Annotated in this window: 47 protein-coding genes and 6 tRNA genes; 22 read left to right on the forward strand and 31 right to left on the reverse strand. The window is 45.0% G+C overall.

Going from position 1 to position 51,065, the window contains the following annotated elements:
- Positions 1-507: 507 nt before the first annotated feature.
- From R7Q38_RS20160 to R7Q38_RS20225, 14 genes are all read right to left on the reverse strand, one after another.
- The gene (locus tag R7Q38_RS20160; protein ID WP_005382038.1) at positions 508-1,662 is read right to left on the reverse strand and encodes a flagellin; all 1,155 of its coding nucleotides are present in this window, start codon (positions 1,660-1,662) and stop codon (positions 508-510) included.
- A gap of 427 nt (positions 1,663-2,089) precedes the next feature.
- Positions 2,090-3,283 carry a flagellar hook-associated protein FlgL gene (flgL, locus tag R7Q38_RS20165; RefSeq protein ID WP_005382037.1) on the reverse strand — a complete coding sequence of 398 codons (1,194 nt, stop codon included), beginning with the start codon at positions 3,281-3,283 and terminating at the stop codon, positions 2,090-2,092.
- Positions 3,284-3,296: 13 nt separating this feature from the next.
- Positions 3,297-5,237 (reverse strand): flagellar hook-associated protein FlgK, encoded by a 1,941-nt coding sequence (gene flgK, locus R7Q38_RS20170; RefSeq protein ID WP_065274248.1) that lies wholly within the window; start codon positions 5,235-5,237, stop codon positions 3,297-3,299.
- 160 nt (positions 5,238-5,397) lie between these two features.
- Positions 5,398-6,324, reverse strand: a complete 927-nt coding sequence (gene flgJ, locus R7Q38_RS20175) for a flagellar assembly peptidoglycan hydrolase FlgJ (protein WP_042522768.1) — start codon at positions 6,322-6,324, stop codon at positions 5,398-5,400.
- Between the two features lie 16 nt (positions 6,325-6,340).
- Positions 6,341-7,432 carry a flagellar basal body P-ring protein FlgI gene (locus R7Q38_RS20180; protein WP_005393118.1) on the reverse strand — a complete coding sequence of 364 codons (1,092 nt, stop codon included), beginning with the start codon at positions 7,430-7,432 and terminating at the stop codon, positions 6,341-6,343.
- A 43-nt stretch (positions 7,433-7,475) separates the two neighbouring features.
- Positions 7,476-8,255, reverse strand: a complete 780-nt coding sequence (gene flgH, locus R7Q38_RS20185; RefSeq protein WP_005382033.1) for a flagellar basal body L-ring protein FlgH — start codon at positions 8,253-8,255, stop codon at positions 7,476-7,478.
- 30 nt (positions 8,256-8,285) lie between these two features.
- Positions 8,286-9,074, reverse strand: a complete 789-nt coding sequence (gene flgG / locus R7Q38_RS20190; RefSeq protein ID WP_005382032.1) for a flagellar basal-body rod protein FlgG — start codon at positions 9,072-9,074, stop codon at positions 8,286-8,288.
- A gap of 18 nt (positions 9,075-9,092) precedes the next feature.
- Positions 9,093-9,842, reverse strand: a complete 750-nt coding sequence (flgF, locus tag R7Q38_RS20195) for a flagellar basal-body rod protein FlgF (RefSeq protein ID WP_005382031.1) — start codon at positions 9,840-9,842, stop codon at positions 9,093-9,095.
- A gap of 330 nt (positions 9,843-10,172) precedes the next feature.
- On the reverse strand, positions 10,173-11,486 hold the full coding sequence (gene flgE / locus R7Q38_RS20200) for a flagellar hook protein FlgE (protein WP_005382030.1): 1,314 nt from the start codon (positions 11,484-11,486) through the stop codon (positions 10,173-10,175).
- Between the two features lie 30 nt (positions 11,487-11,516).
- The gene (gene flgD, locus R7Q38_RS20205; RefSeq protein ID WP_005382029.1) at positions 11,517-12,227 is read right to left on the reverse strand and encodes a flagellar hook assembly protein FlgD; all 711 of its coding nucleotides are present in this window, start codon (positions 12,225-12,227) and stop codon (positions 11,517-11,519) included.
- Positions 12,228-12,244: 17 nt separating this feature from the next.
- Positions 12,245-12,658, reverse strand: coding sequence for a flagellar basal body rod protein FlgC (gene flgC, locus R7Q38_RS20210; protein ID WP_005393132.1), 414 nt, complete (start codon positions 12,656-12,658; stop codon positions 12,245-12,247).
- 5 nt (positions 12,659-12,663) lie between these two features.
- On the reverse strand, positions 12,664-13,059 hold the full coding sequence (gene flgB, locus R7Q38_RS20215) for a flagellar basal body rod protein FlgB (RefSeq protein WP_005382026.1): 396 nt from the start codon (positions 13,057-13,059) through the stop codon (positions 12,664-12,666).
- 303 nt (positions 13,060-13,362) lie between these two features.
- A complete protein-coding gene (locus tag R7Q38_RS20220; RefSeq protein ID WP_005382024.1) occupies positions 13,363-14,190 on the reverse strand; it encodes a CheR family methyltransferase in 828 nt (275 codons plus the stop codon).
- Between the two features lie 11 nt (positions 14,191-14,201).
- A complete protein-coding gene (locus R7Q38_RS20225; RefSeq protein ID WP_005382022.1) occupies positions 14,202-15,128 on the reverse strand; it encodes a chemotaxis protein CheV in 927 nt (308 codons plus the stop codon).
- Positions 15,129-15,204: 76 nt separating this feature from the next.
- On the opposite strand from R7Q38_RS20225, the gene flgA reads away from it, so the two are divergent.
- The 3 genes from flgA (at position 15,205) to R7Q38_RS20240 (ending at position 16,835) form a co-directional block, all read left to right on the forward strand.
- The gene (gene flgA / locus R7Q38_RS20230) at positions 15,205-15,951 is read left to right on the forward strand and encodes a flagellar basal body P-ring formation chaperone FlgA (RefSeq protein WP_005382020.1); all 747 of its coding nucleotides are present in this window, start codon (positions 15,205-15,207) and stop codon (positions 15,949-15,951) included.
- 116 nt (positions 15,952-16,067) lie between these two features.
- Positions 16,068-16,382 carry a flagellar biosynthesis anti-sigma factor FlgM gene (gene flgM / locus R7Q38_RS20235; RefSeq protein ID WP_238854657.1) on the forward strand — a complete coding sequence of 105 codons (315 nt, stop codon included), beginning with the start codon at positions 16,068-16,070 and terminating at the stop codon, positions 16,380-16,382.
- A gap of 27 nt (positions 16,383-16,409) precedes the next feature.
- The gene (locus tag R7Q38_RS20240) at positions 16,410-16,835 is read left to right on the forward strand and encodes a flagella synthesis protein FlgN (RefSeq protein ID WP_005382015.1); all 426 of its coding nucleotides are present in this window, start codon (positions 16,410-16,412) and stop codon (positions 16,833-16,835) included.
- Positions 16,836-16,937: 102 nt separating this feature from the next.
- Here the strand turns inward: R7Q38_RS20240 and flgP are convergent, their stop codons facing one another.
- Positions 16,938-17,369 carry a flagellar assembly lipoprotein FlgP gene (flgP, locus tag R7Q38_RS20245; protein ID WP_005382014.1) on the reverse strand — a complete coding sequence of 144 codons (432 nt, stop codon included), beginning with the start codon at positions 17,367-17,369 and terminating at the stop codon, positions 16,938-16,940.
- A 9-nt stretch (positions 17,370-17,378) separates the two neighbouring features.
- Positions 17,379-18,017, reverse strand: coding sequence for a FlgO family outer membrane protein (locus R7Q38_RS20250; protein ID WP_005382013.1), 639 nt, complete (start codon positions 18,015-18,017; stop codon positions 17,379-17,381).
- A 169-nt stretch (positions 18,018-18,186) separates the two neighbouring features.
- Between R7Q38_RS20250 and R7Q38_RS20255 the strand changes: the two genes are divergently transcribed.
- From R7Q38_RS20255 to R7Q38_RS20265, 3 genes are all read left to right on the forward strand, one after another.
- Positions 18,187-19,320: a flagellar assembly protein FlgT gene (locus R7Q38_RS20255; protein WP_005382012.1), complete on the forward strand. Its 1,134-nt coding sequence runs from the start codon at positions 18,187-18,189 to the stop codon at positions 19,318-19,320.
- Between the two features lie 175 nt (positions 19,321-19,495).
- Positions 19,496-19,572 (forward strand) — tRNA-Arg (locus R7Q38_RS20260).
- Between the two features lie 279 nt (positions 19,573-19,851).
- On the forward strand, positions 19,852-20,358 hold the full coding sequence (locus R7Q38_RS20265; RefSeq protein WP_005382011.1) for a hypothetical protein: 507 nt from the start codon (positions 19,852-19,854) through the stop codon (positions 20,356-20,358).
- Between the two features lie 114 nt (positions 20,359-20,472).
- Here the strand turns inward: R7Q38_RS20265 and R7Q38_RS20270 are convergent, their stop codons facing one another.
- The 4 genes from R7Q38_RS20270 to chiP form a co-directional block, all read right to left on the reverse strand.
- On the reverse strand, positions 20,473-21,435 hold the full coding sequence (locus R7Q38_RS20270) for an OmpA family protein (RefSeq protein WP_006743033.1): 963 nt from the start codon (positions 21,433-21,435) through the stop codon (positions 20,473-20,475).
- Between the two features lie 640 nt (positions 21,436-22,075).
- A complete protein-coding gene (gene gltX / locus R7Q38_RS20275; protein ID WP_005384075.1) occupies positions 22,076-23,503 on the reverse strand; it encodes a glutamate--tRNA ligase in 1,428 nt (475 codons plus the stop codon).
- Between the two features lie 177 nt (positions 23,504-23,680).
- Positions 23,681-24,277 carry a DUF2057 domain-containing protein gene (locus R7Q38_RS20280; RefSeq protein ID WP_165401723.1) on the reverse strand — a complete coding sequence of 199 codons (597 nt, stop codon included), beginning with the start codon at positions 24,275-24,277 and terminating at the stop codon, positions 23,681-23,683.
- A gap of 123 nt (positions 24,278-24,400) precedes the next feature.
- A complete protein-coding gene (gene chiP, locus R7Q38_RS20285; protein ID WP_005382007.1) occupies positions 24,401-25,522 on the reverse strand; it encodes a chitoporin in 1,122 nt (373 codons plus the stop codon).
- A 478-nt stretch (positions 25,523-26,000) separates the two neighbouring features.
- Here chiP and R7Q38_RS20290 point away from each other — a divergent pair, with 478 nt between their 5' ends.
- A complete protein-coding gene (locus R7Q38_RS20290; protein ID WP_239939310.1) occupies positions 26,001-28,697 on the forward strand; it encodes a heavy metal translocating P-type ATPase in 2,697 nt (898 codons plus the stop codon).
- A 21-nt stretch (positions 28,698-28,718) separates the two neighbouring features.
- Positions 28,719-29,168, forward strand: a complete 450-nt coding sequence (locus R7Q38_RS20295) for a DUF411 domain-containing protein (RefSeq protein ID WP_115385799.1) — start codon at positions 28,719-28,721, stop codon at positions 29,166-29,168.
- Positions 29,169-29,233: 65 nt separating this feature from the next.
- Here R7Q38_RS20295 and R7Q38_RS20300 read toward each other — a convergent pair whose 3' ends face one another.
- Positions 29,234-29,926, reverse strand: a complete 693-nt coding sequence (locus R7Q38_RS20300) for an oligogalacturonate-specific porin KdgM family protein (RefSeq protein ID WP_005382004.1) — start codon at positions 29,924-29,926, stop codon at positions 29,234-29,236.
- 438 nt (positions 29,927-30,364) lie between these two features.
- Entirely contained in the window at positions 30,365-33,016 is a 2,652-nt protein-coding gene (locus R7Q38_RS20305) for a beta-N-acetylhexosaminidase (protein ID WP_318114332.1), read from the reverse strand.
- Between the two features lie 494 nt (positions 33,017-33,510).
- Between R7Q38_RS20305 and R7Q38_RS20310 the strand changes: the two genes are divergently transcribed.
- On the forward strand, positions 33,511-34,383 hold the full coding sequence (locus R7Q38_RS20310) for a TraB/GumN family protein (RefSeq protein WP_225497176.1): 873 nt from the start codon (positions 33,511-33,513) through the stop codon (positions 34,381-34,383).
- Between the two features lie 151 nt (positions 34,384-34,534).
- Positions 34,535-34,918 (forward strand): hypothetical protein, encoded by a 384-nt coding sequence (locus R7Q38_RS20315; protein ID WP_372009610.1) that lies wholly within the window; start codon positions 34,535-34,537, stop codon positions 34,916-34,918.
- Positions 34,919-35,359: 441 nt separating this feature from the next.
- Here the strand turns inward: R7Q38_RS20315 and R7Q38_RS20320 are convergent.
- Positions 35,360-35,436: transfer RNA gene (locus tag R7Q38_RS20320), tRNA-Pro, on the reverse strand.
- A gap of 259 nt (positions 35,437-35,695) precedes the next feature.
- Here R7Q38_RS20320 and R7Q38_RS20325 point away from each other — a divergent pair.
- The 3 genes from R7Q38_RS20325 (at position 35,696) to rluF (ending at position 37,841) form a co-directional block, all read left to right on the forward strand.
- Positions 35,696-35,836 carry a DUF3149 domain-containing protein gene (locus tag R7Q38_RS20325; RefSeq protein ID WP_005382236.1) on the forward strand — a complete coding sequence of 47 codons (141 nt, stop codon included), beginning with the start codon at positions 35,696-35,698 and terminating at the stop codon, positions 35,834-35,836.
- A 132-nt stretch (positions 35,837-35,968) separates the two neighbouring features.
- Complete coding sequence (gene smrA / locus R7Q38_RS20330) at positions 35,969-36,550, forward strand: DNA endonuclease SmrA (protein ID WP_213868995.1); 582 nt, start codon at positions 35,969-35,971, stop codon at positions 36,548-36,550.
- Between the two features lie 94 nt (positions 36,551-36,644).
- Positions 36,645-37,841, forward strand: a complete 1,197-nt coding sequence (rluF, locus tag R7Q38_RS20335; RefSeq protein WP_213868996.1) for a 23S rRNA pseudouridine(2604) synthase RluF — start codon at positions 36,645-36,647, stop codon at positions 37,839-37,841.
- 24 nt (positions 37,842-37,865) lie between these two features.
- Here the strand turns inward: rluF and ybaK are convergent, their stop codons facing one another.
- The 8 genes from ybaK to hemA all read right to left on the reverse strand — a co-directional run bounded on the left by ybaK (position 37,866) and on the right by hemA (position 45,721).
- Positions 37,866-38,339 (reverse strand): Cys-tRNA(Pro) deacylase, encoded by a 474-nt coding sequence (gene ybaK / locus R7Q38_RS20340; RefSeq protein WP_213868997.1) that lies wholly within the window; start codon positions 38,337-38,339, stop codon positions 37,866-37,868.
- Positions 38,340-38,441: 102 nt separating this feature from the next.
- Positions 38,442-40,124 carry a bifunctional UDP-sugar hydrolase/5'-nucleotidase UshA gene (ushA, locus tag R7Q38_RS20345; RefSeq protein WP_318114334.1) on the reverse strand — a complete coding sequence of 561 codons (1,683 nt, stop codon included), beginning with the start codon at positions 40,122-40,124 and terminating at the stop codon, positions 38,442-38,444.
- 220 nt (positions 40,125-40,344) lie between these two features.
- On the reverse strand, positions 40,345-41,196 hold the full coding sequence (gene kdsA / locus R7Q38_RS20350; protein WP_005384095.1) for a 3-deoxy-8-phosphooctulonate synthase: 852 nt from the start codon (positions 41,194-41,196) through the stop codon (positions 40,345-40,347).
- Positions 41,197-41,249: 53 nt separating this feature from the next.
- Positions 41,250-42,059: a SirB1 family protein gene (locus tag R7Q38_RS20355; protein ID WP_005384098.1), complete on the reverse strand. Its 810-nt coding sequence runs from the start codon at positions 42,057-42,059 to the stop codon at positions 41,250-41,252.
- Between the two features lie 5 nt (positions 42,060-42,064).
- Positions 42,065-42,448, reverse strand: a complete 384-nt coding sequence (locus R7Q38_RS20360; RefSeq protein ID WP_005382225.1) for a SirB2 family protein — start codon at positions 42,446-42,448, stop codon at positions 42,065-42,067.
- Positions 42,449-42,488: 40 nt separating this feature from the next.
- Positions 42,489-43,343 carry a peptide chain release factor N(5)-glutamine methyltransferase gene (gene prmC, locus R7Q38_RS20365; protein ID WP_213868999.1) on the reverse strand — a complete coding sequence of 285 codons (855 nt, stop codon included), beginning with the start codon at positions 43,341-43,343 and terminating at the stop codon, positions 42,489-42,491.
- A 3-nt stretch (positions 43,344-43,346) separates the two neighbouring features.
- Positions 43,347-44,435, reverse strand: coding sequence for a peptide chain release factor 1 (prfA, locus tag R7Q38_RS20370; RefSeq protein ID WP_318114335.1), 1,089 nt, complete (start codon positions 44,433-44,435; stop codon positions 43,347-43,349).
- Between the two features lie 29 nt (positions 44,436-44,464).
- Complete coding sequence (gene hemA, locus R7Q38_RS20375) at positions 44,465-45,721, reverse strand: glutamyl-tRNA reductase (protein ID WP_005384104.1); 1,257 nt, start codon at positions 45,719-45,721, stop codon at positions 44,465-44,467.
- Between the two features lie 134 nt (positions 45,722-45,855).
- Between hemA and lolB the strand changes: the two genes are divergently transcribed.
- The 9 genes from lolB (at position 45,856) to R7Q38_RS20420 (ending at position 50,940) form a co-directional block, all read left to right on the forward strand.
- Positions 45,856-46,494, forward strand: a complete 639-nt coding sequence (gene lolB / locus R7Q38_RS20380) for a lipoprotein insertase outer membrane protein LolB (RefSeq protein ID WP_017634843.1) — start codon at positions 45,856-45,858, stop codon at positions 46,492-46,494.
- Positions 46,491-47,363 carry a 4-(cytidine 5'-diphospho)-2-C-methyl-D-erythritol kinase gene (gene ispE / locus R7Q38_RS20385; protein WP_318114336.1) on the forward strand — a complete coding sequence of 291 codons (873 nt, stop codon included), beginning with the start codon at positions 46,491-46,493 and terminating at the stop codon, positions 47,361-47,363. Before lolB ends, ispE begins: the two co-directional genes overlap by 4 nt.
- Before the next feature lie 27 nt (positions 47,364-47,390).
- Positions 47,391-48,335 carry a ribose-phosphate pyrophosphokinase gene (locus R7Q38_RS20390; RefSeq protein WP_005393176.1) on the forward strand — a complete coding sequence of 315 codons (945 nt, stop codon included), beginning with the start codon at positions 47,391-47,393 and terminating at the stop codon, positions 48,333-48,335.
- Positions 48,336-48,486: 151 nt separating this feature from the next.
- The gene (pth, locus tag R7Q38_RS20395) at positions 48,487-49,077 is read left to right on the forward strand and encodes an aminoacyl-tRNA hydrolase (RefSeq protein WP_042524127.1); all 591 of its coding nucleotides are present in this window, start codon (positions 48,487-48,489) and stop codon (positions 49,075-49,077) included.
- 10 nt (positions 49,078-49,087) lie between these two features.
- On the forward strand, positions 49,088-50,179 hold the full coding sequence (gene ychF, locus R7Q38_RS20400) for a redox-regulated ATPase YchF (protein ID WP_005393178.1): 1,092 nt from the start codon (positions 49,088-49,090) through the stop codon (positions 50,177-50,179).
- Between the two features lie 284 nt (positions 50,180-50,463).
- Positions 50,464-50,540, forward strand: a tRNA-Met gene (locus tag R7Q38_RS20405).
- 54 nt (positions 50,541-50,594) lie between these two features.
- Positions 50,595-50,679 (forward strand) — tRNA-Leu (locus tag R7Q38_RS20410).
- A gap of 32 nt (positions 50,680-50,711) precedes the next feature.
- Positions 50,712-50,786 (forward strand) — tRNA-Gln (locus R7Q38_RS20415).
- A gap of 77 nt (positions 50,787-50,863) precedes the next feature.
- Positions 50,864-50,940 (forward strand) — tRNA-Met (locus tag R7Q38_RS20420).
- The last annotated feature ends 125 nt before the right edge of the window (positions 50,941-51,065 follow it).

Genomic DNA, 51,065 nt, shown 5'->3' on the forward strand with positions numbered 1-51,065 from the left:
TGGTGATTTCTCCAATTGATTTTCCGGTGTAGCGGTTTCCGACGTCTCGGAAAACCAAGTAGTTCTCTCAAAGTTACCTCTATTAACGACACCAAATTCAGAAGCTTTAGAAAAAAGTTTAAAAAAATAACATTGCGAGATTTAGCTAATAAAATTGAAGAAAAGTAAGAAAAAGTGCTCAAGTTTCCACAAATCGAGCCGAGAGGGCTAAATTGTATAGAAAACCAGCAAAAGGAAACAATTAAAGGTAAGTTCGCAGACGATAGACGTGAAAATTAGAAAAGAAAAAGCCCCTTTTCCTTTGAGAGAACTGGGGCTAGGTTGGTCGCCAGAGCCTATGTGGAGATCAAGAGAAATGAACACATTTCCGGCATACCGAGTGCAACTTTACATTGAAAATGATTGGCAGGTGAGAGATGAGAGAGCCGCTCATTCTATTGTAAAGTTGCTTGCCAAAAGCCTGCATTCCCATCCACGTCTGAATGTATTGAGTACAGGCTAAGTAAACTACTGCAATAGTGACATTGCAGAGTTTGGCAACTGTTTCGCTTGAGCAAGAATCGATGTACCTGCCTGTTGCAAAATTTGTGCTTTGGTCATTTGCGTGGTTTCTTTCGCAAAATCTGTATCTTTAATTCGGCTGTTCGATGCGTCAACGTTTTCTTGGATATTCGCCAAGTTGTTGATGCTGTGACTCAAACGGTTTTGCTTCGCACCTAAGTCTGCACGTTGCGAGTCTACGTATTTCAGTGCCGAATCCAGCACAGAAATCGCGTTTTGAGAACCTTGTACCGTGGTCATATCAATATCTTGTACTGACGTTCTGATAGGTTCATCACTCAGGCCAAGCTCAGATGCTAATCCACCAGAAATGGAAATCTCGCCCTGAACGTTTGGATGCGCGACAAAAACTTGCAACTTGCCATCTTCACTTACAGACGCATTAATCATATCAGACTGACCATTAATGTAAGTGGCAAGCTCTTCGATGTCGTCGCCCGCTTTGGCATTAATGTTGATTTCTAGATCATCAACATTGCCGTCTTCGTCTTCACCCATACCTGGTAGCGTGATCTTCAAGTCAGATTTAGCTGGGTCAACGCTCCAGTTTTTATCTTTACCATTTTCAGATAAGAAGGTCACACCGCCCATGCGAGTATCGTCCGCACGAATGCTGGTGAGTCCCATGATCATTGCTTCACCTGAGCTCGCACCAATCTGGAATGCTGCTTCACCGAATGAGCCGTTCAATAGACGACGACCACCAAATGAAGTGGTTTCTGCAATACGGTTTAGCTCGTCAATCAATGCCATTGACTCTTCGTTGATCGCCTGACGCTCAGCTGGAGAGTTAGTACCGTTCGATGATTGAATCGCAAGGTCACGCATTCGTTGCATGACAGAGGTTGCCTCATTCATCGCACCTTCAGCGGTTTGTGCAATCGAGATACCATCGTTCGCGTTACGCATTGCGACATCTAGGCCACGAGACTGTGCAGTTAAGCGGTTAGAGATCTGTAGACCTGCCGCATCATCTTTTGCACTGTTAATCTTATGTCCTGAAGATAAGCGCTCCATCGACGTGTTTAATTCATCAGTCGCTTTGTTTAGGTAACGCTGCGCGGTCATCGCGGAGACGTTAGTACTAACTGTTACAGCCATTTTGCTCTCCTGTTGAGTTCGCAAGCTTTTGCGAAGCGGCCAGCTTTACTCTCATTTGGATAAGCACTGACCGTAAAAGTTACTTGCTAAATCTGCCTTAAACGCAGGGTTTAGAATCTCTAAATCTGTTCTGATATTTTCAATACAATTTGTGTGCCAACTTTCGTAAATTATTTAACCACTTTTAAAAGAATCAAATAAACAATAAGTTAGCTTTATCATTAAGCTATTTCCGGTTTGTCAGACTCATCTTAGCCCAAGAGTATTGAACGCTGCCCTGTTGCCGCCCGACTTGCCTCCCGCATCATTGCCGCTTTGGGTAAAATCGTGCCGCATGACATCTCAGACTCCCAGGTTACGTCGACTTATCGCGCTTAAGGCTTTGCACATAAGGCATCAAAATCAGACAATGTGTATGAGTGTCATACTAGATGTAGTTAAACAACGTTAGATCTTTGGTCTTACCGAATGCTTGTTGCGATGCCTGTAACGCTCGCGAGTTTTCACTGAACTCGATCACGGCTTTGGAGTAATCCAAGTCCTCAAAGTTGCTCTTCGCTTTTGCCAGAGACAAATTAAAGTCTTCATGATTTTGCTCTTGGATATCCAGCGTACTCAATCGAGCACCGGCATCTGTACGCGCTTTATTCAAATGGATAAAAGCAGCGTGGAATTCTTCTGTCATTTGGTGCAATTTGGCGGTCGCCGACGTATCCGAAACCGATTTGTCTGACCATGCCATTGCATCCTTGAAGGTATCGAAAATGCTGAACTCTGCCCGCTTTTCGATCTCAATGCTGTCACCAGGCGTAATTTGGCCTTTTACGTGCACTTTCAGGCCTTTGTATTCAATCCCTTTCTCTGGAGAAAACTCATCGGCATCTACTACCTTACCGTTGCGCTCTAATTGGTAACCAAATTTGCCGTTATTCATATCGACAAATGTCACGCGATACGCCGCATCATCCTTCGCGTCAACGTTAGTGGCTTTGTTTAGCAACAGCTCAGAGCCGTTTTGTAGATCGTAATTCGGCTGATAGTCGCCAAATGGGTTTGGTATCTCCATAAACAGCTTGCTGCCAGGATCGTTCATTGGCATCTCAAGCATGCTAGAGACTTTCATTTTGCGCTGATAATCGTCTCCAGCGTACTGAACACTACCGTCTTTATCGCGATAGAATGGTTGACTTTTTGGCTTAGTGCCCGCAAACACGTAGTTACCAGATTCATCTTGCGAGTTCACTAAGTTAAGGAAGTTGTTCGCAATCTCTTCTAACTCACGCTTCTTTGCTTGTCGGTCTTCAGCAGAAAAGGCACCGTTAATCATCTCCATCGTTAAGCGCTTCGACTCGTCGGCAAAATTCTCCGCATTGGCGATATTAACTTCGTGGTTTTCTAGACGATTACGCACCAACACTATCGAGCTAAGATATTGTTGTAGCTGTTCTTGTTGCTGACTAATGTTTTGGATGTAATGCGCAGCGAGGGGGTCGTCACTAGGTTTCAGTAACTTTTTCCCTGAAGCAAGCTGCTCTTGGTTGTGGTGAACCTTATTCTCTTGACGGCGCAGATCATTTTGTACGGACTGATAGTTATGGAAACTAGAAATTCGGGTTAGCACTTATCTCTTCTCCTTACCTCAGTTGTAAAATGGTATTGAAGGTATCATTCGCCGCTTGCATCACGCGTGATGAAGCCATGTACGCTTGTTGAAACTTCATCATGTTGGCCGCTTCTTCATCGAGGTTAACACCAGAAATAGAAGCAACGCGCTCTTGCGCCGCTTCATGCTCTAAACGAGCGACGGAGGCTAAACGGTTTGCTGTAGAAGACTTCAGTCCAACTTCGGTATTGAGGTTATGATAAACATCGATCAAGGTACTGGATTTTCCATCCATCATCTTGTCTGTTTGGATCTTCTGCATTTTTCTCAAGTTGCCGTTACCACCTTCAGAAGGCACCAAGTTTGCGGTGAATTTATCATTCATCAGTGCGCCTTCGCTCAACTCAAACACGGTTGCATCGCCGTTTTTATACAGCGGATGGCTTTTCGGCACTGAGATTTCAATCATCGGGTTATCTTTATCTAACGGGTATGAGTATTTGTCCGATAGTAAATTACCCTTGTTATCCGTGATCTTTAACCACGGCTTATCATGCTTCTCGTCGGCTGGTTGTACGGTAACCTCAAACTCTTTAACATCCCCCGCCTCACGAATTTTAAACTTGGCGTTACCTTGGGCAAAAGTGGTTGAGGCTTCATAACTTTGTGCGGCAATAGCTTTTGCGTCATTGGTTTCCATCTTTATGATGGCTGCACCACTTCTCGTTGGGCGTAGCAATACGCGCTCACCGGCGGCAAGGCCTTCACCAATTTGCACTTTCATACCATCCAGAACAAACGACGAATCCGAACGGTCGATGTTCAACGACATTTGCTCACCTTTCGGTGTTGTCACGCTGTATTGGTCGCCATCATAACGCAGCGAATATTCACCACCTTTGATCGCGGAAATGTCCTCGATGTAAACCGCAACATCAGCTTGAGAGTCAGGCGCAGCAAAAACTCGAGATTTTGCCACCAGCTCAGAGTTCACGTCAGTAAATACGTCTTTACCTATCTTACCGTTGAGATCCAGACCTTGAGATTGCAGCTGATTAATTTTGTAGGAGAAGCCCGTTGCTAAACGGCCCATTTCATCTTGCAGTTGTGGGATGTGTTTGTCGCGCATTTCAAGTAAAGCGCCGATTTTGCCATCCATATCATCAGACTTGATCGCTTTAATGCCATTCCCTTCCACCATTGCTAATCGTCTTTGATGAACATCCGGATAGCCATCGATCATTTTAAGCTGGCTTGCTTCCGTGCCAGAAACAAGAGTGTGTCCATTGCCGATATGAACATTAAACCCTTCCGCATTTTTGCGTGGGGTTACGGTAACTTTGGTGTACTCTGACAGCTCAGTAACCAGCTTTTCATGCTGATCCATCAGGTCATTATGTGGGCCGGGAGTACGCATCATCAGTCGATGAATATCGCGAATTTCCAACGCAAGTTGGTTAACGCGCTCAATGCCCATATCCAATTTTTTATTGGTGACATCAGATTGCAGTCGCACGGTTTCGTGGAAATCATTTAATGTATCAGAGAAGATTTTCGCCTTTTCCAATACCACTTTTCGTGCCCCTAAATCGTTCGGGGTATCTGCCATGGTTTTTACCGCATCGAACCACTCATTCAGGTTCTCAGGAATTTTCTTCGATGCCACAGAGCTCAACATACTAGAGAGCATATCAAGATTGTCTTGGGTATCCGTTTTGTTGGCATTGTTGGTCGACGACAGGTTCAGTTCATTCACGGCAAACTGATCCCACGAGCGGCGAACATTTTCCACATGCACACCCATGCCGTAGGTAGAACCACCAAACATGCGCGGATCATTCGTGCCTTGGATAACAGACTGACGGCTATAACCCTCTGTATTAACATTAGAAATGTTATGACCAGTGGTGTTTAATTGTCTCTGAGCAGTAAGCACACTTTGAGTACCTACATTCAGAAGATCTGACGCCATACATGCCCCCGAAAACGAAATATAAATCGGCAAAACCGATCACCTAGACACATTAAAAGCAAAAGATGTGCCAAGTGATAGAAAGGCGTAGATGTTCAGATAAAGTGAAGGCTTGCACTATGGCAAGCCTTCGAGAACGTCATAAATTGTCGCAGAGACATTACATACTTTCGATTTTATCCTTCACCTGCAGGACTTTATCTGCGTAATTCGGATCGGTCGCGTAACCCGCACTGTGGATACCGCGAATAAACAACTCTGAATTTCCGCGTTTCTGCAATGCTGTCTCGTAACGTGGGTTGTCATTCAAAAATCGTACAAAGTCATTAAAGCTGTCTTCGTAACTTGAGTAGGAGCGAAACGCTGCCGTCTCTTTCACTGGCGTGTTATCGTGGAACTCTAAAGTTTGAGTCGTCACTTTGTCACCCTGCCAGCTTCGATCTGCTTTGATATTAAATAAGTTGTTGCTGCTGCCACGCGCGTTCTTCACGACCTTTTGTCCCCACCCCGTTTCCAAAGCGGCTTGCGCAAGTAGCAAAGATGGCTCGACACCTAGGGCTTTCGCAGCTTTCTCCGCGTATGGCTTCATCGAGTTAACAAAGGATTCTGGTGAATCGAATCGAGTGGGTTCATTGCTTGGTCGAGATAGTTGACCAGATTCAATCAAGCGCTGTTCAATCTCGCGCGCTTTTTTCGGGTCAACACGACGATATTCCGCAGCATTGTTTGCCGCATCACGCATAGCCGTTTCTTTTTTGTCGTTCCCTTGCCCAGCCGTTAATTGCTTAACAATCATATCGGCCAGTCCCATTGAACCAGACGAACTCAATTCACTCGCCATCTGTTCATCCAACATTTGTCGGTAGAACTTCTCGTTTTGGCTGTTCATCATGTTGGACTCAAAGCCCTCATTGGCTTCACGCATGGATTTCAACATCATGGAGGTGAAGATCGATTCGAACTGACGAGCAGCCGCATGCAATGCTTCTTGCTCGCCATCTTTTCCCTCTTTCACTGCTTTTTGACGCAGAGTATCCAGAGAACTGATGTCATGGATAAAACCAATGTCGTTAGGATTGTTCATTATACCTACCTCCTAACCATTAAATGATGATCAACTGGCCTTCAATGGCACCAGCTTGCTTCAATGCTTGTAAAATTGCCATCAAGTCCGAAGGCGCAGCCCCGACTTGGTTCACGGCACGGACCAAATCATCCAACGTTAAGCCTGGTTCGAACTTAAACATTTTGCCTTGCTCTTCGCTGACTTCGATATCCGAGTCTGGTACGACTACGGTTTGCCCACCAGAAAAGCCGTTAGGTTGGCTAACATTCAGGTTTTCTTTGATCGCAACCGTCATGCCGCCGTGCGTTACTGCTGCTGGTTTAAGACGCACATGCTTACCAACTACGATGGTGCCCGTGCGAGAGTTAACGATGATTTTGGCTGCACCATCTGCTGGGTCGAACTCTAGGTTTTCGATTGCCGATAAGAACGCAACACGCTGGCTGACGTCACGAGGAGCACGCACGCGCACTGATGTCGCGTCAACAGCGCTCGCCATTTGTGGGCCAAGGAAGTTGTTTACAGCATCCGCCATACGTTGAGCCGTTGTGAAATCTGACTCAAGCAAGTTGAACGTGATGTAATCACCACGACCAAATGGGTTTGGAATTTCTCGCTCTACTGTCGCACCACTAGAGATAAGACCAACGGTTGGATTGTTACCTACGATTTTAGAACCGTCAGCGCCTTCAGCACTGAAGCCGCTCACCACTAAGTTACCTTGAGCAACCGCGTAAACTTGACCGTCGAGACCTTTGAGGAACGTTTGTAGTAGCGTACCACCACGCAAACTTTTAGCACTTCCGATGGAAGAGACAGTCACGTCCACTTGCTGACCCGGTTTAGAGAAAGGCGGCAACTCTGCCGTAACCATGACTGCGGCAACGTTTTTAATTTTTGGCTTTGTGCCCGGCGGCATCTGAATGCCGAAGTTTTGCAGCATGGCGGCGAAACTTTGCTCTGTAAACGGGTTCGCTTCACCCGTACCCGGTAAGCCTGAAACCAAACCATAACCCACGAGTTGGTTGCTTCGTACACCTGCCACTTGCGCGACGTCTTTGATACGTGCGGCTTGGGCTACGGTAGAAAACAGAGCAACGCTCATCAGTACTAAAAGGAGTTTTTTCATGCTTACTTATCTCTTGCAGTCAAATTGCCGTCAGCACGGCGTGTTATAGCGCTACATTAAAGAATCGTGCCAAGAAGCCTGGCTCTTGCATATCTTGTTGCAAACCAGTGCCAGAGTACTGAATTCTTGCGTTAGAAACGCGATTTGATGCAATGGTGTTGTCGAAATTAATATCATCCGGACGAATAGTGCCACTTAAACGTATGTACTCATCACCCGTATTTAGCGTCATCCACTTCTCACCGCGGATCACGAGGTTGCCGTTTGCCAGTACTTCGATCACCTCAACAGTGATGTAACCACTGATGCTGTTGCTCTGTTTTGCAGAAGAGTCACCTGCAAATGAGTTGGAGTTGTTTAGGTCATAAGAGAAATTATATTTTCCGCCAATTTGCAGCTCTTCTCCGCCCACTTGAAGCGGGTCCATTTGCGCTTCATTGGTTTTCGATAAATCGGCATTTGCGCTTTTCGTCGCACTGGTTGTCTCATCCAGTGTTACGGTAATAATGTCGCCAATACCACGTGGTTTAGAATCGTCGTATAGATCGGTAATGTGCTCGGCGCTAAACAACGAACCTGTTGCAGCAGCGTAATGCTCAGGTTTGTTTTTCGGATGAATTGGAGCCCAAGCAGGGTCGCCAGCAACCGGATCGCTTCTACCACGTAAAGTATCTACAATACCGCTGCTCTCTTCTTTCGATTTATCGCCTTCTACTGCGTCGACCACAGTGGTTGCTTGTGTCACTTCATCCGTTTCAATCGGTTCCAACATGGCACAGCCCGACATCGTAGCAATCAAAGCGAGTAGGCAAATACGTTTCATCGTGAGCTCCTCAAATCTTGCTCTTAATCGTTACAATTGCTGGTTAACGAAGCTCATCATCTTATCGACTGACGAGATCACTTTTGAGTTCATTTCGTAAACGCGCTGGGCTTCGATCATATTGACCAACTCTTCTGTTACATTCACGTTGGACGCTTCCAGCATGGATTGACGAATTTCCCCCAAACCGTCCAAACCAGGAACACCCTCTTGTGGATCGCCACTGGCACCCGTTGGTAAGTAAAGGTTCTGACCAATTGGCTCTAGGCCACCCGGGTTAACAAAGTCTGTAATGGTTAGCTGACCAACGACTTGGTTGTCTTGCTGACCTCGGACGCGAACCGACACTTCACCATCCGTACCGACAGTAATAGAAATCGCATCTTCTGGAATCACAATTTCAGGCTCTACAGGGTAGCCAGAACCCGACGTGACTAACGTGCCTTCACCATTGAGCGTGAACTGACCGTTACGGGTATAACCGATGTTGCCGTCCGGCAATGTCACTTGGAAAAAACCGTCGCCTTCCACCATCATGTCCAGTGCGTTGGTCGTTGTCTGTGCATTGCCGTGCGTGTGCACTTTTTGCGTCGCAACCACTTTAGAACCCGCACCTAGCATCAAGCCACTTGGCAGTTCCGTGTTCTGAGATGACTGGCCGCCAGGCTGGTTGATGTTCTGATAGAACAAATCTTCGAATACTGCACGGCTCTTTTTGTAGCCGACAGTAGAGGCGTTCGCCAAGTTGTTCGAAATCGTGGCAATGTTGGTTTGTTGGGCGTCTAGACCTGTTTTACTTACCCATAGTGCTGGATGCATAGTGAACCTCTAACTCTGTTAACTCATACGAAGCAGTGAATCTGAAGATTTATCCATTTCTTCAGCTGTGCTCATCATCTTGACTTGCATTTCAAACTGACGTTGTAAGTCAATCAATGCGGTCATTTCACCTACGGCATTCACGTTACTGCCTTCTATCGCTCCCGTCTGGAGGCTAACAGTCGCGTCTGCTTCGTAAGGTTGGTTTGGAGTTTTATGGCGAAATAAGCCATTGGTGTCTTTAAACAAGCTTTGGTCATTAGGCTTAACAAGCTTAATGCGATCAACCGCTTGGAATTCTTCTGCCGGGGCACCTTGAGGAAGCACAGAGATGGTGCCATCCCGACCGATTTCAATTTTGGAGAGAGGAATAGGCAAAGTAATCGGCGCATCGTTTTCACCCAGCACCAAATGACCACTTGCGTTGGTAAGCATGCCATTTTGATCGACTTTTAGGTTGCCGTTACGGGTCAACCCTTCTTTCCCTGTGTGATCGAGTACCGATATCCAACCGCTGCCTTCAATCGTCACATCCAGATCACGCCCTGTTGTAATCACGCTACCTTGAGCAAAGTTATGCCCTGGACGCTCTGTCATGCTGAATACACGTGAAGGATGGCCTTCACCATAAGCCTGCATTGAGCGAGCCTGTGCTAAATCAGCCCGAAATCCGGTCGTGCTTACGTTAGCCAAGTTATTAGCGCGCAATTGTAGTGCCTGCATATTTTGCTTGGCGCCACTCATTGCGAGAAACAGTGCGCGATCCATAAATTACTCCAAAAAATCTCTCTGTACACGGAGTAAAAGCAATAGTTATGCCAAAATAAAAATAGACTTACTAATCAATACCTTGAATTAATAACAAACTATTAAAAGAGGTCAATAGAGGCAGAAAACTGTAACGAGAGGCAAGGTTTTGATCCATACGGCGGCAACAGCGGCAAATCGTAGATCAAAGCATGCTTAGCCTGAGTGAGGTGTATTCAGGCTAAGCATCAGATGAATGTCATGATGAAAGTGAACAAAGCGGTAATTACTAAGAAGCAACCACACGCCATTGCTTACTCAAGCAGAGTATCGAATGACCCAGCTAGTGCTCTAGCGGATCTGTAAGATATTCTGTTGTAGTTGGTTGTGTACTTCTAGCGAACGTGAGTTTGCTTGGAAGTTACGCTGAGCAGAGATCAGGTCCACCAACTCCTGAGTCATATCAATGTTTGACTGTTCCAGCATACCGTTATTGATGGTGCCGAAAGAGCCTTTATTTGATTCACCCCAGATCTTGTCACCAGAGAACTGCGTTGAATCCCATTGAGTGCCGCCTTTCTTATCCAGACCTTGCTCGTTTGGAACACGTACGAGAGCAACACGACCCAATGTAACGTTTTCACCGTTTGAGTAAGTCCCCAATACGCTGCCGTTTTCATCGAAGTCAACTTTGGTTAGGAAGCCCGTTGTTGCACCGTCTTCGTCAAACTTAGTTAGTTCGAACGGAGCCGCAAACTGTGTTGCTGAGCCTAAGCCGAAGTTAAGCGTCTGCGCAGGATCAGCACCATTCATATCGACTGGTGTCGTATTCGTCGCTGGATCGCCCAGAGCCACAGAAGTGATTGGCTGACCATTGTTCAAGCTCGCCAACGTACCATCGTTGTTGAACTTCATGGTATGCCCCACATGACCTGTTGGCGTTTGCGCATCACCAGCCGCAACATTTAAAGGCTTTTCACCTTCTTTATCTGTCACGGTGTAGTAAGTGTTCCATGTATTTGGCTGAGTCTGATCTTTCAAGTAATACGTCGTTAGCTTGTAAGACTGACCCATCGAGTCATAAATTGTCGAAGAGGTTGAACGGTTGTATGTATCTGGGTCTGAAAAATCAAACTGCGTTGGATCTTTCAAATCGCCGTTCGCTGGCAAGTTCACACCCACTTCAATGTTTGCTGTTTGTTTTGGCTTACCAAATTCAGCAGGAATATTGATGGGTTGTGGCTCGTATGAAGAAACCTCACCAGAGCTTGGGTCCACTTGGTAACCTAATAAGAACTCGTCGTTCGCGGTCACCATGTAGTTTTCTTTATTTAAGTGAAATGCACCATTACGTGTCAGTTCATTCTGTTGTGGAGTTAGACGCTCTTTCGCTACAGCGAAAAAACCTGTCCCCGAAACACGCAAATCCATTGGGTTGTTGGTGTAAATGCTAGAGCCTTCATGGAACTGCTGTGCCACTTGGCTTGCTTGTGCACCACCACCCGGTGTGGTTTTTGCGTTAGTAAATAAAGAGTTAGAGTAGACATCAGCAAACTCAGCACGGGACTCTTTAAAGCCGTAAGTGTTGGCGTTCGCAATGTTGTTACTGGTGGTGTTCAAATCCAGTTGGGCGGCGGACAAACCGCTTAAAGATACATATGACATTCCAAAATCTCCTAATCTAGCGAGCTATGACTACGCTTTGCCGACTTCCAATACTTCTGCAAGTCGAACTGGCGATTCAAAACCAGCCAGATTGAGTAATACGTTTCCGTCACCTTTGCCAAGCAATACGCTGTTTACGTTGGCATACGTCGATACTGGGAACTCTTGCGACTCCCCCTCAACTAAGCCAGACGCTTTCACTTTGTATTTGCCAGCTGGCAGTGGATTTCCGCTTTCATCTTTACCGTCCCAAAGCACACGCGTGTCGCCGGCTGGTTTCGCCCCTACCTCAAAGGTACGAACCAGTTGGCCAGCTTCATCCTCTACACGAACAAACAGATTATCGATAGATTGTGAAAGCTTAACCATTGCCGCCATTGGTGCGTCGTCCTGCTTCACACCTGCTGCTCCTGGGACCAATACGTCACGCCCTACCAAAGAGGAAGCTTGTAACGCTTGATTTGATGTCATTGACGAATTCAAACTCTCAAACTGAGTGTTCATCTTGCCAATGCCATCAACGGTCGCAAATGAAGCCATTTGCGCAATCATCTGGTCATTACTTACCGGCTTAAAAGGGTCTTGCTGAGACAGTTGCTTCGTGAGCAATGATAAGAAGTCTTCCTGTTTTAGATCCTGCTTACCCGTGCTCTCTTCCGCTTTCTTGTTACTCTCTTGTAGACTTTTAAGCTGGTCGATATAGGACAAGCCGCTTTGACCAACGTTGTTAATTCCGGCCATACGCTACCCCCTTATCCTTATTGACCCATCTGCAGCGTACGCAGCAGCATTTGTTTACTAGAATCAGCGACCTGTACATTAGTTTGGTATGCACGAGAAGCTGAAATCATGTTTGCCATTTCTTCCATTACATTGACGTTAGGCTTGTAAATGTAGCCTTCTTCGTTTGCAAGGGGATGGTCTGGGTTGTACTCCGCACTCAGCGGTTTATCACTTTCTACAATACCCATCACTTTCACTGGCACCGTATCACCGCCACGCATGGCGTTACTTAACTCTGCACCAAACACTGCATGACGCGCTTTGTAAGTGTCTTTCGCAGAGCTGCTGACACTGTCGGCGTTCGCCAAGTTGCTTGAGGTAGTATTCAGACGAACGGATTCAGCGCTCATTGCGGAACCTGTCACATTGAAAACGTTAAATAAGCTCATCTAAATTATTCCCCTTTGATTGCTTTGGTTAAGTTCTTGAATTTGCTGCCTAGAAAGTCGAGTGATGCTTGGTGTCTGATTTGGTTTTGCATAAACAAGTTACGCTCTAAATCCAAGTCTACCGTGTTGCCATCTCCCGTATCTGGTTGCGTAGGAAGACGATATAACTTGTCCCCAACCAACGTTGTAGTGGCAGGAATATGCCGACCATCTGTGCGACTAAGACCAATGCTTGCCCCAGATGTTGCCGCTTGCAATTCCTTCGCAAAGTCTAAACCTCTTGCTTTGTAACCAGGCGTGTTTGCTTGTGCGATGTTGGTGGAAATCACCTCTGCATTGCGCTCACGTACGCCCACCGTGTGCTGGTGGATGCCTAGTGCATTGTCAAAAGATATAGCCATGTTTGCCTCTACAATTAAGAACTGACCGTGATTGATAACCAAAAAGCAATTAGCATGCCAAAACCTAAAGCATTACACCAACCTAGTGGTTACCGTGAATTGAAATAGCAATAAGTGAGCCAAAGTAACTGGAATGTCATGTCGTATCACTTTGCTCACTTAATAAAGATACACCGTGTTGAGGGCACAAGGCAAAAACGCGCTTCAACTAATTGAGTGATACATGAAGCGCTCGGCGCAGAAAGGTAACAAACAAAAAAGCCTGACACGAAGTCAGGCTTTTCTATCAATGAAGAGATACCGCTATTTAAGCTTGTAAATGATGCCCGGATTACAGCGCACCATTTCAAATTTATCAGTCAGACCAGTTAGCGACTCTGATGCCCCTAACAGCAAGTAACCACCAGGGTTTAAACTGCTCGCCATTTGGTTAAGCACTTTAGATTTCATTTCTGGAGAAAAGTAAATCAACACGTTACGACAGAAAATGATGTCGAACTTACCCATCAGTGCGTAACTGTCCATCAGGTTTTGTGGACGAAAGTTCACCAAACGCTTGACGTTATCTTTGACTTTCATGCGACCACCGTCCGCATTTTCAAAGAAGGTGCGACGACGTTCTGGTGAAAGCCCGCGACCCAAAGCCAAGTTGTCGTACACCCCTGCACGACACATCTCGAGCATACTTGCCGAAATATCTGTGGCTGTAATGGACACGTTTGGTAACAAGCCCGGCTTGCGCTGTTGCGTTTCCAGGATCGTCATTGCAATAGAATACGGTTCTTGGCCCGATGAACTGGCAGCAGACCAGATCTTAATTGGGCGCTTACTTGCCGCTACTTCTGGCAATAATTTGTCAGCTAAAACCGTGAACGGATAAGTATCTCGAAACCACAAGGTTTCGTTAGTCGTCATCGCATCCACAGCGGCGACTCGTAATTCTCGATTACGCCCTGTAACAACATCACGTAGCAAATCTGATAACGATGCGAGCTTAAACTTCGTCACTAAAGGACTCAGTCGGCTACGCACGAGGTATTGCTTGCTATCACCTAACACGATGCCACATTGCGATTCTAGAAAACGGCTAAAGTCACGATACTCTTGATCACTGATTGTAATAGCAGTCATTAATGTCTCTTTTATTGTGTTAATGCAGATTTAACCGCGTTACCCAACTCATCTGGGTTAAATTTCGCAATGAAGGTGTTGGCACCTACACGCTCAACCATAGCTTGGTTGAATACACCACTTAATGAAGAATGGAGGATAACATAAAGGTCTTTCAAATCGGCATGTCTGCGAATTTCAGCCGTTAAGGTATAGCCGTCCATTTCTGGCATTTCAATATCGGAAATAACCAACGAAATTTGATCGTAGATATTGCCTTCTTGAGCCATTTCAATCAACTTATTGTACGCTTCTTTGCCGTCTTTGACAGATACGACCTCAAAACCGATGGATGTAATCGCACGCTCTACCTGTTTACGCGCGACCGTCGAGTCATCAGCAATCAGTATGCGGCGTACAATAGGCTTTTCTTGCTCTGCTTGTGCGATTTCTTCGCCAATAGCGGAATCCATCGTTTCATCAACTGGCGCAATTTCTGCCAGGATTTTTTCAACGTCAAGGATTTCAACCAGCTCATTGTCAATGTTTGTCACGGCAGTCAAATAGTGCGCTTTACCTGCGCCGTCTGGCGGTGGCAAAATCGCTTCCCAATGCATATTGATAATACGCTCAACCGATGATACCAAAAATGCTTGGATCGTACGGTTAAATTCTGCAATAACAACAAAACATTTATCTAAATCAGTGGTTGGGCGGCCACCAATTGCCAGGCTCAAATCAATAACGGACACGGTATGGCCGCGGATATGAGCGATACCTTTAACCAGAGGGTGTAGATTTGGCATTGAAGTCAGCTTAGGGCACTGTAGTACTTCTTTCACTTTGAATACGTTAATGCCGTAGCGCTGTCGGCCCATCAGTCGAAAGGTCAATAATTCCAATCGGTTCTGACCGACGAGTTGCGTACGCTGATTCACCGAGTCAAGAATCCCCGTCATATGCTCATCTCCATCTCAAACTTTTTGTTTTTAAATGATACTCTACCACTGGCAAGCACGATACCAGGGAGACAGTATGGCGTATTTCACTTTCACTTCGACACCATTGACTATGACAATATGTAGAGCGCTAATTACAAAGTACGCTAAGTCTATCGGCATTTTGCTCAGTATGTTTAGCTTTTTTGTTCATTCAGCTTCAGATAATCAGATCGAGCAAATAAAAACAGCAGCAGAACAACATATTCTTGCTACGGTTGATCAGCCTGATGGTGGCGAGCTATCTGTTAATGCGGCAGAGATCGACTCGAGAATAAAAGCAACGGATTGCCCTGTTCCGTTAGATACATCTGCCTCTTCCACCAGCAGCACGAGAAGTAACATCAATGTGTTAGTGGAATGCCAACCGGATGACTGGAAAGTCTATGTCCCTGTGAGGATCTCGGTATCAGTACCAATGATCGTCGCGACACGAACACTAGGGAGAGGAGAAATCGTCAGCGCATCGGATGTTACCACTTCCATGATCGAGCTACAGCGCTTTCGTAAAGATGGATTTTCTAGCTACGATCAAGTGGTTGGGGCAAAGCTAAAGCGTAATGTTCGCTTAGGCGATGTCGTAGAGAGAAATGATGTTTGTGTGGTATGCCGAAATGAAAAGGTCATTATCAAAGCGGTGAATTCTGGCATGACGATCACAACGCAAGGCACAGCATTGCAGGATGGTTCAGCTGGCGATCAAGTAAGAGTGAAAAATGATAAGTCACAACGTATAATAGAAGGCATAGTGACTGACATTGCGGAAATCACTGTTAATTTTTAATACCCACTGGTAGCGTGTTTAAACTGATCAATAAAAATGCAAAAAATGACTAAAGTTATTTTTGCGCTGGTCGATAGTCTGGATACCAGTATTACGATACAAGGCAAAGGTTAAACATGGCAGGTATAGATAATATACGTTCAGGGCAAATGATGACGACAACAAGTCGCGCACCTGCACGTAACGATTCCAATGCTACCAGCACGACAGAATCAAAAAAGGCGCCAGCGCAACAAGACGTAGTATCACTCAGCCAGCAAAGTAAAGCCGTCAGTAAACTCCAGAAGGATATGGCAGCTTCTCCGGCATATGACAGCGCCAAAGTTGCAGCAATCAAAGAAGCTATCACAAACGGTTCATACAAAGTCGATCCTGAAAAATTGGCTGACAACATGATTAAGTTTGAAAACGAATTGCAAGGCAAAAGCTAACTGACTTAGGCCGAAGGTAAGTATTTTATGGCAGCATTAGTCGATCTCGTTAATTTCCAGCTAGAAAATGCTAAGGCACTTTCCGCTGTTTTACGCCAAGAAACACAAGCAATCACGGCGCGTGTCTCTACCGAGATTGAGAACATTGCCAAACAGAAGATGACGCTCATTGATCAGCTCAGAACAACTGATCAGCGAATCGCCTCTCACCCGCACGTCAATCAACTTACTGAAGATGAGCACCTAAGTCAGGTTGTTGCTCAAATCCAATCGATCGTCCTCGACTGTCAACAAGTTAACCAAGTAAATGGCGAATCGCTTAGTCGCGCACAGCTGAGCTTCAATAAACTCAACAACATGCTTCAGCGAACTCATGGCAAAGTTGGCATGACCTACAATGCGGGCGGAAAAACCCACACCATCTCGACGCTTGGCACCAATATAAAAGCTTAAACGTCACTCCTACCCTCAATTCCCGCGCTCACGTAGATATAAAAAAGCGACTCATTGTTACCAATAAGCCGCTCAAAAAGATTATCTGTCTAGTGAAATGGTTTAAAACAAGGTTTGCTGACGCTTCTCAGGCACCTGCTGAACTTCTCCATAATCACGTAGCTTATCCATCTTACGGATATCCAGACGCAGCTCAGTCACATAACTGTCTTCAACAAGATAACTACGCACAACTTCTGCACCACGAATTACACCATCGACGGCACCAGTGGTGCTTTCAATACCCAAACGCTGGTCTTGCAGCTCTGCACGTCCACTAACACGCATGCCATAAACTTGCTCTGCTAGCTCACGATAAGCATCAATTTTTGATGCGCGCATTGCTCGTACACGCTTTTCTTCTACTGTGCGGCCTGTTTGCTCACTGACGCTGGCGTAGCCCACCGCCACTAAGATTTCATCTTGACGCATCTGTTGTAATGGCTGACACCCAACCAATATCAGTGTGGCAACAATAAATAATAACTTCTTCATACTTCTATCCTATGGACGGAGAATCACAGTGTACGGCTGACGAATGGTAGGGTCAGAACGAATCAACACACCATCTTGTGTGCGGATGCTATTTAACGTATCTAAGTCACGCCCAATACGGTCAGCCGGAAGGAAACCTTGCGCTGTCGCTACAACTACACGGCTTTGCATGCCAACCACGCGTGCATTGACAAGCACTCCCCCCTCTTGGCGCAGCATCGTTCCGGTCAATACATACTGAATTTGCTGCTCTTGAGCTAAATCTTGCCAATCACGACTTAAAGCAAAATCGCCCTGTTGCGTCACTTGAATAGAGCCCGTAGTTTTGAAATCAACCACTTTAAACCCTCGGCGCTGAAACTGATGGATAAAACCTTCAGAGACCGAGTTACCTAACCAGTTTGTTGCATCCATATTTTGTAGATCAACAAACGAGGTAATCGCAATCGGTGTCCGCGCTGATACTGCCACATTAGAAACCATCAGGTCTTCTGTCATGCTCTCAATGAAAAAGTCCATCGTATGACGCGGACTATCCATCAGCATGAACTGGCTTCCCGAGTACGGTTCTTTACCATTGTAAATCGGTGAGTACGCGCACGATGTCAGAAGCGTCATCATCGATGCAGCGACAAGCCACTTTTTCATGGTTTGATTCTCCAGATAATCTTAGGTGATACCGTTCTTTATTAATTCCTTTCCAAGAAAGTGAATATTGGAACAGTCTTTGCTTTTCTTTGTTTGCCTAACGAAGAAAAACCCACCAAACTTCACTGAATTTGTTAAAGCAATATTTATACCCGAACGGTTGTAACCAATGAAAAAAATATTAAACAGTCTGTTTTCAATCACTTTAGTGATGCTTGTGCCTTTTAAGGTAATGGCATCTTGGTATGAAGTCACAGGCGTTGCCACCATCGTTTCTTCAGAAGAGACGGCAAGGCTCCATGCGTTGGAAGACGCGCTGTTCAAAGCCGTCAATTTTTCGGGCGCAGATATTGGCAGTATTAGCAACTTGATGCCGCTATTAGAAGAAAGCCGCAACGAATACCAGTTTACCAATCATGAAGTCCGTTACATTTTGGTCGAGTCTGAACGCAAACGTCGCGGTAAAGTCGAGGTAAAAATCCGCGTTGATATTTATCCATCGGCAACGGGTTGCCACACCGATCAATACAAAAAGACAATGCTGGTCGGCAATATTGAGGTCGCATCACCACAACAAGCAGTGATGGGACAAATTTATCAAGTTGGTGACGATTTTAGCCACGTAGTGAACCGTCAACTTGATCAAACCTCACGCAGCTTTGTGTCTGTTGGTACAACGGACTACTCAATAAGCAGCAACTATCCTGCTCGCACTCAAATGATCGCGCAAGACAATGGCGCACAATACATCATTGGAGGGGTCATCACCGATCTCACTGCAACGGTCGAATCTCAACTATTGCAAGATGACATCATCAATCGTCAGTTTGCATTGGAAATGAAAGTATTTGATGGTAAAACTGGCCATGAAATCTTCAACAAAGCCTACCGTGAGGTCGCGCGTTGGCCATTTGCTAAGACGAGTCAAGTGGACACTCGTAGTGCACGTTTTTGGGCATCGACCTATGGCGAGATGATGCTTCGCGTTAGTCGCAATATTATGTTGGATCTGGAGTCGGAGCTGTCTTGCAAAATTACACTGCCAGAGGTTGTGGCAGTCTTCGGTAATACCGTAACGATGGATCTCGGCCGTATGCACGGCGTAAAAGAGGGAGACAAATTGCAGCTTTGGCACACCGCGTCGTTTATCGACCAAAATGGATTGCCAAGAAACAAAGTCTCGCAAAGCGAAATTACATTAACGGTATCACGCATATACGAACACGAAGCGGAACTGACGATTGATCAGCCAAATTTAGCATCTAGCGTTCAAATTGGCGACGTAATGAACAAGATCCTATAAAAGCAAACATTAAGTCTTGAGATATGCTCACTTTTGAATATCATAGGCAGCGCATCTTATTTGATTATACCAATGACCGTAGCGAATCGTTCAACGTGATGCTGATACAGATCTGGTAGATTGCTAGATTTGAACTCAGTAAAACAGTGCAATGAACTGCAACTATTGGTATTACGCCCCCATGGCACAGCTGGATAGCGCAGTCCCCTCCTAAGGGACAGGTCGTAGGTTCGAATCCTACTGGGGGCGCCATATCATAGCCTTAGCTCCCACTTGAGCTAAGGCTTTTTTGTATCTTCAATTTCAAGCCTCGCACTGCTCCCCCTAGTACACCGTGTTAGATAATCTTCCCAGTAATCAATATGATCGGATCGGGTGTTTCGGTTACGGGATAAAGCCTTCTACTGATCTGACTTCTTCCCCTTGAAATCATTTCAACAAGCCCTATTTACAGTTTTGTATTTTATTACTTTAATTATCTATGAGTTTTGCTTACCCTTTTAGCTATTAATAAAATTATTAGTTAGCACTATGTCTAAGAGCAATTTAATAACTAACACTGGACACCGCTTTATTTCTAAAGGCAAGACAGCCTTTAAGATACATATCCATACCCCCGAGGATACGGTACTACACCGCTCGGTAGGATTTGTTCGTATTGGAGAAAAGAAAGGCTTACAAAAAGCCATTAAGCTGAGAAACGAGTTAGGCCGGCAAATGTGGGGCAAATTCTGGCGACGTCTTTTGAAAGACCCTTACCTAATGACCAGGCTTCCACATAGCGTTGAGCCTAAAATCGTTCACAAGCCTAACCCTACTCTTGAAAACCCTGACAACCGAGATACGTGTTACATCGCCAAGTGGCGAGAGTTCAATGATGACGGTGAGTATAAATATAAAACGGTGGTTCGCTCTATTAGTAAGTACGGCAAACTTGCCGCCTACATGCAAACCAAAAAAGCGTTGTTAGAAGCACATAAAGATAACTTGGAGATCCTGACATTTATGGGGCGTTTAAACAGCATTGATCTTAAGTAATACCTAGCCACTTTGAACATTTCAGTCAGTTTTTAAAGAGAAATAAAAAGCCCCAAAGAGCGAACTCTTTGGGGCTTTCAGCTTCAGTCTTCTATACTACGGTCGAATAGGAGCTTATTGCTGAACTTGGTATTCAAATTCTGGAACAACGATTTCTACGCGACGGTTTTGTTGACGACCTTCACGAGTGTCGTTTGAAGCGATTGGGTTGTTTTCACCTTCGCCACGAGCTTGGATACGTGATGAATCAATACCTTTTTCAACGAGCGCGTTAGCAACAGACTCAGCACGTTTTTCAGAAACCTTTAGGTTGTAAGCTGCTGGACCAGACGTATCTGTGTAACCTACAACTTCAACGTTCGCTTGTGGGTGCTCGTTTAGGAAAGCAACTAGGTTATCAAGTTTTGCAGCGCTCTCTGGTTTTAGAGTTGTGCTGTTTAGATCGAAGCTACCTGTGCCAATTGTTTGAGTTTCGAATGTTTTCGTAACTACAACTGGCTCTTCTACCACTTCTTCTACAACCACTTCTTCAACAACAACTGGCTCTTCTACGATTACTGGCTCATCGTTGCCGCCGAATTTGAAAGAAACACCTAGTGTTGCAGTGTTACCTGTCGCACGAGTTACATCGTTGCTGATGTCAGTCAGTGTTTGGTATTCCGCACGAGCTGTTACGTTTTGGCTTAGGTTGAATTCAAGACCAGCTGCGCCTAGGTAAGAGTAATCATCTTTGCCATCAAACATTACGTAAGCGCCACCCACTTTACCGTAAAGTGCGATGTCTTCAGTGATTGGTAGGCTAAATTTAGGAGCAAGAGTGATCGCTTCTACGTGGCCACCGAAAGAAGTTTGGTTAAAATCACCGATGTTGTCGAAACCCGCTTCTACTGCGAAGTATTTATTCATTTCGTAACCAACAAAAGCGCCAAGAGTAGAATCGTCTTTGTCACAAGCCTGGCCCGCTACACACGCGTCTTCCATCCATGACTTACCCATCTTACCACCAACGTATACTTCTGCTTGTGCTGCTGAAGCCATAAGTAGAGACGCTGAAATTACCGCTGCTAATTTTTTCATTATTGATTCCTCTAAAGAAGTTCTTTTGTTAGATGCCGAAATGCGCCGTCTGACTGACGTTGTATTTCAATTCTTTTTATTCATTCCTTGAGTGAGATACTTAGTCAGCTTCTTTTTATGCACATGCATTTTTTTTATGGAAGCAACTTACGTACATTTCCTGCTCAGTGATACATATCGCCATCTCGGTATCGCTGACGGGATGAACTATAACGCTAAGAAATCGCGAGAAAAATCCCAATTCTGTCAATTTATTGTCATCAAAAATCTCGACAACATGTGATCTTAAGCAAAAAAATCCCCACGCAATCACGACGCAAACGTTTGCTTTATTTTTTGGAACAACATAGCTAAAGCAAAGGTTTTTCTTAAAAATGAGACAAACAAAATGGAACTTTAAGGAACATGGATAAAAATCAATCAGATATTTGATATATAATCGCTCGTTTTTTATTCATGCCAACGATATTTGGATTAAAAAATCTTATCCATATTGAGGTAAATTACAGGTGAAACCATCTCTTCATTCACCAATATGAGAGAAAGTTTCTCGTTATCTAAATTGAAGATACAAAAAAGCCGCGGTTGCTCACCGCGGCTTTGTGACTATTTATTCAAAAGAACGTTCAGTTCAAAGCAATTATGCGTTTGCTTCACGCTCAGCAATGAACTCAAGCGCCATCTTAATGCGAGCAATACAACGCTCTTTTCCAACCAGCTCCATTACTGCATCGACAGAAGGAGACTGACCGCCGCCTGTTACAGCAACACGTAATGGCATACCGATTTTGCCCATGCCGATTTCCAACTCTTCACATACTGCTGCGATAACGCCATCTTTGATGTTAGCTGTCGTCCACTCAGTTAGTGCTTCCACTTTCGCTAATGCAAGTTCTAGAGGCTCTTTAGCCACGCCACGTAGATGTTTCTTCGCTGCGCCCGCTTCAAACTCAGAGAAATCTTCATAGAAGTAACGGATTTGCTCAGCTAGCTCAACTAGCGTGTTGCAACGCTCACCCACTAGCTTGATCACGTCAGTGATAGCAGGACCATTCGTTACGTCTAGTTTTTGTTGATCTAGATGCCATTGTAGATGCTCAGCAACGTACGCAGGATCTGAGTTCTTGATGTAGTGGTTGTTCAACCATTGCAGTTTGTCAGTGTTAAAAGCAGACGCTGACTTAGATACTGCGTTTAGGCTAAATAGATTGATCATCTCTTCTTGAGAGAAGATTTCTTGGTCACCATGAGACCAACCAAGGCGCACTAGGTAGTTGTTTAGTGCCGCAGGCAGGTAACCCATATCGCGGTATTGCATGACTGATACAGCGCCGTGACGTTTAGACAGTTTCGCGCCGTCATCACCCAGGATCATTGCACAGTGTGCAAATGTTGGTACTGGCGCACCTAGTGCTTCGTAGATGTTGATTTGACGAGGCGTGTTGTTGATGTGGTCTTCACCACGAACAACGTGAGTGATACCCATGTCCCAGTCATCCACTACTACACAGAAGTTGTAAGTAGGTGAACCGTCAGTACGACGAATGATTAGGTCATCCATTTGATCGTTGCGGATTTCAATGCGACCACGGATTTGATCATCAAATACTACGCTGCCTTCTTTCGGGTTACGGAAACGGATAACACATGGATCGCCATCTTTTGCCGCTTCGTTTGCTGCTTTGATTTTTGGATGGTTAGCATCGTAGCGAGGCATTTCTTTATTTGCTTCTTGCTCTGCACGGATTTCATCTAGCAGCTCTTTAGACGCGTAACATTTGTAAGCTTTGTCTTCAGCAAGAAGCTTATCAACCATTTCGTTGTAACGGTCAAAACGTTGAGTTTGGTAGTAAGGACCTTCATCCCACTCCAAGCCTAGCCATTCCATGCCTTCAAGAATTGCATCAACCGCTTCCTGAGAGTTACGCTCAAGGTCTGTATCTTCGATACGTAGAACGAATTCACCACCTTGGTTTTTAGCGTATAGCCAAGAGTAAAGTGCAGTACGCGCACCACCAACGTGTAGATAGCCAGTTGGGCTAGGAGCAAAACGAGTTTTAACCGTCATTTGAGTTCCTTAGGGGTAATGAGCAACGAGAGATCTCTCGTTGTAATGTCAAGGATAAAAGTGGCGACATTTTACCACCGTAAGTCAATTCTACAATCGGTTTGACAACAGAAATAAAAACAGGGCAGAACCAAAAAGGCACAGCCCTGCTATTTACTGTTAAAGCACGAGACGAAATTACTTCAGGTTACGCATTGCCCATTGCATAAATTCTTGCTGCTCTTCACGGCTCAATTCATTAAACGATGCTTTGATTGTTTTGGTTTCCGCTGGAGAAGACGCAATGCTTGCCTTAGTCGATTCTTTATTCATTGCGTTATTATAGTCGGCAACTTCTCGTTCGTAATCACGAAAACCTTGCAAACCACCTTTACGAAGTTGAACCATAGAGAATGCCACTTCTTTTCCTTTTTTGTCTTTCAATACCACTTTAGGATCGAGTTCGAAGGCTCTCGCCTCTTCAATAGTACGGAATGTTTGATAAGTCAGAGAAAGCTCGGTGTCTTTTTCTGCATCAAACTCTAATACCAGCGGCTGCGAATCGAATTTACGGCGCTTTCCATCTTCAAATACGATTTGTCCAACCGTTACCGCTAATTGGTTTTCCCCATCTTTTAACTCGATGCTGTTGTTCTTGGATATCCACTCAGGGTAGACGAACTCGCCGTTGAGAACGCGAGGAACTAATTCAGATTGCAGAGTGAGTTGAGCAGCAAAAGCTGGCGCCGAAAGCATTGCGCAAAGTCCGAGAAGTGTCGTTGTTTTTTTCATCATGGTTTCTCACTTTATACCAATTTAGATAAGCCTCTAAAATTTACAGGCCAGTCATTTCAAAGGCTTATTTGAATAAGTATCAAGATAAAAAGGGCGTTTCCGCCCTTTTAGCTGCTTCTTTAATTAGAAGTAGTATTCAACACCTACAGAGAACTCGTCGTAGTCAGCAGACTTCCAACGTGCTTCTGTTGGTTTATCTAATTGAGACGCACCGTCGCCAAAGTCTAGAGTACGAGCACGTACGTACAGCACTGCCGATGGGTCTACGAAATACATAACTTGTGCTGATAACACATCGTCCGCTGTATCGTTAATTTTCTTACCATCACGCTCTAGATCAAAGTTAGCGGCGTAAGCCAGTTTGTATTGCCAATCACCCGTGGTGTACATGATAGCGGCAGACATTGCATCTTGCTTTTCACTCACACCATTGCTTGCGTCCGCTTCCATGTATTTGTATTGCGCGAAGAAAGAGATCCCGTTATCAAACCAGCCTTGTGCCCCTACCAAGTACGTGTTGTTTTCCCACGTTTGGCTTTCCATCTTGATATTACGGTTACCTTCATATGCCGCATCTAACTGGATAGGACCAATTTTGTAGTGTGCTGCGATACCACCCCAGTAGTCATCCCCTTCACCTAGACCTGCTTTATCACCTGCACCAGCTGCGATATCTAGGGAGAATTTGTCAGCAAACATTGGAGAGTCCCAGCGGATAGTGTTTGATTGACGGTCTTGGTACTTGGCGCCACCAATAGCACCGCCCCAGTCGTATACATCGCCGAGGCCAGGGTTAGATGCTGGCCAGTCAACCAATTCGTACATAGGTGTCAAAACGCGACCCAGGCGAATTTGCCCCCAAGATGCACTTTCAAAACCGACGAATGTGTCACGTTCACCAAGACCTGCGCCCTCGCCACCAAAGCTAGGGTCTACATAACCGCCTTCGATTTGCCAAATAAAAGTAGGGTCGAAGTTAGCAAATTGTTTTTTACCACGGAAACCAATACGAGACTCGTTGTTTAGCTGCATGCCACCCAAATCATCGTCCGTTGCTTTGCTGCCAGAATCGTAATCGCGGTACGCGGCCTGCATCGCGATGATTCCGTAAACTTCATAAGAAAATGAATCTTTGGTTAGAAACTCTTTTGCTGCGTCACTGTTTGCACCATCAGCAAATGCAGCACCACTGAACATCATGCCGGTAATTGCCGTGGCAAGTAGGCTTTTCTTTAGGTAAGACATTATAAACCCCTATATTTTTAGTTTTTTCCATTTTCAAATTCACTAACTAGGACATGGCAGGAACTTGAAACAGTGTTTGGACGGGGCAAATATGACAAACTTTTTTCGCACTAAAAAACTTTCCCTACAGCAATCTGAGCGACTTCAAAATGAGAAGATCAAAAATAAAATAAATCAATAAAAAACAATTACTTAACATCAAATATAAAAAATAAAAAACGTTAAAAGTACGTTTTGACACTGAACTGACATTGAGAGCATCTAAAAAACGTGAGCGACTTCATTCATCTTTTAGGTGTTTTAACGGAACTTTATATTCAAAGAGAAAAAACCTTGAGATCACTCGCAAGTAAAATGACCGTGCACTTGTGGGATTCGAGAGATTTTGACGAAATTGTTGTGAGTAGCAAATGGGTATTGACCTTACCCTTGCAGGAAGGTTTAAGCTCATAGCATCACTACTATTGAGGTGCAGATTATGTATCAGTTAGTTATACCTTTATCAGGGCTCAACTGCATGGGCTGTGCGAGAAAAGTTGAGAATGCTTTACATGCGAATCACGATGTGGAGATCCTCAATTTGTCCCCGACGCAAGTAGAGGTCAAAACCGAGTCTTCTCTTAAAGAGCTCGTCTCGTCGATTGAATCTCTTGGTTACCAAGCAGGAAATCACTACGAGCTAAACCTTTCAGGCTTAAGCTGTGGCGGTTGCGTCAAAAAACTTTCATCTTTATTAGAATCTAATCAAGACGTTATTTCTTTTGAGGCTTCAACAACGCACTTAGAGATTCGTACTCTCCTCTCCGAGCAACAAGTGATCGACTTAATAGCAACACTCGGCTATACCGCCAACCTTGATTCTGTTGAAGTAGAGAACGAAAGCTCACCAGAGACCGAACAGGTAGAAAAGCAAAGCAATATTAAAGATACGCAGGTGCCACCAGCGAGTATTCAATTGCAAATGCTGATTCAAGGCATGACGTGTGCGAGTTGCGTATCTTCAGTAGAGAAAGCACTTACTAACGTGGAAGGTGTTGAGAAAGCACAGGTCAACCTTGCAGAACAAAGCGCACTAGTATTCGCAAGCCAAGACTCTGATGACCTCCTTAACGCAATTGTTGAATCGGTAAAACAAGCCGGTTACCAAGCAGAGATCCTACAAGACGCCGCAACCCAGCAAGAAAAGCAAGCACAGCAACAACGTCAGCAACAAAAACGCTTTAAACTGGATGCTATTGCTGGCCTTGTCGTCGGAGCCCCTTTAATGATTTGGGGCGTTGCTGGCGGCAATATGATGATTCGCAACACCAACGACCAATTAGCTTGGGGAGTGATCGGTATCGTATGTTTACTCCTTCTTGCCACAGCAGGGAAACACTTCTTCAGTAACGCTTGGTTAGCTGCTACTCACAAGCGCGCCACCATGGACACGTTAGTCGCGCTCGGTACTGGCGCAGCGTGGTTCTATTCGATGCTTGTGGTGATTTTCCCAGGCTGGTTCCCTCTTGCTTCACGCCACGTGTACTTTGAAGCGAGTGCAATGATCATCGGCTTAATTTCTCTTGGTCACTATATAGAAGCAAAAGCCAAAGCAAACACAACACGCTCATTGCAAGCTCTGATTAACCTGCAACCTCAGCAAGCTACGGTAATCACGGAACAAGGCGATCAACAAATAACGGTTGAGCAAATCACGCTAGGCATGAAACTGCGTATCAAACCAGGCGAGAAAGTGCCTGTTGATGGTGTTGTGATTCAAGGTGAATCATACATTGATGAGTCGATGCTCACTGGTGAACCAGTACCAGTATTAAAAGCGCAAGAGGCTCAAGTGTCTGCTGGGACATTAAATACCGATGGTGGATTAGTCATTGAGGCAACGGGCATTGGCGCAAATACCATGCTGGCTCGTATCATCCGCATGGTGCGCACAGCGCAAAGCAGTAAGCCAGCCATCGCGAAACTGGCAGACCAGATTTCATCGGTGTTTGTCCCTGTCGTTGTTGGCATAGCAATACTGGCCGCGCTCGTTTGGTTTGCCGTTGGCCCAGAGCCAAAAGCGAGTTATATGCTGGTGGTCACCACAACCGTCCTGATCATCGCCTGCCCTTGCGCTCTAGGCTTAGCAACCCCGCTTTCTGTCACGGTGGGAGTGGGTAAAGCCGCAGAGCTCGGCATTCTGATCAAAGACGCCGACGCCCTGCAATTGGCAAGCAAAGTCGACACGGTTGTATTCGACAAAACTGGCACGCTTACCCAAGGTAAACCTAGCGTTCAGCAAGTGTTTACTCACGCCACCAGCCAAGAAGATCTATTGGCTTTAGCGTATGCGGCAGAGCGTCAGTCTGAGCACCCACTGGCAAAAGCGGTATGTGATTACGCCAAACGACACGACGCAAAGGATGTCTCATTAGACAAGTTTGAGAACGTTCGCGGGCGCGGCATTTTGGCGACGTATCAAAATAAACCGCTGCTCATTGGTTCGCTTCAATTTATGCAAGCAGAGAACGTCGAGACTAGCGCACTAAAATCTGCCATCGATGAATGCGCAAAAAATGCGTGGACTCCGGTAGCTGTGGCATTGAACGGCGAACTGATCGGTCTGATCGCCATTGCCGACCCGATCAAATCAGATGCGAAACAAGCGCTCTCTGCATTAAAATCGCAAGGAATCAAAACGGTAATGCTGACAGGCGATAACCAACACGTTGCCAATGCTATCGGCCAAGAACTTGGTATTGATGAAGTGATTGCCCAAGTAATGCCAGATGAGAAAGCTCAGCACATTGAGCAACTTCAATCTCAAGGACATGTCGTGGCAATGGTGGGGGATGGCATTAACGACGCCCCTGCTCTCGCGTTATCCAACCTCGGTATTGCTATGGGTAGCGGCAGTGATGTCGCCATTGAAAGTTCGCAAATGACCATCCTGAACACGTCACCAATGGCGGTAGTACATGCGATTGAACTCTCTCGCGCTACACTTAAGAACATGAAGCAAAACCTATTTGGTGCCTTTGTTTACAACTCGTTGGGTATTCCAGTTGCCGCTGGTGTGCTTTATCCAGCGTTTGGATTTTTGCTCAGTCCTGTTGTCGCAGGAGCGGCAATGGCACTGTCTTCAATTACTGTCGTTAGTAATGCAAATCGACTACGACTGTTTTCAGTAAAATAACCACTTCTTTTTGAGGGTATTATGAAGTTGAAACTATTGACCTTTGCAATGCTTGCGACCGTGTCCGCCAACGTATTGGCAGCCGATGTCATTAACCATAAATCGCCATACTGTGGCTGTTGTGGAGAATGGACAAAACACATGGAAGAGAACGGCTTTACGGTCGAAGAAAAATTGCACGATGACATGAACGCCATCAAACGCGATCTAGGCATCAAGAATGAACAGCTTTACTCTTGCCACACGGCAGAGATCAACGGCTATCTGTTTGAAGGTCACATTCCAGCCGAAGACATTAAAGCGTTTTTGAAAAATCCACCACGTAACGCAAAAGGCTTATCAGTACCGGGCATGCCAATAGGCTCCCCTGGTATGGAATATGGCGACAAAAAAGACAGCTACACCGTTTACGCCTTTAACGAAAAAGGACAAGTGTTCGAATATAGCCACCACGAAGGCAACGGCAAATAAAAACAAAGCCCAGCGAGACAAACCGCTGGGCTTTTTCTTAATGGACAATTAAGACAAATATAAAATTAGAAGCCGTAAGAGGCACCAAATACAAAAGCGTTATTCACTAGGCTGTCACCACTCGCGTTTTCTGCACCGTGTGCTTGACTACGGAACTCAAAGTAAGGTTGAACACCTTTACGAGTCCACGTTGCACGAAGCTCGTGGTCCATGGTTTCCGCTTCAATCATGTAGACGTTGTTGTAGCTTAGCGTCACATCCTCATTCATCACGTAACCGATGCGGTTGTCCATGCGGTAATCTGTATCCGCATCTGCGTCTGTCGCATCAATGTGCGCACGAGTACGGTTACTTAAGGAGATGCCGTTATCGAAGTTGTAACCGATCTTAACCAATGGACGGTACTGTACATTCTCGCCAGCAGAAAACAGGTGTTGGTAACCCGCGGCAACCCATAAATGATCGGTAATATTAAATGACTGCTCACCACCCACAGTGATTGCTGGTGTTGTGTTACCTGCGCCACCGTTTTCTGTTTCCAGTTTACCCAACTGAATACCATCAAATTCGGTGTAAACCGTAAAGCCGCCGAATTGGTTATCAAAAGTATGACCAGCTTCCAGTGTAGACGTAACGTCCGAACCATGAATTCGACCATCATCGTGGAATTGAACATTACCTGTTACGTAAGAAGAACCAGCAAAAGCGCTAGAAGCGAAAGCGAGAGAAAGAGCACTCAGTGCAAAAATGTTTTTCATAATTACTGCCTTTATTTATTCACGTTATGCGATAGTTTTAGAGGGCATCTCTTCCCTTTTATCGCAAACTTTGGAATGTGCCTCCTTGGCGTTCGCAATATTGTTTCAATTAATTCGCGATGGAAAATAAAACATTTTAAAAAGTGATCTTGTTCAAAACGAAGCTCAACAACCCTGATAAAAACATGGAAAATACAGGCACTTACCGTATTTTTATAAAATTATCAAAAAATAGAAGTGTGATCGTAAACAGATAATTTATTGATATTTATCAGATTAAGTCGATCCGGTTCACAATAACCTTGACCATTACAACCCAAAACTTATTTATCAATGAAAAATAATTAGACATCGATCACGCTTAATTTCCTAAAAAAATAAAGAAAGCCCCAACATGATGTTGAGGCTTTGCCAAAAAATTAACTTACAAGAATCGAGTTATTTCACGCTGGTCACTCGACTTGCTTTCTCACCGGTTGCTGACACAGAACGGATAAACACTTCACCTTTCACATTTGGACGAGCATTATCTGCGTAAGTTAGCCAGTTCTTGCCGTCTAGAGAGTATTGAAGCTTCACGCCCGGGAACTGAACGTTCATTGCCAGTTTACCCTCTTCAACTTTCGCACCTGGTACAGGCAGGCGGTAGTCGATACCTGATTTTTCTAGCTTAGCCAGTTCACGTTGGCCAAGTACGTTCGCAAAGCGGTTGTAGTCTTGGTTTAGCGCGGCTTTGTCTACTAGGTTAGAGTTTTGCGAGTATTCAACACCCACTTTGTAGTCGTTTTCCCAATCAGCACGGTGCCATGCACGCTCAGCGGCTGCTAGTACGCGAGGGAATACCATGTACTCGTATTGCTCGTCGTTACGTACTGTCTCAGACCACAGCTGTGCTGATAGACCATAGAAAGGTTTCGCTTCGATTTCACCTTTACCAGTGAAGCCGTTACCATCGCGGTCTACAGAGGTTTCTGCGTTCTGAGGCATGTTCTCTGGTGCAAAACCAAACATCTTACGAGTATCTGTTGCACGCGTCGCCCAGTAGTAACCACGCTCTTTCGGGTCAACTTCGTACGGCATGTCCATGTATACGTAGTCTGGGTTAGAAACGATAACGTCGTAACCTTTCTCAGACCATTCGTACACTGATGATGTGCCACCCCAGTAAAGAACGTCCCAGAAGTTAACACGCGTGTTTTCTGTTGCGAACGCTTTCTCACCTTCACTGTACTTAAGGCCATCTTGCCAAGCTTGGAAGTTTGGAATGCCCTTCTCTGCCACCATCTTCGACACTTCTTCTGCAAAGTGGCTTGGTAGATGAGCAAAATCGCTTACCGTACCGTCTGCAATTAGCGTCTGACATTGTGGTGACTGTGCGAATGGCTTGTCTTGCTTAGACAAATCAATGTTACCCTTCCAGCTTACTTTGTCTTCTGCGTTGATGTCTTGCAGACCAGCGCCTAGCTTGATGTTCTTCGCTTCGTCACCACCAAAGTGCCATGTTGTTAGCGGTGTGCCCGCTTCTTGGTGCATTGCTGCTACTTCTGAAATCACTTTATCAACAAAGCGAGTTGAAGATTCCATGCATGGGTTGATGAAGCTTTGCTTGTTGTAGAACTGAACCGTCGTTACGTTCGATGTATCTTGAGGATCCATCAGGCGGTACTCGTTCGCTTCTGCTCCTTTACCTTCTTCCATTAGACGGTCGTAACGTGCTTCCATTGATACCACTGCTGCACGAGCGTGCGCTGGCATATCAATTTCAGGAATCACTTCGATGTTACGCGCTTTCGCGTACTTCAAGATGTCCACGTAGTCTGCTTTGCTGAAGAAGCCAGAACCAAAGTTGTCTGTCGTTGCACCTGAGCCAAGCTGAGGCAGTAAACAGCTTTTCTCTTCCAAATCGAAACAACGGTTAGCGCCAACTTCAGTCAGCTCAGGCAGACCCGGGATTTCTAAACGCCAGCCTTCATCATCCGTTAGGTGAAGGTGTAGTTTGTTCATCTTGTACGCGGCCATTTGGTCAAGCGTTGCAAGAATCGCGTCTTTAGAGTGGAAGTTACGAGCCACGTCCACCATCACACCACGGTAATCAAAACGCGGCGCATCTTTAATAGACAGTTGTGGTAGAGAATCAGCATTTTGGCTATCTACCAGGCCAAAGATAGATTGTACTGCGTAGAAAGCACCTGCTTGGTCAAACGCTTTAATCGCAATACCGTCGCCTTTGATGCTCATTTCGTAAGCACCAGATTTTGCTAATTCACCGGTGAAGTCTGCAGGAACAACAGTGATGCTTACAGGAAGATCACCACGAACATCCACACCTACCACTTCTGCACGATCTTGAATTGCTGCGAATTGAGTCGCATCGAATGCGTCTTTAGGCAGCGCAATACCGGCCGCGATATCTACCGTACCGTTACCTGCTTCAACAGACAGTGGCGTTGGTAGTAACGTGGTTGATACGTCTTGTTTTGCTAGGTCTTCGTTCTTCTCGAAACGAGACACAGCGTTTGCAAATACGTTGTTGTCATCTGGCGTACGCTTTAGGTTGTTACCCTCAAGGCCAGTCACGAAAGATGCAACGTCTTCTGTGTTAAGAGAAGCGATCATCTTAGGCTCTGCATTTGGTGCAGCAACGAAAGCGCCTGGCATGAAGTCAGTTTCAAATAGCTGCCAGTATTCAGCAACAAGAGGAAGCACAACCTCTTCACCCGCAGCAAAACCATCAAACTTATCTGTTGGTTCTAGTTTGTGTAGATCACCCGTTACGCGAGAGATTTTGAACTGTTCGTTTTCAACATCCAGAATCAGACGAATGCTATGGAAGTAAATAGCCCAATCTTTTGAGTCAACCGCTTCACCTTGGTTAACCAGCGTCATGTTTACCTTGTTACAAGACGCCCACTCAGCCCCTAAGTCCTGACAAGCAAGACCTTCGTTTGCACCGTGGTTAGTCAACACTTGGTATTGAATATCAAGATTATTAGCCAACGAATTTACAACTTGTTGTTCAGAGCTTTTCAGCGCAGAGCAACCTGCTAATGTAGTGATAACAGAAACAGCAATCAGACTAGGTTTAAACATCTTACTTCCCCAAAAAAGTCAGTGGTTCAAAACGACAATGATAAAAATCTCGGCCCCTCAAATGCGAGGTACCTAACCGTTACATTCAACATACAACCTGTTATTTCTAAGCGTAAAATAAATAGATATAGGAAGTGATCCAGTTCAAAAAATGACACTCAGCAAAAACAATAAAAATCTAATTTTCATGGAGTTACAATACACGTCAAAATCGAACAACTTGTTTTGACGAGTTTGCTGCGATCTAGGTCACTTATATTCATGAGTTACGACTGATTTTGTAAGATTTGGATCACGCCTAATTATTTTGTGAACCATTAGTAAGCGAATTACCTATTTACCTTTCGTGAAGTGACTCTCATTTATTCGTCGTCAAAACTCGTCAATATTTTTAGAAATGACGATTTTGTCGAATACACCACTGGAGAAATTGCACTTAACCTCACGCTATTTTGCGTATAAAGTTTAAAGGTATCTTATCTGAGGGCCACTCTATGTTTCGTCTCTTGACGCTCATATCATCTCTACTTGTTACTTTGACTCCTTTTTCCTCTTATGCAGAGCCACAGCATTGGTTAGCGAAAAAAGGGGAAACCGAACTTATGATTATTGGCTCGGTACATGTGGGGGATAAAACGATGTACCCACTCCCTAGAACGGTCATCCAGCACTTAAGCCAAAGCGCAGGGTTGATTATTGAAGCAGACGTCAGGAATTCTGAAGGCTTGGTTTACCCACAAACAACCATTCTTTCTAAAGATGTTTTAGACAGAGCTCAACGTCGGCACTTAATTGAAATTGCCCAAGATTTAGGTTTGCCAGAAACTCAACTCCTAAATTCCCCACCTTGGATGGCTGCATTCACCATCCAACTCGCTTTAGTCAACAAACTGGGGTATGTCTCTGATAAAGGGGTCGACATGCACCTAATAGGACTCGCTGATAAAAAGCAAATCCCGGTCATTCCACTAGAGTCCGTGCAATTCCAAATCGATTTAATCGCAGGTCAATCAGAAGGCGGTAAAGAGATACTTCTCTCGTCAATTGAAGAATATGATGGCGGAGAAGAGTTGGTTCAATGCTTGATAGAGAGTTGGAAGAGTGGTGATGGTCGCATGTTGGTCGAAGCCTCTTTGACCGATCATACAACAGAAGAGTTTAACCAAGCCTTTTTATACGAGCGTAATCGAGATTGGGCTAAAAAACTCGACACTGGCAGTGTTCTACCTCAACAATCGGGTCGCTACACCGTTGTTGTTGGTGGCTTGCATTTAGTAGGTAAAGATAACCTGATTGAACTGCTTAAAAATCGGGGATTTAACATCAAACCACTGGGTAAGACGCGCCAAGCAAATTGTGATACCTAGTGATTGTTTGAAAAATGCCATTTAAATACAATTATTTAAATACAACCATTTAAAATTCATTCAAACTTTCTTATAAAACGCCGTTAAGCTAAGTGGATACAAAACAACTCATATGAAATTTAAATATTTATTCCTATACACGATTGGAATTATGCTCACTTCTTCGTTGTCTTATGCTAAACCGCCATGCAACGTAGAATCTTTTCAAGCTATTGATATAACTCCGGAAGTAAAAGGCGGTGTTTTAGATAAAGAGAGTGGTCAATTTCTTATTACCGAAAAACCAATGATGCGTTGCGCGAACATCACGTTTTCAACAGCCCACACTCGAAATCGCGTTGCACATATGATGAACCAAGGCTTTGAAGCGGTTTACTATGATGGAAATACAAGCAAATCTCACTCAGTAACGTTTGATGAAGACGATTTAAAAGCGGGTTACGTCAAGATTGGGCCAAATCACCCAAAGACCGCTTATGTCTGTTTCACTACTTCTGAAACTCCTATCAATACTATCTCGTGTGACATCAAGTAATAAATTTACTCGCTCTAAAAAATGAAAAGGCCCTACATTTCTGTAGAGCCTTCCTCTCAATACGTGTCGGTGAAGAGCCATGTTCTAACTTCAAGCGAACCCCATTTGGTTCGATACTATTGAAGTCTAAAATTACTAGCACTAAAAACGACGAAAGCCTGCTCATTGAGCAGGCTTTCTAAAAGTGGTCGGTGAAGTAGGGATTCGACGCGACTGGGCTTCCAGAGGACTGGCATTCCAGACCCCGATCCTCTGGTTCCAAATAAATATCACCAAATACGAAAAAGGCTCTACATTTCTGTAGAGCCTTTTTCTCAATATGTGTCGATGAAGAGCCATATTCTAACTTCAGGCGAACCCCATTTGGTTCGCTACTATCAAAGTCAAATTTGCTGCCGCTAAAACGACGAAAGCCTGCTCATTGAGCAGGCTTTCTGAAAGTGGTCGGTGAAGAGGGATTCGAACCCCCGACCCTCTGGTCCCAAACCAGATGCGCTACCAAGCTGCGCTATTCACCGAGATGTTTAACTGAGGAATTGTCCCCGTCAACGAATGCGTATATTACGGATTCTGAACTGTGGCGCAAGTGCTTTTTACAAAAAAACCTTAGGTCTTAATTCGTTTGATGAATAACTGAACACTAGCACGTAAAATGTGACTGATAACTCACAACAAAATACAGTTTATTAACCTTAGCAACATAATTGATCCAGATCAGTGTGCAACAAGACACCGCCATTTAGTTTATTCCTGTCGGGAACATCTTGGAGGAAACGTATGGACTTTTGGCTTGATCTCCTATTTGGTAATGCAGTGGGTCTATCGTCAATGATAGTAATTTTTGGGGCAATTGGTCTGATGTTATTTTACGGCGGTTTCTTCATATACAAGATCATGAACGACAAATCTCCTCACTAGATCTCGCTTAGCTCTAGAAACGCTTTGCACCGGAGTCGGTTACTTGCCTACTCCGGTTTTTTATTTGATCTCAATGCACCACTCATTGATATAATCCTATTATTCTTCCCTGTTCTTAATGAGATTACTGCTATGTCTCACGACGACGATTTTGATCTATTTCAACAGATGATGGGCGATGTAAAGCCAATCACTCAAGACACCACCGAACACAAAAAAGTACACCAAGTAACAGAAGCACAGCTCGCAAAACGCGAAGCAGCAATCTGGTTAACGGAAGATGACCCAGAATACCTATCACTTGATCACGCTGAAATGCTCAAGCCAGAGGACTTTGTTGAGTTCAAACGTGATGGTGTACAGGACGGGGTTTACCGCAAACTTCGCCTTGGTAAGTATCCAATCCAAGCTCGCTTGGATTTGCACCGTAAAACATTGAAAGAAGCACGTGATGAAGTCGTGACGTTTTTAAAGCAATGCCTATCAATGGACATTAGAACCATCGTTATCGTCCATGGTCGAGGAGAACGCTCAAATCCACCTGCAATGATGAAAAGCTTTGTTAGCAGTTGGCTACGACAAATAAAGGAAGTCCAATGCGTCCATAGTGCGCAACGCTTTCACGGTGGAACTGGAGCCGTTTACGTCCTACTTAGAAAAAGTGCGGAAAAGAAATTAGAAACCCGCGAACGTCACCAAAAACGGTTAGGCTAAATTTCACCCTAATGCTAGAATGCCCGCCCTTATTCTTCCTTCCCCTTAAAGGAAGGGAGCTTCATTCGCCGTTGTGAAACGTTAGGAGACAAAAATGTCACAAGACAACGCTAAACGATTAAATAAATTCATCAGTGAAACGGGGTTTTGCTCACGCCGTGAAGCAGACAGACTGATTGAGCAAGGCCGTGTCACCATTAATGGCAACAAACCTGAAATGGGGACAAAAGTGCTACCTGGTGATGATGTTTGTGTGGATGGTAAGCCAGTGGCAGCAAAAGAGAAGCCGATTTATATCGCTCTCAATAAACCAACAGGCATCACCTGTACAACTGAGAGAGACGTCCCTGGAAACATCGTTGATTTCATCGGCCACCAAAAACGTATCTTTCCGATCGGCCGCTTAGACAAACCGTCTGATGGTCTGATCTTTTTGACCAACGATGGCGACATCGTGAACAAAATCCTTCGCGCAGGCAACAGCCACGAAAAAGAGTACGTCGTACGCGTGGACAAGCCAATTACAGGCGAGTTTCTCAAACAGATGTCGAGTGGCGTTAAGATTCTCGACACAGTCACCCTACCTTGTAAGGTAACAAAAGAGACTAAATTCTCTTTCCGTATTGTGCTCACTCAAGGACTTAACCGTCAGATCCGTCGCATGTGTGAAGCGCTGGGCTATGAAGTATTCAAGCTGCGTCGCGTACGCATCATGAATATCTCTCTTGATGGTATTCCCAATGGGAAATGGCGTTATCTAAGTGACGAAGAAGTGGCAGAGATCCTAGCAATGTGTGAAGGCTCGGTAGGTACAGAAGAAGCATCAAAAACAGACTCTAGAGGTCGCAACATTCGTAAAGCGACCGACGCGAAGCTGTTTGATAGCCGTGAAGAAAACCAAGATTCTACTGCTCGTCGTAACCAGAAGACACGAACTTTCCGTGGTAACAATGCTGATGAATTCCGTCATGCACCAAACTCGAAAAAAGGTCAACAAAAGCGTCGTCAGCGTGATGATGAAGGCGGACGTCCAGCTAAAGAACATTACAAAGCGAAACCACAAGGTGAACGCAGTAGACCGCAAGGCGAGCATGGTAAATCACACCGTAAACCAGATGCATCGAGCAATACGCATTCAGCAAACAAGCCTCAATCACCGAGTAAGCCTAAGCAGCATTACATGAACCCAAATGCCGCGAAACCAAGTAAACCAGCTAAACGCACTGGTGGTACATTGAGTCTGAAGAGTAACGCTTCACTGACAGGCAAGATCAAAAAAGGACGCTCATGAGCGTCCTTTTTATTTGTCATGAGTTTACAAACAAAGAGGTGCAAACTGACCGCGAGTTAAGCTCAGCAAATCTCTCGGGGCTAACTCAATTTCTAAACCACGTTTACCAGCACTCACACAGATTGTGTCTTGCTCTAATGCGCTTTCGTGCAAAAAAGTAGGTAAGGCTTTCTTCTGCCCTAGTGGGCTAATTCCACCAACGACATAACCTGTGGTCTTTTGCGCGATTTCCGGATCAGCCATATCGGCCTTTTTGCCCTTCGCTGCTTTCGCCGCCAGTTTTAGGTTCAGCTTTTGATCAACAGGGATAATCGCAACCGCAAGGTTCTTTGACTCCCCGTTCAAGCAGAACAGCAAGGTTTTAAATACTGTTTTCGGATCCTGTCCTAGCACTTCAGCAGCTTCTAAACCATAACTATCGGCTCTAGGATCGTGCTCATATTGATGGATGGTGTGTGGAATTTTTTTCTTTTTCGCAAGATTAATGGCCGGAGTCATCAAGATTCTCCTCATAAAAACAAAAAGCGCAGATTGAATTGGATCTGCGCTTTTAGTTAATGATATCAGCGAGTTTGAGTCAATCGCTTTTTCTCTGTTGGGTTACTGATCAATCGCCGTATCAACTAAATACGTGATTTCACCTGAAGGGGCATACTCATTAACATCAATAGGGCTGTGTGTTTCTAAATAATCCTTCAAAATTTCAGCATCGGTAAAACCTGTATTTACATACCCTGAATGATCGTCGATTTTAGGGTAACCATCACCACCAGCAGCATTGTAGCTTGGTACGGTAAAGCGGTAATTACCATCTAAGCGAAGTTGCTTATTACCAATAAACACATTGGTTACCTCACCATTATTGATACTCATCGCAATGCCGGCAAACTGTGCATAAGCACCAGAGTCAACAGGCTTAGTTGCAACGACATTTAGATAATCTAATACCTCTTTACCCGTCATATCAACGTAAGAAACCATATTGCCAAATGGCTGAACAGTGAGCACGTCTTTATAAGTAATATCACCCGCAGCAATCGAATCTCGAACACCACCAGAATTCATTACGGCGAAATCTGCTTTCGCACGTTCCATGTGAGCCGTTGCAATTAATCGACCTAAGTTTGTTTGCTGGTAACGAACCACATTGCGGTCACCCTCAAGCTTACCGTTAGATTCTGCAATCTTCACGTTTAGTTTGCCCTGACCTTTTTCTTGATAAGGACGAAGAAACTCAAGCATCATTTCGTCTTGTTTAATCTCATCTTGGATCAAGACTCGTTGCGACTGACCATCAACTTTAACTTTCTTTTTCAAGTTTATAGGGATTAGATCGTAGCTCACCATCGAGAGTTCGCCATTACGAAACTCGTAATCGGCGCGTCCCACATATTTCCCCCACTCATGTGCCTGAACAATAAAGGTACCATTTTGTTTATCGGGCTGACATTCATCACCTGGTTTAAAGTTCTTTTTGATAACGTTTGGACCTTCCATGCACACAGGTTCTTGTGAGTGTCCTCCAACGATCATGTCGAGATCGCCGTCATTCAAATAACGAGCTAACGCCACATCGCCAGGAGCATTGATGCCTCTATTACCATTTTCATAGTGTCCCATATGCGTGACAGCAAAAATCAGATCTGGATACTCTGTCTCTTTCAGTTCTGCAATCAACTTCTTGGCTTCTTCTTTTGGGTCACGGAAGTCAATTTGTTCAATGAACTCAGGGTTGCCAAGTTTCGCTGTGTCTTCGGTTGTAAGACCAATGACCGCAATTTTAATGCCCTGCTTGTTAAACATCGCGTATGGTTGGAATAAACGCTTGCCAGTATTTTTATCGTAAATATTGGCAGACAACATCGGAAAGTTTGCCCACTCTTGCTGCTTGAATAGCACGTCCAATGGATTATCAAACTCATGATTACCTAGAGCCATCGCATCGTAACCAATTTTGCTCATGCCTTTAAAATCCGGCTCGGCATCTTGTAAATCAGACTCAGGTACTCCTGTGTTGATGTCACCACCAGAAAGCAGTAACACGCTGCCCCCCTCATCCTGTATTTCTTCGCGCAAATCATCGATTAACGTTTTACGCGCCGCCATGCCATATTCACCGTATCGATTTTGCCAAAAGCGACCATGATGATCGTTAGTGTGCAACACGGTCAATTTATAGGTTGTATCGGCATTCCATTCTGGTGCAGGTTGCGTAGCACACCCAGCTAACGAGGCCAAGATAGCGGCACTCAAAACAGTTTTGATCATCAGACGCTGATTCATTTATTTACCTTTTTCTTATTGGGATTACTGACGCACATTTTAAGCATTCGATCTATTTGAAAACCACGTGCACCCTAACACATTGATTTAATAATTATGATGCATTGTTTAGCAATAACAAATTCATCAGTAACAAGTTTGAGAATTTACAGTTTTTCAGATAAAAAAATAGCCAACACTCGGTTGGCTATAGTATTTGTTACCACCAGTCATCTGGCGTTTACTTGATATCGATATCTGCAAAGCTCTTGATTAGATCATCAAGCGATTTCATTTGTGCTAAGAATGGCTCTAACTTGTCTAGAGGCAGTGCAGATGGGCCATCACAACGCGCTTGGTCTGGGTTTGGGTGCGCTTCGATAAATAGACCTGCGATGCCTGTCGCTAGACCCGCTTTTGCAAGCTCAACTGTCTGCTCACGACGGCCGCCAGATGCTGCGCCTGATGGGTCACGCATTTGTAGTGAGTGCGTTACGTCAAAGATGATTGGGCTACCTTTTGAAGCATTTTTCATCACACCAAAACCAAGCATATCTACAACTAGGTTATCGTAACCGTGGCAAGAACCGCGCTCACATAGGATGATCTTGTCGTTACCGCATTCTGCGAACTTCTCAACGATGTTACCCACTTGACCAGGGCTCATAAATTGAGGTTTCTTCACGTTGATAACCGCACCTGTTTTAGCCATAGCTTCAACAAGGTCAGTTTGACGAGCTAGGAATGCAGGAAGCTGAATAACGTCTACCACGTCAGCGACAGGTTGAGCTTGCGCTTCAGTGTGAACGTCCGTGATGATCTTTACACCAAAAGTGTCTTTCAGCTCCTGAAAGATTTTCATACCTTCTTCCAGACCTGGACCACGGTATGAATGAACAGAACTGCGGTTTGCTTTGTCAAACGACGCCTTAAATACGTAAGGAATACCAAGTTTTTCCGTTACTTTTACGTAGTGCTCACAGATCTGCATCGCAAGATCACGAGACTCAAGAACGTTCATACCTGCAAATAGGGTGAATGGCTTGTCGTTAGCAACCTGAATGTCGCCGATATTAACGATTTTCTGTTCCATTTTGATTCTCTTTTTCTGTCCACGATACGCCACCGTTCGGCACATCGATAAAATTAGTGAAGTGTGACGTGCGTTTCACTCATCACATTAACTTGTGATTTTAGTAGCTCGGAAGCCGGATCGTCAGGGCATTGGTCAATAAAGTACTGAAAATCTGATACCGCTACTTGAGGGCACTCTAGCTGTTGGAAAATAAAACCACGGTCACGAATTTCGTATGGGTCATCTGGCACAAATGTTAGAGCAAGATTTGTACAACGTAATGCCAGCGTATAATGCTCTTCACGCAACATCGCACTTTTAATCAACGCCAACCAGCGACCAATAATTGTTGGGTTGTCAGCTTCCTCAAAATGTTCAGGCTTTAGCTGAGCTAGCGGTCCTTCTTGGCCAATAAGCCAAGCTTGAAGAATCCTTTCACCTACATACTCACCATTAAATGGGTTGATGTAGTCTGGCTTCTTATGCATCCAGTCGACTTTTAACAGGAACTGAGTAGGGAAAGTAACTCCCTTCAACGGGAACCCCAGCTTTTTGCCTAGGTATAACAAAATCGAACCTAAGCTCACAGGAATACCTTTTCTGCGCTCCAACACTTTATCGATGAAGCTGTTGTCCGAAATAAAGTATTCCTGCTCGTCGCCTTTAAACCCCCACTCGTGGAAAAACAGTCGTAGGAATGCATCAAATCGTTGCTCTTCATCGGTTTCATGAACAAGCGTGGCTTCTGCATCTTTGTAAAGACGCTCTAACTCTTGTTTCGCCCAATGTACTTTGGTTTCTGGGTTAATCGCTTTGTTTAGCTCAAGCGCACCTTCCACCAACGGTATATTGTCAAAATCTTCGTCAAAAAACTCTAACATGACGTCTATCCAAATAACGTAGGGCTCTTAGACACAGCAATGTTTGCAGCCATGACCAACCAACCTAATGCGCCGAAAAAGCCAAATATCTTCAGTAGGTTGTTTTTCGCAAGTTTCAATGAGAAGAATCCAAGCGCAATGTACGCCAGTACGCAGGTGATTTTGTTTGTTAACCACGGTGCGGCATCGGTAAACGGGATGAAACCAGTAATGAAAATAAGCGCGATACCTGACACTAGCAATGCAGTATCAACGATGTGGGGAAACACTTTCAAAAAGCGATTATTTCGCTTCGGTGAGTTCATCATCATTAACACGAATCGGATCGATAGTAGCGTCGCACTGAGAGCGATCGTCACTAAGTGTATGTGTTTTAGAGCTACGTACATTTTTCTTCTCTTTTTAGTTAGTGTTTGCTGACTTCCATGATTAACTGGCCAGACAACCAAGCGTTACTCGATCGTTACCGCCATAATCTTTTTCCGTAGCGACCTGTTGGTAACCAAAGCCACGCATTATCTCACGCACCGCCTCACCTTGATCATAACCATGTTCGAAAGCAAGCCACCCACCCTCTTGCAAATATTGACGCGCAAGATCAGAGATATGACGAATATCCGCGAGACCATTCTCATCGGCAACCAACGCCGATTTTGGTTCAAAACGCACATCTCCTTGAGAGAGGTGTGGGTCTTTTTCGTCGATGTACGGTGGGTTGGAGACAATTAAAGCAAACTTTGTTCCGCTGGCAATAGGTTCGAACCAACTACCTTGATCAAACGTCACATTTTTGATGTTTAATTGCGACGCATTGTGCTCAGCCAGCTCTTTCGCCTCTTGCTTAAGATCGATGCCCATCACTTGGCGATTTGGCATCTCAGACGCCAATGCTAAAGCTATCGCGCCAGTTCCTGTGCCAAGGTCTAAGATCGGTCCCGTTTGTCCGAAAGTCTTATCTAATGCGACTTCAACCAAACGTTCAGTATCTGGTCTTGGGATCAATGTGGATGGCGAGACTTTAAGAGGTAACGACCAAAACTCACGTTCACCAATGATGTAAGCCACCGGCTCACCAGCGATGCGTCGTGCTAATAGTGCATCAAACTGAGCTTGTTGCTCGGTTTCTAATGCTCTTTCTGGCCAGGTCAGTAGGTAGGTTCTTGGTTTGCCAAGGACATGGCAAAGAAGGACAGCTGCATCGAGAGAAGGCGACTCTTTGCCGCCTTCTGTCAGAATTGCCGTCGCACTTTTCAGTGCTTGCTCAATAGATTGAACTTGGCTCATCGATTAGCCGTTCTCAGCTAGCGCCGCTAGTTGGTCTGCTTGGTGCTCTTGAACTACTGGATCGATCAGGCTTTGTAGATCACCTTCCATCACTTCGTTCAAACGGTAGATGGTTAGGTTGATACGGTGATCAGAAACACGACCTTGTGGGTAGTTGTAAGTACGGATACGGTCACTACGGTCACCAGAACCTAGTAGGTTACGACGTGTATCAGATACTTCTGCGGCACGACGCTCTTCTTCCGCTTGAACGATACGAGCAGCAAGAACCGCCATTGCTTTCGCTTTGTTCTTGTGCTGTGAACGCTCATCCTGACACTCTACTACCGTACCCGTTGGTAAGTGGGTAATACGAATTGCAGAATCCGTGGTGTTAACGTGCTGACCACCCGCGCCAGATGCACGGAACGTATCGATTTTCAGGTCTGCTGCTTTGATTTCAGGCAGATCCGCTTCAGGGATTTCCGCCATTACTGCTACTGTACAAGCAGAAGTATGCACACGGCCTTGAGATTCAGTTGCAGGAACACGCTGTACACGGTGACCGCCTGACTCAAATTTCAACACGCCGTATGCACCGTCGCCGCTTACTTTCGCGATCATCTCTTTGTAACCACCGTGCTCTGCCTCGTTTGAAGACATGACTTCGATGCGCCAGCCACGCTTTTCTGCGTACTTGCTGTACATACGGAATAGATCACCCGCGAAGATACCCGCTTCGTCGCCACCCGCACCTGCACGAATTTCTAGGAAACAGTTACGATCATCGTTCGGATCTTTTGGCAGAAGAAGAATCTGTAACTCATCAGTAAGACGCTCAATCGTCGCTTTCGCTTCTTTGATTTCTTCTTGCGCCATTTCACGCATTTCTTCGTCGTCTTCGTTTGCCATCTCTTCAGCGGCGACAAGATCTTCTTGTGCTTGTTGATAAGCTTGGAAGCACTTGGTTACTTCTTCTAGCTGAGAGTACTCTCTTGATAGAGCACGGAATTTGTCCTGATTTCCAATTACATCAGGATCACCAAGAAGATGTTGAACTTCTTCGTAACGTTCTACTAGCGTTTCTAGCTTAGTCAGAATAGAGGCTTTCATAGTGTCGTTTTCTTAATAAAAAGCGTGAGTTATAGATCATCCAAGCCAAGTGTTTGGCGGATAATCGTTAATTTTGCTGGTTCGCCTTGCTCTGCTGCACTTTGCAATGCGCGAGTTGGAGCGTGAATCAGTTTGTTGGTGAGTTTATTACTCAGCTCGCGCAGCACTTTCTCCGGATCTGCGCCTGCCGCTAAAGATTGCAAACTTTTGCTCAGTAACTCTTCACGAATTTCGTTGGCTGATTTGCGATAGTCGCGAATACTATCGACGGCTTGCAGTGAACGCAACCATGTCATAAATGCAGCGCTTTCTTCACTAACAATCGCTTCAGCTTGAATCGCTTCGACTTTACGCTGCTCAATGTTGCTGTCGATGATAGATTGCAAGTCATCAACAGAATACAGATATGCGTCGTTCAGTTCACCGACTTCCGACTCTACATCTCGCGGCACCGCAATATCGACTAACAAGATAGGTTGATGTCGGCGCTGCTTTAGAGCTGTTTCGACCATACCTTTGCCAATAATAGGCAATGGGCTCGCCGTTGAGCTAATCACAATGTCCGCTTTCGCCAAATGTTCAGGAATTTCGTTCAAACTGATCACTTCTGCGCCAAATTGGTCCGCTAAGCCTTGCGCGCGCTCTTTAGTGCGGTTCGCGACAATCATTTTTGTGCAACCGTTGGACGCTAAATGCTTCGCGACCAATTCAATCGTCTCGCCCGCACCAACTAAAAGCACGGTTGAATCTGATAACGACTCAAAAATATGTTTTGCCAGTGTACATGCCGCATAAGCCACGGACACGGCATTACCACCAATATCTGTCTCTGTTCTTACCCGTTTGGCGACTGAGAACGTCTTTTGAAACAGTTTATCAATCGAGGCATCGACAGCTTGATGATCTCGCGAGTCAGAAAATGCTTGCTTTACCTGCCCCAAAATTTGAGGCTCACCCAACACCAGAGAGTCAAGACCGCACGATACGCGCATCAAATGCTTTATTGCAGCTTGTTCTTCATGAACATACAAACTCGGCATTAAATCTTCGCGGCTCACTTGATGAAATTGAGCAAGCCAATCGATCAACTTGTTTCGCGCTCCTTGCTTAACATCGCAGTACAACTCAGTTCGGTTACAGGTTGAAACAATCACACTGCCGTTAACCGCTTCGTGCTCTCTAAGTTGCTCGAGTGCAGGGCCGAGTTTATCCGGACCAAACGCCACCTTCTCTCGCAAGTCGACAGACGCTGTATTGTGATTAATTCCAATAGCAAGCAAGGACATCTAACGTGGTATCTCTGGGATAGGTTATAAAATAGGTCCAGAATTTTACTGTAAGCACGCATTTATTGAAAGGGTAAGCCGGATTTGTTTTCCTAAGTGCGACTTTTCAATGCTATAGTTGTGAGCGATTCCCGATGAAACTGATTAATAAGCCATCAAACATGACGTTACGCTCCTTTATTCTTTTTTTCTTGTCGAGCTTACTGCTCGCTGGTTGTTCGTCCGTTCCTGAAAGTGTTACCAGCGTTGAATGGCAAGCTCATGAGCAGCGACTCGAAACCATCCAAGATTTTCAAGCAACGGGGAAACTTGGTTATATTGGCCCAGACCAAAGACAAAATTTAAACTTCTACTGGAAACATTCTTCAGCACTAAGCCAGTTGCGTTTAACAACGATTCTCGGACAAACGGCATTAAAGCTCACCATCACCCCACAAGGCGCCACAGTAGAAACTTACGACGATCAGGTCCTTTCTTCTCGCAGTGCTAACCAGCTGATTTACCGTCTTACAGGGTTGATGATGCCCGTCGATCACATGCCTGACTGGCTATTAGGTCTACCGACCGATGCCGACAAATTCCAACTGTCTCCAACCAATACACTGCAAGCGTTAAACAAACAAATTGGTTTAAATGATTGGAGTATTGCATATCAAAGATATGGCGACGTTCAATGGCATGAACAGTCTCTCCCTCTGCCAAATAAGCTGAAACTCACCACAGCTGATGTCAAAATAAATCTAGTGATCACAAAATGGAACATCACCCAATGATCGAACTTTCAACCCGCTGGCCATCACCAGCGAAATTGAATCTCTTTCTATACATCAACGGTCGCACAGAAAATGGCTACCACGAGTTACAAACCTTATTCCAATTCGTCGATCACGGCGATGAACTGACCATAAAAGCCAACGAGGCTGGCGAGATCACCATTTCCCCTGAAATCGAAGGCGTTCCGCTAAAAGACAACCTAATATGGAAAGCAGCAACCGCGCTTCAAGCTTACTCAAACTGCCCTTTTGGCGCGCATATTGAGCTACAGAAAGTGCTGCCTATGGGTGGGGGCATTGGTGGGGGCTCATCGAATGCAGCTACAGCACTAGTGGCACTGAACTACTTGTGGCAACTGAATCTAACTGACGATGAACTGGCTGAAATTGGTTTAAAGTTGGGCGCAGACGTGCCCGTATTTGTGCGCGGATTTGCAGCTTTTGCTGAAGGTGTTGGTGAAAAACTCTCTCCTGCTTATCCCGAAGAAAAGTGGTATTTAGTCGTCAGACCGAATGTATCTATCGCAACCGTCGACGTTTTTTGTCATCCAGATCTAACGCGAAACACCCCAAAACGAGATCTAGAAACACTTTTAAATACGCCAAGCGTAAACGATTGCGAAAAAATTGTACGAATGCTCTACCCAGAGGTTGATAAGCAACTTTCTTGGCTGCTACAATACGCGCCGTCAAGATTGACGGGGACAGGATCTTGCGTTTTTGCTGAATTTTCGAGCAAATCTGAAGCAGAAACTATCCTTGCACAACTCTCTGATAAAGTCTCGGCATTTGTCGCTCAAGGGCGCAATATTTCGCCATTAAAAGAGACTTTGGCTGAATACCAATCAGCCTCACACCGACCTATTTAAACTGGACGCAAACCCGAGGTTTCCACCGTGCCTGATATGAAGCTATTTGCTGGTAACGCAACACCTGAACTAGCCCAACGTATTGCTGATCGTCTTTACATCTCTCTTGGTGATGCATCTGTTTCTCGCTTTTCTGATGGCGAAGTTGCAGTTCAAATCAATGAGAATGTTCGTGGTAGCGATGTTTTCATCATTCAATCCACTTGTGCACCGACTAACGACAACCTAATGGAATTGGTTGTTATGATTGATGCAATGCGCCGTGCTTCAGCAGGCCGTATCACTGCAGTTATCCCTTACTTCGGCTACGCTCGCCAAGACCGTCGTGTACGTTCTGCGCGTGTGCCAATTACTGCAAAAGTTGTTGCTGATTTCCTATCTAACGTTGGTGTTGACCGCGTTCTAACTATCGACCTACACGCAGAGCAAATTCAAGGCTTCTTCGATGTACCTGTAGACAACATCTTCGGCACGCCAGTGCTACTTGAAGATATGCAGGCTCGCGGTCTAGATAACCCTGTAGTGGTATCTCCTGACCTAGGTGGCGTTGTTCGTGCTCGTGCAACAGCAAAAGCACTAGGCGACATCGACATCGCAATCGTAGATAAGCGTCGTCCACGTGCAAACGTTTCTGAAGTAATGAACCTAATCGGTGATGTTGAAGGTCGTGACTGTGTGATCGTTGATGACATGATCGACACAGGTGGCACACTATGTAAAGCAGCTGAAGCACTAAAAGAGCGCGGTGCTAAGCGTGTATTCGCTTACGCTACTCACGCAGTATTCTCAGGCAACGCTGCGGATAACATCAAGAACTCAGTTCTTGACCAAGTTATCGTGACTGACTCTATCTCTCTGTCTAAAGAGATGGCTGCAACAGGTAAAGTGACAACACTAAGCCTATCTCGCATGCTAGCTGAAGCGATTCGTCGTATCAGCAACGAAGAGTCAATCTCTGCAATGTTCAACTAATACGAACATTTCAGTTAAACTGATTTCAAAAGCACCCCTCTTTGGGGTGTTTTTTTATTTGTATCGATAGGCAGAAAATCCCTTGGTCGCCCACTGCGAGAATTCTGTGCTATCATACTGCGCTTTTTGAGATTCCAGAGAGATCCTAACCTTGACTCAACCAATCAAACTTCTTGTTGGTCTTGCTAATCCGGGACCAGAATACGCCAGAACTCGTCACAATGCGGGCGCTTGGGTTGTAGAAGAATTAGCACGCGTTCACAACGTTACACTGAAGAACGAACCAAAGTTTTTTGGTCTAACAGGACGCATTATGGTCAATGGCCAGGATCTCCGTTTGCTTATCCCAACCACCTTCATGAATCTATCAGGTAAATCGATCGCTGCGCTTGCGAAATTTTATCAAATTAAACCTGAAGAGATCATGGTTGCTCATGACGAGCTAGACTTACCGCCAGGTGTCGCTAAGTTTAAAAAAGGTGGGGGTCACGGTGGACACAACGGTCTGCGTGACACCATTAGCAAACTGGGCAATAACAAAGATTTTTATCGTCTTCGTATTGGCATTGGTCATCCGGGACACAAAGATAAAGTGGCGGGTTTTGTATTAGGTAAAGCGCCAGCTAAAGAGCAAGAGCTTTTAGATGCAGCAGCTGATGAGGCTGTTCGTTGTCTAGATATCCTGATTAAGGATGGCCTATCTAAAGCACAAAATCGCCTCCACACGTTCAAAGCTGAATAAGGTTACTATCATGGGTTTTAAATGTGGCATCGTTGGTCTACCTAACGTAGGTAAATCAACTCTGTTCAACGCACTAACTAAAGCGGGTATCGAAGCAGCAAACTTCCCGTTCTGTACCATTGAACCAAACACTGGTGTGGTTCCTGTGCCAGATCTACGTCTAGACGCACTAGCTAAGATCGTTAACCCACAGAGAGTTCTTCCAACGACGATGGAGTTCGTGGACATCGCTGGTCTTGTTGCTGGTGCATCACGTGGTGAAGGTTTAGGTAACAAATTCCTAGCTAACATCCGTGAAACAGACGCGATTGGCCACGTTGTACGTTGTTTTGAAAACGAAAACATTGTTCATGTTTCAGGTAAAGTTTCACCTATTGAAGATATCGAAGTGATCAACCTTGAACTTGCAATGGCTGACCTAGATTCTTGTGAGCGAGCGATTCAACGTAACGCGAAGAAAGCAAAAGGCGGCGATAAAGACGCAAAATTTGAACTAACCGTACTAGAAAAACTGTTACCAGTACTAACTGAAGGCGGCATGGCACGCACAGTTGAGCTATCTAAAGAAGAGTTAGCAGCAATCGGCTATCTAAACTTCCTAACACTGAAGCCAACTATGTACATTGCAAACGTAAACGAAGATGGCTTCGAAAATAATCCATATCTAGATGCGGTTCGTGAGTTCGCAGAAAAAGAAAACAATGTCGTTGTACCTGTATGTGCAGCTATCGAATCTGAACTATCTGAACTAGAAGATGAAGATCGCGAAGAATTCCTAGCAGATATGGGGATCGAAGAGCCGGGTCTGAACCGTGTAATTCGCTCTGGTTACGAACTACTGACTCTACACACCTACTTCACAGCAGGTGTTAAAGAAGTACGTGCTTGGACAATCCCTGTTGGTGCAACTGCGCCTCAGGCGGCAGGTAAGATCCACACTGACTTCGAGAAAGGCTTTATTCGTGCAGAAGTAGTCGGTTACGACGATTTCATCCAATTCAATGGTGAAAATGGCGCAAAAGACGCAGGTAAATGGCGTCTAGAAGGTAAAGACTACATCGTAAAAGATGGTGATGTTGTACACTTCCGCTTCAATGTTTAATTAAATGAATGAATTCTAAACACTTCATTTACACTAAAAGCCAGCTGTTAAGCTGGCTTTTTTAATACCTTAAGTAAATGAACAAAAATAAATTACGCAACTGCAAGCTAATTTATTTCCAGTTTTAGATCATAAACACGCCTCTTTGTTTAAAAAGGAAGCGAACGAGGTTTTTTCCGAAATTTATTAAAAAAAACTGTTGACGGATCTCACTCAACTTCGCATAATGCGCGCCGTTCCCAACGACAAGGCAACAAAGCGTTGAGAACAAAAAATATGGTTTTGGCTACGTAGCTCAGCTGGTTAGAGCACATCACTCATAATGATGGGGTCACAGGTTCGAATCCCGTCGTAGCCACCATGAACAACGTTATTTAGGTCTTTACCAATTACCTTGATAACTACAGAATAAGTTGCGGAAGTGGCGGAATTGGTAGACGCACCAGATTTAGGTTCTGGCGCCGCAAGGTGTGAGAGTTCAAGTCTCTCCTTCCGCACCATATTTTAAATAGTCATTGTGACTATTGCCTGCAGGTCTATCGCCAAGCGGTAAGGCAGCGGCTTTTGATGCCGCCATTCCCTGGTTCGAATCCAGGTAGACCTGCCATTATTCAAGTGCGATTCCTTTATAAAAGGGGTTGTCACTGAGAGCGTGAAGGTTTATATTGTCTCGCTCCAAAAGATGGCTACGTAGCTCAGCTGGTTAGAGCACATCACTCATAATGATGGGGTCACAGGTTCGAATCCCGTCGTAGCCACCATGAACAACGTTATTTAGGTCTTTACCAATTACCTTGATAACTACAGAATAAGTTGCGGAAGTGGCGGAATTGGTAGACGCACCAGATTTAGGTTCTGGCGCCGCAAGGTGTGAGAGTTCAAGTCT

Source organism: Vibrio sp. Vb0598 (assembly GCF_033338935.1).
Lineage (GTDB): Bacteria > Pseudomonadota > Gammaproteobacteria > Enterobacterales > Vibrionaceae > Vibrio > Vibrio alginolyticus.

Excerpts from the sequence above, each read along its gene's own strand:
- R7Q38_RS20160 (WP_005382038.1), bottom strand. The coding sequence starts at position 1,662 with ATGGCTGTAACAGTTAGTACTAACGTCTCCGCGATGACCGCGCAGCGT.
- flgK (WP_065274248.1), bottom strand. The coding sequence starts at position 5,237 with ATGGCGTCAGATCTTCTGAATGTAGGTACTCAAAGTGTGCTTACTGCT.
- R7Q38_RS20180 (WP_005393118.1), bottom strand. The coding sequence starts at position 7,432 with ATGAAAAAACTCCTTTTAGTACTGATGAGCGTTGCTCTGTTTTCTACC.
- flgH (WP_005382033.1), bottom strand. The coding sequence starts at position 8,255 with ATGAAACGTATTTGCCTACTCGCTTTGATTGCTACGATGTCGGGCTGT.
- flgG (WP_005382032.1), bottom strand. The coding sequence starts at position 9,074 with ATGCATCCAGCACTATGGGTAAGTAAAACAGGTCTAGACGCCCAACAA.
- flgF (WP_005382031.1), bottom strand. The coding sequence starts at position 9,842 with ATGGATCGCGCACTGTTTCTCGCAATGAGTGGCGCCAAGCAAAATATG.
- flgE (WP_005382030.1), bottom strand. The coding sequence starts at position 11,486 with ATGTCATATGTATCTTTAAGCGGTTTGTCCGCCGCCCAACTGGATTTG.
- flgD (WP_005382029.1), bottom strand. The coding sequence starts at position 12,227 with ATGGCCGGAATTAACAACGTTGGTCAAAGCGGCTTGTCCTATATCGAC.
- flgC (WP_005393132.1), bottom strand. The coding sequence starts at position 12,658 with ATGAGCTTATTTAACGTTTTCAATGTGACAGGTTCCGCAATGAGCGCT.
- flgB (WP_005382026.1), bottom strand. The coding sequence starts at position 13,059 with ATGGCTATATCTTTTGACAATGCACTAGGCATCCACCAGCACACGGTG.
- R7Q38_RS20220 (WP_005382024.1), bottom strand. The coding sequence starts at position 14,190 with ATGACTGCTATTACAATCAGTGATCAAGAGTATCGTGACTTTAGCCGT.
- R7Q38_RS20225 (WP_005382022.1), bottom strand. The coding sequence starts at position 15,128 with ATGACGGGGATTCTTGACTCGGTGAATCAGCGTACGCAACTCGTCGGT.
- flgA (WP_005382020.1), top strand. The coding sequence starts at position 15,205 with ATGGCGTATTTCACTTTCACTTCGACACCATTGACTATGACAATATGT.
- flgM (WP_238854657.1), top strand. The coding sequence starts at position 16,068 with ATGGCAGGTATAGATAATATACGTTCAGGGCAAATGATGACGACAACA.
- R7Q38_RS20240 (WP_005382015.1), top strand. The coding sequence starts at position 16,410 with ATGGCAGCATTAGTCGATCTCGTTAATTTCCAGCTAGAAAATGCTAAG.
- flgP (WP_005382014.1), bottom strand. The coding sequence starts at position 17,369 with ATGAAGAAGTTATTATTTATTGTTGCCACACTGATATTGGTTGGGTGT.
- R7Q38_RS20250 (WP_005382013.1), bottom strand. The coding sequence starts at position 18,017 with ATGAAAAAGTGGCTTGTCGCTGCATCGATGATGACGCTTCTGACATCG.
- R7Q38_RS20255 (WP_005382012.1), top strand. The coding sequence starts at position 18,187 with ATGAAAAAAATATTAAACAGTCTGTTTTCAATCACTTTAGTGATGCTT.
- R7Q38_RS20265 (WP_005382011.1), top strand. The coding sequence starts at position 19,852 with ATGTCTAAGAGCAATTTAATAACTAACACTGGACACCGCTTTATTTCT.
- R7Q38_RS20270 (WP_006743033.1), bottom strand. The coding sequence starts at position 21,435 with ATGAAAAAATTAGCAGCGGTAATTTCAGCGTCTCTACTTATGGCTTCA.
- gltX (WP_005384075.1), bottom strand. The coding sequence starts at position 23,503 with ATGACGGTTAAAACTCGTTTTGCTCCTAGCCCAACTGGCTATCTACAC.
- R7Q38_RS20280 (WP_165401723.1), bottom strand. The coding sequence starts at position 24,277 with ATGATGAAAAAAACAACGACACTTCTCGGACTTTGCGCAATGCTTTCG.
- chiP (WP_005382007.1), bottom strand. The coding sequence starts at position 25,522 with ATGTCTTACCTAAAGAAAAGCCTACTTGCCACGGCAATTACCGGCATG.
- R7Q38_RS20290 (WP_239939310.1), top strand. The coding sequence starts at position 26,001 with ATGTATCAGTTAGTTATACCTTTATCAGGGCTCAACTGCATGGGCTGT.
- R7Q38_RS20295 (WP_115385799.1), top strand. The coding sequence starts at position 28,719 with ATGAAGTTGAAACTATTGACCTTTGCAATGCTTGCGACCGTGTCCGCC.
- R7Q38_RS20300 (WP_005382004.1), bottom strand. The coding sequence starts at position 29,926 with ATGAAAAACATTTTTGCACTGAGTGCTCTTTCTCTCGCTTTCGCTTCT.
- R7Q38_RS20305 (WP_318114332.1), bottom strand. The coding sequence starts at position 33,016 with ATGTTTAAACCTAGTCTGATTGCTGTTTCTGTTATCACTACATTAGCA.
- R7Q38_RS20310 (WP_225497176.1), top strand. The coding sequence starts at position 33,511 with ATGTTTCGTCTCTTGACGCTCATATCATCTCTACTTGTTACTTTGACT.
- R7Q38_RS20315 (WP_372009610.1), top strand. The coding sequence starts at position 34,535 with ATGCTCACTTCTTCGTTGTCTTATGCTAAACCGCCATGCAACGTAGAA.
- R7Q38_RS20325 (WP_005382236.1), top strand. The coding sequence starts at position 35,696 with ATGGACTTTTGGCTTGATCTCCTATTTGGTAATGCAGTGGGTCTATCG.
- smrA (WP_213868995.1), top strand. The coding sequence starts at position 35,969 with ATGTCTCACGACGACGATTTTGATCTATTTCAACAGATGATGGGCGAT.
- rluF (WP_213868996.1), top strand. The coding sequence starts at position 36,645 with ATGTCACAAGACAACGCTAAACGATTAAATAAATTCATCAGTGAAACG.
- ybaK (WP_213868997.1), bottom strand. The coding sequence starts at position 38,339 with ATGACTCCGGCCATTAATCTTGCGAAAAAGAAAAAAATTCCACACACC.
- ushA (WP_318114334.1), bottom strand. The coding sequence starts at position 40,124 with ATGAATCAGCGTCTGATGATCAAAACTGTTTTGAGTGCCGCTATCTTG.
- kdsA (WP_005384095.1), bottom strand. The coding sequence starts at position 41,196 with ATGGAACAGAAAATCGTTAATATCGGCGACATTCAGGTTGCTAACGAC.
- R7Q38_RS20355 (WP_005384098.1), bottom strand. The coding sequence starts at position 42,059 with ATGTTAGAGTTTTTTGACGAAGATTTTGACAATATACCGTTGGTGGAA.
- R7Q38_RS20360 (WP_005382225.1), bottom strand. The coding sequence starts at position 42,448 with ATGTACGTAGCTCTAAAACACATACACTTAGTGACGATCGCTCTCAGT.
- prmC (WP_213868999.1), bottom strand. The coding sequence starts at position 43,343 with ATGAGCCAAGTTCAATCTATTGAGCAAGCACTGAAAAGTGCGACGGCA.
- prfA (WP_318114335.1), bottom strand. The coding sequence starts at position 44,435 with ATGAAAGCCTCTATTCTGACTAAGCTAGAAACGCTAGTAGAACGTTAC.
- hemA (WP_005384104.1), bottom strand. The coding sequence starts at position 45,721 with ATGTCCTTGCTTGCTATTGGAATTAATCACAATACAGCGTCTGTCGAC.
- lolB (WP_017634843.1), top strand. The coding sequence starts at position 45,856 with ATGAAACTGATTAATAAGCCATCAAACATGACGTTACGCTCCTTTATT.
- ispE (WP_318114336.1), top strand. The coding sequence starts at position 46,491 with ATGATCGAACTTTCAACCCGCTGGCCATCACCAGCGAAATTGAATCTC.
- ychF (WP_005393178.1), top strand. The coding sequence starts at position 49,088 with ATGGGTTTTAAATGTGGCATCGTTGGTCTACCTAACGTAGGTAAATCA.